The sequence below is a fragment of the Aeromonas sp. 9A genome (assembly GCF_963900955.1).
Classification (GTDB): Bacteria; Pseudomonadota; Gammaproteobacteria; order Enterobacterales; family Aeromonadaceae; genus Aeromonas; species Aeromonas salmonicida.
In genome coordinates this window covers 2,042,041-2,099,711 of sequence record NZ_CAWRFG010000001.1, presented here as the reverse complement: position 1 = coordinate 2,099,711, position 57,671 = coordinate 2,042,041, and the positions used below count along the sequence as shown (strand labels likewise).

The following is a 57,671-nucleotide window of genomic DNA, read 5'->3' as shown; positions in this document are numbered from 1 at the left end:
CAAACAGCTCGGCCACGTCGGCGCGGGTGGTGGTTTCGGAGAGGGACACACCCACGGCACCATCGAGATCGGTGCGCAGGTTGATGCCGAGCCCTTCAGCCTTGGCGATCAGTGCCGCCTTGTCGCCCGTCAGCACGGTAAGCGTATCGAACCAGCTGGCGTGCTTGAGGGCAACGCCTTTGTTCTTGAGACCCAGCGCCAGAATGGTGGTGAGACGGTGCACGCGAGAGGCGATGGTTTTCAGCCCCACGGGGCCGTGGTAGACGGCGTAGAAGCTCGCCATGTTGGCCAAGAGCACCTGGGCGGTACAGATATTGGAGTTGGCCTTCTCGCGGCGGATATGTTGCTCGCGGGTCTGCATCGCCATGCGCAGGGCACTCTTGCCGCGGGCGTCCTTGGAAACGCCTATGATGCGACCCGGCATGGAGCGCTTGTAGGCGTCGCGGGTGGCGAAGAAGGCGGCGTGGGGGCCACCGTACCCCATGGGCACGCCGAAGCGCTGGGCTGAGCCGAACACCACGTCGGCGCCCAGTTCACCCGGGGATTTGAGCAACAGCAGGGAGAGCAGGTCGGCACTGACGCAGGCCAGCCCCTTCTGGGCTTGCACGGCGGCGACCAGTGCCCGTACATCCTTCACTTCCCCCGTGGTGGTGGGATACTGGAACAGGGCACCGAACACCTCTTCGCTCACCGCCTCGCTGGCAGGGCCGACGGCCACGTCGAAGCCAAAGTGCACGGCGCGCTCCTTGACCACGTCGATCACCTGCGGGTGCACGTCATCGGCCACGAAGAAGAGGTTGGATTTGGACTTGGCCATCCGCTTGGCCAGCGCCATCGCCTCGGCGGCGGCAGTCGCTTCATCCAGCAGGGAGGCGCTGGCGAGATCCATGCCGGTCAAGTCCAGCGTGAGTTGCTGGAAGTTGAGCAGGGCTTCGAGGCGGCCCTGAGCCAGCTCGGGCTGATAGGGGGTGTAGGCGGTATACCAGCCCGGGTTTTCCAGCACGTTGCGCAAGATGACATGGGGCACATGGGTATCGTGATAACCCATGCCGATGTAGCTCTTGGCAATCTTGTTCTGGGCGGCGTAGCCCTTGAGTTTGGCCAGTGCCTCCACTTCGGTCATGGAAGCACCAATGCCAAGCGGGCCCGGACGGCGAATGGCGGCGGGGACCGTCTGCTCAATCAGGTCATCCAGACTCTCGGCGCCCACCTCGGCCAGCAGCACACGCAGTTCTTCCTCACCCGGGCCTATGTGGCGGCGGATGAAATCGGTTTTTTGTTCGAGTTCAAACAGTGACTGGGTCATTTCCCTATTCCTGGTAATAAGTCCTGGTAACCAAGACCTGATGTTCCTGATAGCCGGCTGATACCGACTCCACTCATGTTCTGGGTCCCGCAGGCAGTGTGCACAGTGCGGTACCGGATGCTGCGACAGCATCGACAGGGGGTCACCTTGTTACGCATAACCTGGCGCACAAACAGACTGGCCCGATGGCAGGCCATGCCTGCAAGCGGCGGGCGCGGGCGACTTCACCCTGATGCCGGCCGGAACGGGTCCGGCTGGCAGACATACAAACGGGCCCTGCCGTGTTGGCAGGGCCCGGGGGCATTACTCTTCGTCCACCAGGTTCTGGTAGCCTTCGGCATCCAGCAGGTTGGCGAGCTCACCCGCGTCGTCCAGCTTGATGCGGAACAGCCAACCAGCGCCGTAGGGGTCTGAGTTGACCAGCTCAGGGCTGCCTTCCAGCTCTTCGTTGACGGCAACAATCTCGCCACTCACCGGGCTGTAGATGTCAGAGGCGGCCTTGACCGACTCGGCTACGGCGCAGTCATCACCGGCACCAATTTGCTTGCCCACTTCCGGCAGGTCGACAAATACCATGTCTCCCAGCAGATCCTGGGCGTGCTCTGTGATACCAACCACGGCCTCGCCGTTGGCTTCAACACGGATCCACTCGTGGGAGGTGGCATATTTCAGTTCGCTCGGGATATGGCTCATTTGTGCTTCCTTATTCACTTGGATCACTTGTACCTGGAGGGGGTACAAGGGGTACTGGCGAAGGCGATCCCCTTCGCCGCAATGGGGTTGTTACACCAGTTTCTGGCCGTTGCGCACGAAAGCGGGCTTGGTGACTTTGACGGTGACCAGCTTCTTGCGGATCTCCACCTCGGCCTGCTCGCCGATATCGCGGGGCACCCGCGCCAGGGCAATACTGTAGCCCAGGGTCGGCGAGAAAGAGCCGGAGGTGATCACACCTTCCCGTTTCTCGCCGCTGGCGGTGGTGAAGGTGACCGGCATGCCGGCACGCAGTACACCCTTCTCTTCCATCACCAGACCGACCTGCTTGGGCTGGGTACCCGCCGCTTTTTGTGCTTCCAGCGCGGCGCGACCGATAAACTGGCGGGAGGCCGGTTCGAAGGCCAGGGTCCAGGCCATGTTGGCGGCGAGCGGGCTGATGCTCTCGTCCATATCCTGGCTGTAGAGGTTCATGCCGGCTTCGAGGCGCAGGGTATCGCGGGCACCCAGTCCGCACGGGGCCACGCCGTTATCCAGCAGCGCCTGCCACAGGTCACACGCCTTCTCTTGCGGCACCACGATTTCATAACCGTCTTCACCTGTGTAACCGGTGGTGGCGATAAAGAGATCCCCTGCCTGCACGCCGAAGAAGGGCTTCATGCCTTCTACTGCCGCGTTCTGCTCAGGGGTGAACACCTTGGCCGCCTTAGCCTTGGCGTTGGGGCCCTGTACCGCGATCATGGCGAGTTCGGGGCGTTCGGTCACGCTCACGGCAAAATCGATGGCGTGGTGGCGGATCCAGGCCAGATCCTTCTCGCGAGTGGCGGAGTTCACCACCAGACGGTAGAAGGTATCGGTCAGATAATAGGTAATGAGGTCATCGATGACGCCGCCATCGGGGTTGAGCATGCCGCTGTAGAGGGCCTTGCCCGGGACTGTGAGTTTGGCCACGTCGTTGGCCAGCAGGTGTTGCAGGAAGGCTTTGACCCGTTCGCCGGTCAAGTCGACTATGGTCATGTGGGAGACGTCGAACATGCCGGCATCGGTGCGCACCGCGTGGTGCTCTTCCAGCTGGGAGCCGTAGTTGATGGGCATTTCCCAACCGTGGAAATCCACCATTTTGGCGCCGGCTTCCAGGTGCTTGGGATGCAGTACTGTAGTCTGGATCATCGCTGTGTTTCCTTAAGCGTTCGCGACAACACTCGCAATCCGCCTTCCTCTGACAGCCAACAGTACGGTCAATCGCCTGTGCAACAGAAAGAGAAGAGACAGTCGGAGTCTGTGCTCGTTCCAGCCCCATGGGGCAAGAGTAATTCCTTGAACGCAGCGGATTATATGACAAGAGGGCGAGCGCGCCGCTCAAAAAAAACTAATCCACCGCCAGTAAACAGACCCCAGACACTAAGGTAAAAACAGTGATAAAAACAGTCGAACAGCGACTCACACGAGATTAAATTTTGATTTTTACCGTTTCGTCACAATTTGAAGAAAAACGTTTCGCCTACCACCCAGATTAAAGGCTGATGCCCAAAATGGGTCATCAGCCTCGTCACATTAGTTTTGTTGTAAAAAAACCTGAGTAGTATTAGATTTTTTCACCCTTGGCCAGCGCAGGCAGTTCGCCATCGAGCCCCATGGCAGCCCGGATCACTCCCTGCTTGAGCGGCACCAGCGCATCGAAGGCGCACAATCCCACCCCGCGTACCAGCTTCTTGAGGGGGTTAGCCCCGCTGAACAGTCGCTTGAGCCCTTCCATCGCCGCCAACATGCGGGCCGCCTCGCTCTTGCGCCAGCGCTCATAGCCGCGCAAGTTGGCCAGCAGACCGATATCAATGCCAGCACGCTGGCTCTGCACTATCTGCTCGGCCAGCGCGGCGGCATCCAGCAGGCCGAGGTTGACCCCCTGCCCCGCCAGCGGATGTATGGTGTGGGCCGCATCCCCCACCAGCACCAGCCGCTCGCGGGCGAAGTCACGGGCATAGCGGGCGGTGAGCGGGATGGCGCTGCGCGCCCCTTCCACCTTGCACAATCCCAGCCGGCCATCGAAGGCGGTGGTGAGCTGGCGGTTGAACTGTTCATCATCGCAGGCGCACAGCGCTTCGGCCCGGGTGGCGGGCACGGACCAGACGATGGAGCAGAGGTTGGGTTGCCACAGGGGCAGGAAGGCGAGCGGGCCATCCGGGGTGAAGATCTGGCGGGCAACCGCCTCATGGGGCTCGGCACAGCGCACCGTCGCCACCAGGGCATGGTGGCCGTAATCCCAGCTGGTGAGCGGAATGTCGGCCTGGCGGCGTACCCAGGAGTGGGCGCCATCGGCGGCCACCACCAGCTTGGCAGACAGCGCGCGACCATCATCCAGCAGTAGGAGTGACCCCGCCTCGCCACTTTGCAGGCTGGCTGCCCGGGCGGGGCTCAGCAGGCTGATGTTGCTCGCCTCCCCGTTACTGTCACCGAGGATCGCCTCCAGCAGCGCCAGCTGGATGACCCGATTCTCGACTATGTGGCCGAGCGCCGCCTGGCGCAGGCTGGCGGCATTAAAACCAATCTGGCCGAAGCTGTCTTGCTCCCACACCTGCATCTTCTCGTAGGGCTGCAGGCGGCGCGCCTCGATACCGGCCCAGGCGCCAACCTGCTGCAAGATGCGCTGGCTGGCCAGACTCAGGGCACTGACCCGGTTGTCCGGTGCCTCGCCGAGCTGGGGTTCGGGCAACTGCCCCTCCACGATGGCAATCTTGAGGCCACTCTCCTTGAGTGCGGCGGCGAGCCCCAGGCCCACCATGCCACCTCCCACAATCACCACATCCACGTTTTGCATCTGCATCATCTGTTCCTTTCGTGGCTGACCGACAGGGTCAGCAGGGGACGCCCATTGGCATCGACCCCGTTCAATACGCGGTTTGCTGCCGCCTATGGGCGGCACACCTCATTTACGGCACAGGTCGGCCACAAACCCCAGGGTGCGGGAGGCCAGCGGCGCCTTGAGACAAGTCAGCCGCCCCATCAGGGAGAGCAAGAGGTTGCGGCCCGCCACCAGGGGCTCATAACTATTGGAGAAGAGCTGGGCCAGTGAGGAGGTGAGCCAGATGGTCTTGGCCTGATCCTCCTTGCGTTGCTGCCAGTAGCCGTTGAGCACACCAAAGCTGCCGATGTCCTCCCCCACTGCAAGCGCACGAGCAACCGCCTGGGTGAGCAAATCAAGGTCGCGCATCCCGAGGTTGAAGCCCTGCCCTGCGATAGGGTGCAGCAGGTGAGCGGCATTGCCCACCAGCACGGTGCGCTGGGCCAGTGGATAGTCAGCCGCCGTCAGCACCAGCGGATAAACGTGGCGCTGACCGGCCCGCTCGAAGCGCCCCAGCCGCCAGCCAAACGCCTGCTGCAGCCGGGCGAGAAACGCGGCTTCATCGAGCGCCATCAGTTCATCCACCTGATCCCGCCCGACGCTCCACACCAGAGAGGAGAGCCCCTCCTGCATCGGCAACAAGGCCAGCGGGCCCCCCTCGGTGAAGCGCTCGAACGCCCGACCGGCAGGATCCTGCGCCGTCTTGACGGTAGCTATGATGGCGCTCTGCTCAAAGTCGTGGCGGGTCACCGCCATCTTGAAGTGCTGGCGCACGAAGGAGTTGCCGCCATCGGCCGCCACCAGCAGTCGGGTCTGGTAACGCTCACCGCTGGCCAGCAGTAAATCCACCCCCTCTTCCAGCGGCTCGACCCTGGCCAGCATGGCCGGGCACAACATCCGGATCTGCGGGCAGGCCGCGATCGCCTGTTGCAACTCAATCCCTGCCGCCGACAGCTCAATCACCTGACCGAGCGCGGGCAAACCATATTCCGTCGCCGACAGCCTGGCCTGACCGCCATGGCCCCGATCCGAGACATGAACCTGGGTGATGGGGGAGCAGTGAGGGGCAAAGCGAGGCCAGAGTCCGTGGCGGGCAAGCGCCTCGCAGGTGCCTGCAGAGAGCGCTATGGCACGGGCATCGAAGCCAGGGTGAAGCGTGAGCTCGGGGGCACTCGCCTCCAGCAGCAGGATCTGCAGGGGCTTGCCATCAGCACCTCGTAGCGCTGCGAGGGAGAGCGCCAGCACGGCGCCACTCATTCCACCGCCGACGATAGCCACATCGACGTGAACCAGATCAGATTGAGACATGAGATGAGAGGGGGAAGCTAAAACGTGGCCTCATGCTATCACAAAGCAGTGGGCCAGGATGCGAAGCCACGGGCAAAAATCGGGGGGCGGCCATGATGCAATCGAAAACCTGCCGGACTATACCAGCAAGCCGACACCTGCAACCCGGCCGGATAAAAGCAGAGCGCCACCTGGGCGCTCTGCGTTGTTTTATGCTGTTTCTGTCGCAGTGACGATCGCAAGGGCCAATCAATGCAAGGTCGGCGGTGCGATCGGGGTATCCGGGCGTTTGCCAAACTCCTCGAAGGTCATCATGACCCCCAGACGCACATGCTCGTAGAGCACCAGGAAGGAGGCTTCGTTCTCGTCATCCTCCTGATCGAACTCGGCAGAAACCTGGGTGATGCTGGCGATGTCCTGGATCATCTCCTGCAACTCTTCAGACGCTTTGGACAGCTCCTGCTGCGCCACGCCAAAACCGGCCAGAAATGCCTGAGACCAGTCCACCAGCGAGTCAATGCGCTCATCGAGCGGCGCCTCATCGCTTGGCAGCAGCAGCTCGACGCCCTTCTGGGCCATCAGACTCTCGACTATCTCGTGATAGAGATCTGTCATCACCTGGCGCACCGGGGCCGGCAGGCCGAAACCATCGTTGACCAGATCGTTGAAAGGCGGCAGCCAGCTCTTGTCATCCAGTGCCACGCCACCGCAGACGAGACCGCAGATCACGCCATGGGCCTCCACTGCCGTTGCCATCAGCTCATGCTGTTCCATCAGGTCGGCCACGACCGTGTATTTCAGGGGGTTCGTTTTGCTCATCGAAGATCCGCTCAAAGTTCAGGCAAATATGCAGAATTAATGGTCAGGATCCTAGCATTCTCCCCCTTCCAGAGCCAGCAAGGCCTTGAAACTTCTGCATCTGCGCTATATAGTCCCGCCCAGTTGTCCACGTGGATAAAGGCGGAAATCAGCACCGCCGTATTGAGGAAGGCATGAGCACAGAGGCCGTAGAAATCGTCATTTTGGGACGTCCCTACAAGGTATCCTGTCCCTTGGGACAGCAGGACGCCCTGCGCCAGGCCGCCGACCAGCTGACTGACAAACTCATAGAGTTGCGTCAGCGCTCCAAGGTCTCCAGCAACGAACAGCTGGCGGTGATGGCAGCACTCAATTTTTGCCATGAGCTCTGCCTTGAAAAAGAGAAGAATCACCAATACTCTGAGACCATGGACAAGCGGATCAAGATGCTGCAACGCACCATAGAAGCGGCGCTGATCGAACACGGACAGTATGGCGAATCCAGCGAACAGGGCCAGCAGCCCTAATCGCGCAACGTTTTAAAATTCCCTGGGATGTGCGTCAGCCGGTTCAAGTCCCCGAGCCGATAATCATACCCAACAGGGGATCGGCCTTCTGGCTATTGTGCATGCTCGGCACGACCGAGAAGCCTGCGGTCAGATTCGATTCCCGCCTTGAACCTACGGTTCAAGGGCCCAAACCGGCAACGGCATCTCCGGGGTACCAACAGCAAAAAGCCCGTCATCACGATGACGGGCTTTTTCTTTGCTTAAAGATCACTCACCAACCGGCACGGCAGCGCTATCTCATTTGCTCAGCAGCAGATTTTCCTGCTGACGGGTGGCGGTGACCAGCACGGGTATCGACTTGGAGGTGGGGGTAAACGAGCCCTCTCCTATGCTGTCGATGGGCACCAGCGGGTTGGTTTCGGGATAGTAGGCCGCGATATTGCCCTGCGGGATCTCGTAGATCACCACGTTGAATCCGGTCACAATCCGCTCGCGCCCGTCGCTGCAGATGGCCGCCATATCGACCCTGTCTCCTTCGGCAAAGCCGAGACGGCGGGCATCCGCCCCGTTCATGAACACCACGTTGCGCTGGCCCTTGATGCCACGATAGCGATCGTCCATGCCGTAGATGGTCGTGTTGTACTGATCGTGGGAGCGCAGGCTCTGCAGCAGCAAGACCGGCTGGTCGCACATCTGTTCGGCATGGCGGGTACACTCCGGCAGCACAGAGCGCGGCAGGGTGCTGGCACGAAACTCGGCGCTGCCGCTGGCGGTATTCCACCTCAGTTTCGCCGCGGCGTTGTCCAGATGAAAGCCGCACGGCTGCTGGATTCGGGCATTGAAATCGGTGAAACCTGCGATGGTCTGCTCGATGAGATCGCGAATGCGCCCATAGTCATCGCGCAGCGCCAACCAGTCGACCCGCTCGCTGCCAAGGGTAGCGTGGGCCATCCGCGCCACTATGTCGGTCTCTGACAAGCAGAGCGGCGACACAGGCTCGGCCGTACCGGTCGAGGCGTGCACCATGCTGAAAGTATCCTCCACCGTGATCTTCTGGTTGCCCGTGCGCTGGATATCGAGCTCGGTACGACCCAGACAGGGCAGGATCAGCGCCGCCTTGCCCACCTGCAGGTGGCTGCGGTTGAGCTTGGTGCTGATCTGTACATTGAGCACGGCCCTCTTCATGGCCCCGCAGGTGAAGTCGGTGTCTGGTGCGGCGGCGGCCAGGTTGCCGCCCAGGCAGATAAGCACCTTGCTCTTGCCCTCGTGCAATGCCTTGAGCGCCTCATAGACGTTGTGACCACGCTCCCTGGGCAGGCTCACCTGCAGATGGCGCTCGAGCCGCTCGATAAAGGCTGCGGTCGGCTTCTCGTTGATCCCCATGGTGCGGTTGCCCTGCACATTGCTGTGGCCCCGTACCGGACAGAGCCCTGCCCCCGGCTTGCCCATCTGGCCGCGCATCAGGTGCAGGTTGGCTATTTCGCGGATGGTGTCGACCGAGTGCAGATGCTGGGTCAGCCCCATGGCCCAGCAGCTGATGACGCTGCGACTGGCGGCAAACACGCGGGCAGCCTGCACGATATCGGCGCGAGTCAGGCCGGATTGCTGCTCGATCTCGACCCAGCCGGTGGCGCGCACCTGCGCCTCGTACTCGTCAAAGTGGCGGGTATGGCGGGCGATGAAGTCGCGCTCCACCACCTCGGGCGCCTCTTCCAGCATGTACTTGGCCATGCCACGGATGGCGGCCATGTCGCCGCCCAGTTTGGGCGTCAGGTACTGATGGCTGATGGTGGTCGCCGCCGGGGTAAGCAGCTCAAGGGGGCTCTGCGGACTGGCAAAGCGCTCGAGGGCCACCTCTTTGAGGTTGTTGAAGCTGACAATCTTGCAGCCATTTCGCGCCGCCTTGCGCAGGGCATTCATCATGCGCGGATGGTTGGTACCCGGGTTCTGGCCATAGACGAACACCGCATCAGCACGGTCAAAATCATCCAGCACCACAGTGCCCTTGCCGACGCCCACCGACTGAGTCAGCGCCACCCCGCTTGCCTCGTGGCACATGTTGGAGCAGTCGGGGAAGTTGTTGGTGCCAAACAGGCGGCCAAACAGCTGATAGAGATAGGAGGCCTCGTTGCTGGCGCGTCCCGAGGTGTAGAACTCCACCTCATCCGGGCTGTCGAGCCCCTTTAGGGTGTCGGCGATCAGCGAAAAGGCCTCATCCCAGCTTATCGGTTCATAGTGATCTGTCGCCGGGTCATAGCGCAGCGGCTCGGTCAGCCGCCCCTGATACTCCAGCCAGTAGTCGCTCTGGGTGGCCAGCTGGCGCACCGAGTGGGCCGCAAAAAATGCGGCCCCCACCGTCTTGCCGGTCGACTCCCAGGCCACCGCCTTGGCGCCGTTTTCACAAAACTGGAAGGCGCCGTGATCGTTGTCACCCCAAGCACAGCCCGGACAGTCGAAGCCATCGGTCTGGTTGACCCGCAGCAGATTCTTGATGTTCTGGCGGGTCTTCTGGCTGCGCAACACTTGCTTCATGGTGGACTGCAGGGACGAGAAACCGCCTGCTTTGGCAGGTTTTTCAATATGACTCATGGCACTCTCCGATGGGATCCGCCGGGCGATAGCTGGAGTAGCTGACCGGGGCATCAAACTTGGGAATATGGACGACATTGAGGTTGTATTTGAGGGCCAACCTGACCGCCAGCTGGCTGGGGGACGCCAGACAAACGAGGTGGCGAGCGCCGAACAGCGCCGCCTTTTGCACCAGCTCGCTGCCGCAGCGACTGGTCACCACCAGGGTGTCGCAGGCCTGTGGTTGGCGCAACAAGAGACCGATAAGCTTGTCGAGGGCATTGTGGCGCCCTATATCTTCGCGGCAGTGGAGGATCCGCCCCTGCTCATCCAGCGCCAGCGCCGCATGGAGGGCGCCAGAGTGCTGCCCTTTGAGCTGCCACTGCGCAATCTGCGGGCGCAGTTCGACCAGCAAGGCGAGATCAAGGGGTGGGGTGAGCGGCAGAGCTGGCAAGGGGGGAAATGCCTGCTCGACCGCCTCCACCCCGCAGATGCCGCAGCCGGTCGAGCCGGTCAGCCTGCGCCGACGCTGCTGTAGCTGCGCCAGACAACGATTGGCGATGGTAACATCCAGCACAAAGCCATGTTCAGCGGGGGATACCCGGATATCGTGCACATCGTGGTTGTGCCGGATGATCGACTCGCAGAACAGAAATCCTATGGCAAAATCGTCGAGATCGTCCGGTGTCGCCATCATCACCGCATGGTTGATGCCATTGATATTGATGGATACCGCCACCTCTTCCACCAGATGATCCAGCGAAGGCAAGGCATGGTGGACGGCAGGTTGAACCATGGGGTTGGATGCAGGCATGAAAGGTTGGCCTAAAAATGCAAACTGCATTCAAGTTTAGAGAGGCCGCACCGGCAAAACCAATGAATTAAATCTATCTCCCGATAGAATCACTCTATTGACGATGAATTTTCAATTGATTAATTTGAACTATCACCCTGCCAGACGCCTCGCAACACCGCCATGAACATCAAGCAACTGCACTATTTCCACGAACTGGCCAGGCATCGGCATTTTGCCAGGGCCGCCAAGGCCTGCCACATCACCCAGCCGACCCTGTCGGCCAGCATCACGGCACTGGAAAAAAACCTGGGCACGGATCTGGTGGTGCGCACCAGCCAGTTCGTCGCCCTCACCGAGGCGGGCGAGCTGGTGCGCCAGTACGCCGAGCGGATGCTGCTCGAACAGGAGGCGCTCAAGCAGGAGCTGGCGCTGTTTCACGGCGAACTGTCGGGCACCTTGCGCATCGGCATAGTGCCCCAATCCAATGTCGACATAATGCCGCTCATTGCCAGGTGCAAGCAGCGCTACCCAGATATCGTCATTCGCCTGTCGGTGCTGAGCAACGAAGCCCTGCTGTCACAGCTGGCGCTGCACCAGTGCGACATAGGTCTGGGGTTTGACGAGCCCCCCGGTGAACCCGGCAGGCACGCCTTCAACCTTTACCCTCAAGGTCACAACCGGATGGCGGTATTGAAAAACCGCGGCGCGGCGGAGCCCCTCCCCTCCTCTGCGCCCATGACCCTGGCCAGTCTGCAAACCCGGCCACTGGTGCTGCCAAGCCGCTCCATGCAGTTTCGCCGATACCTGGATCTCGCCGCCGAGCGCGCACGGATAAACCTGAATGTGGTGCTGGAGACAGACTCCCTGTTCCATCTGGTGAGTGCGGTGCGCCACCAGCTGGGCTGGGCCATCGTCAGCGCTGGCCTCGCCCACTCCGCCAGCCAGCTCTCTGATCTGGTGTGTCATCCCCTAGAACCGATCGAAGCCGGCAGCACCGTCTTCCTCACTCGCCAGCACAGCATCACCCCCGCCATGAGGGCCTTCCTGGAGCTGGTGGCAGAAGACGCCACCATAGGCTGGGCGCAATAACGAAGAAGCCCGCCAATGGCGGGCTTCTTCGTTATGCAAGGAGCACAGACAGGATCAGGTCGCCATCTGCTCGTGGGGCGATCCATGGTGGCGTAGCCAGGCAAAGCTCAGGGCTACCAGCAGGACCATGATCGTCATGATGGCCCCCAGGGTCACCTGGCCCTCCATCGGGAAGCAAGCCGCCAGCAGAGTGACTATCCCCGCCCCCAGGTTCTGCATCCCGCCAAGAATGGCGCCAGCCGTCCCTGCCTGACCCGGGAAGGGTTCGATGGCGCAGGAAGTCGCGGTCGGATAGAGGATGCCGCTACCGATGAAGTAAACAGCGGCGCCCCCCACCAAAGAGGCGGCACTCACCACCCCGAACAGGCCTGGCAGCAGTATGATGAGCGACCCCAGCGCCAGGAAGGCGATGCCAAGGCGCATCAGTTTGCCCTGGCTCAGGCGAAAACTGAGCTTGGCAGAGAGCCAGGCACCAAACAGATAACCGGGCAGCGGCAGCACGAACAATACGCTGACAGTGCGGGCGCTCAGTTTGAGCACATCGCCGAGCAGCACGCCTGCCGCCGCTTCAAACACGGCAAGTCCGGCAAAGGTCGCCATCAGGCAGAGCAGGTTGCCCTGGAAGCGTGGATTGCCCAGCACATGGCGGTAGGCGGCGCCGACCCGCAGCCGCTCTTGACGCGCCGCCACCGGCAGGGTTTCACCAAACCAGGCCAGCAGGGCCAGGGTAGTCACGGCACCAAAACCAAACAGGAACCAGTAGCCGGCACGCCAGTTGAACAGCTCGGTCAACCAGCCGCCCAGCACGGGGGCCAGCAGCGGGGAGAAAATCACCCCCATGCTCACCAGACTGTTGGCCCGGTTGAGCTCGGCGCCGCTGTAGCGGTCGCGCATCACGGTCCGGCTCATGGCACCACCGGCACCCGTGCCCATCCCCTGGATCAGGCTGCCCACCAGCAGCGCGGTGAAGCTCGGGATCAGCTGAATGGTCAGAGTCCCCACCAGAAACACCATCATGCCGATAAGCAGCACGGGGCGACGGCCGATGCGATCCGACAGCGGACCATAGACAAACTGGGAGAGCCCGTACGGGATCAGGTAACAGGCCATCACCGCCTGCAACTGGCCGGAGGCCACGTTGAAGTCCCCTGCCATCATGGGAATGGAGGGCACATACAGGGTTTGGGTCATCTGGCCCACAGCGACCATGAGAATGGTCAGAAAAAACAGAGGGTAAAAACTGTGCCGATACATATCTCAGTCCCGCAAATCATCAAAAGCTGCCGCTCCCCTGGCAGATAATCTGCAGAGGGGATCCAAAAAACAGAGTCAATCAAAGGTGAAAATACAAGGCGGAGAACCCGCACCGGCCGGGAGCAGGACACTCCCTTGGCTTGGGGTGATCTTAGTGATTCAGATCACGAAAAACGAACGAATCTTTATAATCAGCTTTCCCTAGTTTTCCTAATGTGACGGGGTTGTTCACCCCGTCAGCGACACAAATCAAGGGGTTATCATCGACAAGATGCCTTCAGACCTCATCATCATACTGTCCGCCGCACGCGGGCAACATCCAGCCCCTCATCTTGGGTGCCTGCCGTCATCCCCAGGCGCAGGCAGCGTTCCCCCACCTTGTCGGCCAGAGCTTCGTCATGGGTCACCAGCAGCAGGGCACAGCCGATCTCTCCCAGCTCCTCCAGCAGGCAGGTTATGGTCTGCTGCTGACTGAGGGGATCGAGCCGGGAGGTGGGCTCATCGGCAAACAGTAGAACGGGGCGCAGCAACAGGGCCCTGATCAGCGACAGCCGCTGCAACTCGCCCCCCGATACCTGACCCGGCAGACGCCTCAGCAAGCCCTCATCGAGCCCCAGTCTCGCCAGATAATCGATGAGACGCTGACGGGGCAACCGATGGCGGCGCAGCAGATCGTCAAACAGGGTCCCGAGGCGCACCCGACTGGCAAACGCCTGCACAGGATCCTGATAGAGTTTCTGCCAGCGATGGTGAGCGACCCCTTCCCGGCGCAGCACATGCCCCTGCAAAGGACGCTGCAGACCGAGCAGCACATTGCCGAGGGTGCTCTTGCCCGCACCGCTCGGCGCCATGATGGCAAGCCGCTCCCCTTCTGCCAGTTGCACATCGAGCCCCTGGAACAGGGTCTGTTCGCCATACCCCATGGTCAGCCCCTCACCCCTGAGCAACCAGTCACCTGTGGCCGGTGCACTTTTCTTGGGCCAGGCTGCGGGATCTGCCGCCAGCAGCGCCCGGGTGTAGGTGTGGGCCGGGTGATGCAGCACCCGCTCGGCGGGCCCTTGCTCCACTATCTCGCCCCCCTTGACCACCAACACCCAGCCACCCAGCGCCCGGGCCAGAGTCAGGTCGTGGGTGATGGTCAACAGCTGACGAGCCTGCGCCAGATAGCCCAGCAGCAGCGCTTGCAGCCTGGCGCGGGCCAGACTGTCTAGCCCCTTGGTGGGCTCGTCGGCGATGAGCAGTCGGGCCTGCCCCAGGGTGGCGGCCGCAAAGGCGGCGCGCTGGGCCATGCCGCCGGAAAGCTGGTGCGCGAAATGACGCTCACGCCCTGCAAGCCCCAGGTGCTCGAGGGAGGCTCTCGCCCGCGAGCGGGCCTGTTGACCTCCCGCAAGCCAACCCTCCTCCACTTGGTGCAGCAGCCCCATGGTAGGGTCGAGCGCCATCACAGGCTCTTGCGGCAACATCGCCAGCTCCCGCCCCCACAGGGCACGCAGTCGATGGGGCTCGGCCAGATCGTAGTGATGACCGGCCATCTCAAGCTGGCCTTGCCCAAGTAGCGGTGCAGGCAGCGTGCCCATCAGGGCATGGGCCAGCAGGGATTTGCCCGAGCCACTCTCCCCCACCAGGGTCAGGGCACTGCCGGGAGTCAGGGTCAAGTCCAGCGCTTGCAGCAGGGTCTGCTTGCCATCGCCAACCTGCACGCCCTTGATATGAATAGCAGTCATGACCTGGCTCCTTGTGCAGAACGGGGATGGGGCACTGCCTTCTGGTTGAGCAGCACCAGTGCCAGCAGCATCAAGCCCATCACCATGATGGGGGCCAGCAGCAAACGGGGTGCCTCCTGATAGTGCGGCAACGCCTCCGTCATCATCAGCCCCAGCTCGGGGGTAGGGGGCTGAATGCCCACCCCGACAAAACCCAGGGTGGAGAGGGTCAGAATGGCCCCCGCCAGACCAAACGCCATCATGGTCAGCAACTGGGGGGCCAGTTCGGGCCAGAGGTGGCGGCGCACTATGTAGCCGTTGCCAAAACCGAGCAGACGGGACGCCTCCACCTGGGGTGATGCGAGCAAGGTTCGACTGCGGGCCCGCACCACCCGGTAGTATTCCACCCACTGCGCCATGGCCAGACCGAGATAGAGGATGGCAAAGCCGCCCTGAGCCATGGCGGAGAACAACAGCACCAGCAGCAGGCTGGGCAGGGCCAGCACACCGTCGGCCAGGCTGCGCAGCAGCCCGTCTGTCCAGCCACCGCGCCAGGCCGAGAGCCAACCCAGCAGAGAACCGAGCAGGGCGGCCGTCATGACGCACAGGATCCCCAGCAGCAGCGACAAGCGGGTAGCAGCGGCCAGCCGCGCCATCAGGCTGCGCCCCAACTGATCCCGCCCGAGGGGCTCCTGCCAGGAAGGGTCGGCCAGAAAGTTGACCAGATCCTGGGCGGCAGGATCGGGCCAGATGAGCGGTGCCAGCAAGGCAAACAGCACCACCAGCAGGAGCAGGCTCGCGCCGGCTTTCAATGAGAGAGACATGATCAAGACTCCTTGGGACCGCGAGGATCAATGGCGAGGCAGAGCAGATCGGTCAGGGTGTTGAGCAGCACAAACAGCGCAGCCAGCACCAGCACAGTACCCTGCACCATGGGTACGTCGCGCCAGAAGATGGCATGCACCAGCGCATGGCCGATGCCGGGCCAGGCAAACAGACTCTCGACCACCACCACACCTTCAATCAGGAGTACCAGCTGTACGCTGGTGTAGGCAATGACGCTGACCCCGGTATTGCGCAACCCGTGGCGCAGTAATACCCGTGCTGGCGACAGCCCCTTGGTGAGGGCAAAGCGGTAATAATCGGACTGCACGACAGTGAGCACGCTTTCTCGCACGACCCTGGCCAGCACGCCGGACAGGCCGAGCCCCAGGGTAAGGGCGGGCAGCCAGAGGTTGTGCCCCTCCCCGTGCCCGGCGGCACTGAACCAGCCCAGCTCCACCGAGAGCAGCACCATCAGCACCAGACCCAGCAGAAAGGGCGGCAGTGCCCGCATCAGTACGCTCCAGGCCAGAGTCAGCCGATCGCAGAGCCCCCCCGGACGCAAGGCGCTCAGGCTGCCAAGGGGCAGCGCCAGCAACAGGGCCAGCACAACGGCGGCCAGTGCCAGCGACAAAGTCGCCCCCAGATGATGACCAATCTCACCGACGACCGGAGCCCCGGTGACCAGCGAGCTGCCCAGATCCCCCTGAAGCAAGGCGGCAAGCCAGTCGCCGAAGCGGGACAGGGCCGACTCGGCCAGCCCCAGCTCATGGCGCACAGCGCTCGCCGCCTCTGCGGTGACATAGTCATAGCCGTAGCGACCGGCGGCGATGCGAAAAGCGATATCCCCGGGCAGGGATTGCACCATCAGAAAACAGAGCCCGGCCACCAGCAGCACCACCATCAGTGCCTGTACCAGACGCTGACTCAGGACGCCCACGACAGCAGACAAGGGCAAGCCTGTCATTGCGCCCCCCAAGTCAGCCTGGTCAGGTAATAACTGCGCTCTTGGGGATCCAGTTCAAAACCCTTGAGCTGGCGGCTGACGGCTGCACTCTGGCGATACCAGGCAATGGGCAGCAGCGGCAACTCCTGTTGCAAGGTAGCGGCGATGTCACGCCTCAGCATGGCGGCCTCTTGCGTGGGCAAGGCTTCATGACCAAGCCGCGCCAGTTGAGCTGTCAGTACAGGGGATTGCCAGTTCATTACCCCCCAGTCGGCACCGGCAGGGGCCAGGTCCCCCAGCAGGGTCACCAGCGGATCCGGCACCAACGCATAGTTGCGGGCATAAAGACCGAGCTGGAGCGAGCCATCCTGATGACCTGCCGGGATCTCGCTCGAGTTGCCCACCGCCACCTTGAGCTCGACACCCACCTCCTTCCACTGAGCCTGCAACGCCGTCGCCAGCTGAGGCAACTCGGGGCGATCCGGGAAGGTGCGCAGGGTCAAAGTGAAGCGATCCTTCCCTTTGTGCAGCACGCCATCGGCCCCCTTCTGCCAGCCTGCCGCGGCAAAGGCCGCTTGCGCCGCCTGCACGTCATAGGCAAGCGGTGTCAAGCCGGGCTGATGCCATTCCTTCAGACTGGGAGGAAAGAGCTGGGTCGCCGCCATCTCGGGATCCCGCAGCAGGGCTGCCGCCATGCCGCTGCGGTTGATGGCCAGACTGAGCGCACGCCGCACGGCCGGATCGCTCAGGCGTGGATCGGCCCCATTGAGTTTGAGCTGTATGGTGCGTGGCAAGGTCACAGAGGCGATGCTCACCCTGGGCGCTTGTTGCAAGCGGCGTATGCTGACCGGATCCAGCCCCCATGCGATGTCGGCCTGACCACTCTCTGCCATCAGGGTACGGCTCTCGGCGCGGCCGACCGTCAGGTAGCTGACCTGCTCGATGGCGGCCTTTGGGCCATCCCAGCGGTCAAAACGCGCTGTTTCGATCCGCTGAGGCTGCTGCAAACGGGTAATGCGATAGGGGCCGGATCCAATCACCTGCGTCACCTCCCCCTTGTCGTCATAGGCCCCCCTGGCCAGGATCTGGGTACTGGGATGGGCCAGCACAGCCGCCAGCGAGGCGAAGGGGTGGGCAAGGGTGACAAGCAGCGTCCCCTCTTTGGCCTCAATGGCGGTAATCGGTGCGCTGGTCAGTACCCCTGGTTTGCGCCAGGCCTGTTGCAACGCAAACGCAGCCTGCTCGGCATTCACCTTGCTGCCATCGTGAAAATGGGCGTGGGGGCGCAGCATGAATCGCCACTGCAAGCCATCCTCTGAGTGGGACCAATCACTGGCCAGCCCCGGCTGCAAGCCTCCCTGACTGTCAACTTCGATAAGGGTCTCTGCTACCTGCATACGGGTAAAAAAGACACCGTTGCTGGCCGGGTCGATACTGTGGATTTCCCATGGTCCCACCATGGTCAGCGGCTTGCCATGGGCACCAGCACTCATGCCTGCCAGCAACGCCAGGGCACACCATCCTGAATAGGCGTCTTTTTTTGTCATCGTCTCCATCCGAATAATCATTGTCATCAACTGAAATGCTGTCGTTATAACATAACAATTAATCAGGCAGAATGACTTTCCACTCTTGATGAATCACTCGTTTGTAGGGAGTTAATAGCGGGGCCAGACGATCCTTCTCAGCGAGCATGAATGATGCAACGGCGGGAAATGGTGATGTGAAGACAAGGGGGAGAAGCGAGAAAAAAGATGGCCCTTCACGGGGCCATCTTGTCAGCTTAGCGAGTCACCATCTGCTGGGCTTGCTTGACCAGATCGGCCGGGTCCTCGTTGCGCGGCGGTATGGCAATCCCTTTCTGGCAGGCGGGGCGAGCCGCCATACGTGCCATCCAGGCTTGCAGATGGGTCAATCCGTCGATGGAAATACCGCTCCAGTCATAGATCCGCACCCAGGGCCAGGTGGCGATATCGGCGATGCTGTACTCATCGGCCAGATACTCGTGCTCCGCCAGATGGGTGTCGAGCACCTCGAACAGACGACGCCCCTCTTTCTGATAGCGCTCGATGGCGGCCGGGATCTTCTCCGGGAAGTAGCGATAGAAGACGTTGGCCTGCCCCATCATGGGACCGACACCGCCCATCTGGAACATCAACCACTGGATGGCCTGGGAGCGACGCTTGGGATCCTGCGGCAACAACTTGCCCGCCTTCTCTGCCAGATAGAGCAAGATGGCGCCGGACTCGAACACCGCGAAATCGCCGTTATCCCGATCGACGATGGCCGGGATGCGACCATTGGGGTTGATGGCCAGAAACTCGGGCTTTTTCTGATCCAGCGCCGACAAATCGAGCGGGATCACCCGATAGGGCAATCCCAGCTCTTCGAGGGCAATCGCCACCTTGAAACCATTGGGGGTGGCTGCGGTATAAAAATCGATCATCATGGACTCCTTGTGATTCAGGCCCGGGCGCAGAGGCTAACCTCGGCCCATTTATGCCGGATCCGGGTTGGTGCTATGTGCACATGCAGCAAGACAACTTGGATGTGGGCTGCGCATCTCGCAGCAGCGGCACAATATCGGCCAGTTATGACAAATATTGCGCCGCTTGAACAGCCCGATAAAAGAGGACGCCAGGTTAGCTGCACAACCCCATGGGTTGGCGCTGGCGCAGCAGAATGAGGCGGGACAGCAGCGGAAAGTAGGACTCAAGCTTGTTTAATAGCACCCGGCTGCAGGCGGGATCAGCCAGTTCAGACTCGGCCAGCGCTATGCCATTGGAGACAAAATAAAAACGGGGATCCCGTACATCCGGCCCCTGAATGGTGAGGGAGTCATCCCCCCTGTGCATCAGCAGCGGCAATACCGGCAAACCGAAGCTATCGCCACTTCGCTGCCAACCGAACTCGGGCCAGACAGTATCGCCATCGAGCAGCAGAATGGCCGCCTCCTCTTTACCCGGCTGCCATTGCGATGGCTGGGTAATATTCACCTCGTCGAAGTAGGCGCCATATCCGGTTGATGCTCTCAACGCCGCTAGCAGTCCCTGGGTAGTTGCTGCCGACGGTTTTTGACTGACTAATGACAAATTCATGATCCACATCCCTATGCTCATACAGCCTGTTATTCGGCTACTGCCATAAGACTAGACCAAAAAGAGTCTGTATTGGAGCCGTCAGATCTGGCAGTCGCCAAGGTCGGGGAGAAGGCGTATAACGGTTGCCATTATCGAAAAGACTGGTATCATACCGCGTCCTTTTATCCCCCGTTCTTTAACATCCAGTGGTGAACCTATGCATCCGATGCTGAATATCGCCGTGCGCGCTGCGCGCAACGCCGGTCAAGTAGTAGTAAAAGCCTTTTCCCAGCCCGAAAACATCGAGGCCATCCAGAAAGGCAGCAATGACTTCGTGACCAACGTTGACCGTGACGCCGAAGCGGCCATCATTCACACCATCAAAAAATCTTACCCGGAACACAGCATCATTGCTGAAGAGTCTGGTGAGATTGCCGGTACCAATCCGGACTACCAATGGATCATTGACCCACTGGATGGCACGACCAACCTCGTCAAGGGCATTCCGCACTTTGCCGTCTCCATAGCCCTGCGCGTCAAGGGCAAGACAGAACAAGCCGTCGTCTACGATCCCATCCGTGACGAGCTGTTTACCGCGACCCGTGGTAACGGCGCTCAGCTGAACGGCTACCGCATCCGTGTCGGCAAGGCCAAAGAGCTGGCTGGTACCGTTCTGGCCACCGGTTTCCCATTCAAGCAGAAGCATCACATCGAGCCCTACCTGAAGATGTTCCAGAGCATGTTCATCGAATGTGCCGACATCCGTCGTTCCGGTTCTGCCGCGCTGGATCTGGCCTATGTGGCCGCCGGTCGCGTCGACGGCTTCTGGGAGATCGGCCTCAAGCCTTGGGATACCGCAGCCGGTGAACTGCTGGCCAAAGAGTCCGGTGCCATCGTCACCGACTTCGTCGGTGGTCACAACTACGAAAACTCCGGCAACATAGTGGTTGCCAACCCGCGCGTTCTGAAAGAGATGCTCGGCAAGATCCGTGAGAACCTGCCGGAATCTCTGGCCAAGTAAGCCGTTACCCGCAACGCACACACATTGAACCCGGTCCAGGCCGGGTTTAATGTGATGGTCAGCCTGACCCACAGCCCAGCAGGCTACGCTTGCTGGGCTGTTTCTTTTCTACTTCAGGAGAGCATCATGGCAACTATCGCACTCTTTGGACTCGACATCGGCAAGCACTCCGCGGCTCACATCATGGATCGGGCATGATAGCCCACCAAGAATCCGGATAGATTAGAGCAAGCCTGCCCTGTCAGTACTCATCATCAATCTGGCCTTGCAAAGTTCAGGCTGACCATAGATTTTTATGTCTATTGCAAAGCAATTTATCTGCAAAGCCGCAAAACAATCCTGCCCGGCACCTACCATTCCCTCAGCCGGGAGCTTGATATACGCATGCACTCAGCAAGTGTCTTGCAATCGATATCAAGTCCCTCCCCTTTGCAACCTGCCCACCTTGGCTCAATCAGCCGCAAATAGGAGTTTATTCACTGGGCGCCGGCCTTTTCAATACTGTCGTCTTTGCCAAATAACAAAACCCGACCTGAGCCGGGTTTTGTTATCAATCCAACGGGGACAGTGCCAGCTCAGCGTGAGCCGACCCAGCACTGCCCTCATGTCATCAAGCCAGACGGAAGCGACCCATGGTCTGCTTCAGGCCAGCGGCCAGCTGGCTCAGCTCCAGACAGGCACGGGCGGTATGATCGGCGCCGATGGCAACCTCGTTGGAGGATTCATTGATCCGCTCCACGTTGCGACCCAGCTCATCGGAGACAGCATCCTGCTCGCCACAGGCACTGGCAATCTGAATGGCCATGTCGGCAATCTGGGCAACCGCTTCTTCAATTTGCTGAATGCCGTTGCTGGTCTGCTCGCTCTGCACCACGCACTGACGGATCATGTCACAGCTTTGGCCTGTCACCTCTTTCGCCTGGTTGGCGCGCGCCTGCAAGGTTTCTATGATGGCCACTATCTCGCCGGTGGATGCCTGGGTACGACCCGCCAGGGTTCGTACCTCATCGGCCACCACGGCGAAGCCACGACCCTGCTCACCGGCACGAGCCGCCTCGATGGCGGCGTTGAGCGCCAGCAGATTGGTCTGATCGGCGATGCCGCGGATCACGTCCACCACCAGATTGATCTGGGCAGATTCACGCTCCAGCTCGGCGACCAGGGTCCCCGCCTGTTCAATCTCCTCGGCAACCCGGGTAATGGCCACCAGCGAGCTCTGCACATCCTGATTGCCGCGACGGGCAAGGGCGTTGGCAGAGCTGGCGGATTCGGAAGCTGTCTCTGTGTTGCCTGCCACGTCAGCCACGGTCGCCTTCATCTGGGTCATGGCGGTCGCGACCAGAGAGATCTCCTGCTGCTGGCTCTGGATCCCTTGCGCCGATTGTTCGGAAACGGCGCTCACCTCTTCGATGGCAGCGCCAAGCTGAGTCACGGCAGCCACCACTTCTTCAATCAGACCACGCAGATTGTCCTGCATCTTGAGGGATGCCTTGGCCAGCATACCCAGCTCATCGCGACCTATGTGCTGACGATCCAGCTGATGGGTCAGATCACCGGCGGCGATGGCGTTGGCCTGCGCCACGACTGCGTGCAGCGGCAAACAGATCTGGCGTGTCAGGAACCAGGTCATGGCCATCATGAACAGCAGCAAGCCGCCGATGCTCACCATGGCAAAACTGGTCACCATGTTGACGCTGTCGAGCAGGCTGCCACGGTTCTCCTTCACGAAGCCGAGGTTCACCTCCACCAGGTTGTTGACCGACTGCTCCAGGGTGCCATAGGCGGCGTTTGACTGAAATAGCAACGCCTTGGCCTCGGCAGGCTGACCTTGCACCAGCATCTGATCAACAGCATTGACCGAGTTCAGGTACTGTTGCCAGTCCTGCTTGGCACGATTGAATACCTGACGCTCATGATCGGCACCGACCGTTGCCTCGTAGGCACGAAAAGCACGCTCGACCTTCTGGACATTGTCCTGGATGCGGCCACGACGGGCCTGCAGATCGGCGGCATCGTCAACCATCAACAGGGCAAACTGGGCACGACGCACATAGGAGACGTCGTAGAGCAACTTTTCTACCGAGAGCACGCTCGGCAGGGTGGAGTCGGTAAAGTTCAGCACGCGGTCGCGCACGCCGCGCAACTCGCTGGAAAGGAAAATACCGAATATCACATTGACGGCGGCAATGACCGCAAAAACCACGGCAATCTTTTTGCCGATAGACAGATTTTTATAAAACATGGTGGCTGGTGATCCTCAACTGCTGACAAGCAGGTGCACTGTGGCGATCACATCCGTATGAGCTGATACCCGGGCATTCCTGCCGGGAGGTGGGGCGTTGCGAAAGACCAAGGGAAGGGCGGGTTTCGCGAGGGCGGCACTTTACCATAAAACCGCTCACTCCTTCACCGGATTTATCGGCAAGAAAGCAAGTTGTTTTTCCCCATAACCAGACTTTCATCACGCACTTTTTATAGCGACCAAATCATTTCAAATAGTTAGCCGATGGGGACAATCGACGGGCGGGCATGGACAAAGCCGGTCAGGCTGGGTGTAATGCACAGGATGGTTACAAGCCATCCTCATCTGCTGTAGAGAGGTCAAGTTTATGGATAACGTGTCGGCCCTGCCGGTTTCCTCCTGGTCAGTCCAACTGCGCGAGCAGGTGCAGGCTCGCCCACTGACCGCCCTCGGTCTGCTCATCGCGCTGGCCGCCGTCTTGTTGCTGCTATTGCAGAGCCTCATCATGCTGGCGACTGACGATATGAGCACAGGCGTCCGTTATGGTCTCATCGGCGGGGTAGCGGGCTTTGCCGCCACCGCCCTCGGCGCCCTGCCGGCACTCTTCTTGCGTTCCGTGCCACAACGAGTGGAAGACGCCATGCTGGGCTTTGCCGCCGGCATGATGCTGGCCGCCAGCGCCTTCTCCCTGCTGCTGCCGGGACTCGAAGCAGCAGAAGGGATCACAGGGGATGGCTTTCTCGCCGCGGCCGTTGTGGTGGCCGGCATGACCCTGGGGGTGCTGCTGATGCTGGGGCTGGATCAGTTCACCCCCCATGAGCACGACAAGACAGGCCCCTGCGGCCCAGGTCACCAGCAGTGCTCCCGGGTCTGGCTGTTCGTGTTTGCCATTGCCCTGCACAACCTGCCGGAGGGGATGGCCATCGGGGTCAGCTTCTCTCAGGGGGACATGTCGGTGGGGCTGCCGCTGACCACGGCCATCGCCCTGCAAGACATTCCGGAAGGGCTGGCGGTGGCGCTGGCCATGTGCGCCGCCGGATTCAGACCCTGGGTTGCGGTATTGGTTGCCATAGCAAGCGGCTTGCTCGAACCCCTCGGCGCCCTGCTTGGGGTCGGCCTCTCCAGCGGCATGGCCATCGCCTATCCCATAGGACTGGGGCTGGCGGCGGGCGCCATGCTGTTTGTGGTCTCCCACGAGGTGATCCCGGAAACGCACCGCAATGGTCACCAGACCCACGCCACTCTGGGCCTGATGGCCGGCTTTGCCCTGATGATGACCCTCGACACCGCCTTGGGTTGATAACATGCTGATAAGTAGCCTGATATCTCATTCGTTGACGATACTGACATAGCTGGCATCGGGATCTCCCCGAGCCTTTATCGAGGGCCTGCATGACATGAGATCCTGGGTGGCCTCACTGCTTTGCCTGCTTGCCCCTGTACTCTGGGCAGCCAGTTCCCCCGAGGTTTATCACACGGCGGCGCAACCGGAATCGGCTCCCAAGTACATTGGAAACCCGGATGGCCGGATCGGCGGCATTTGCGTCGACCTGTTTCGCCTCATGGAGCAGCGAGAACCCGCCCTGCGCATCCAGGGCGATCAAGCCTTCCTGCCGCTAAGGCGGTTGGAGAAGAGCGTGCGGCATGGCCAGCTCGATTTTATCTGTGGTGTCGGCGACAACCCGGCGCGTCGGCATCAGTTCATCTATCTGCAACCACCTGTGTTTACCGTGCGCTACCACCTGGCGGTGCGCAGCGACGACACTGTCGAGGTCAAGGGCTGGGATGATGTCAGAGCACTCGGCAAGGAGGGCACCATCCTTATCAACCATGGCAGCGGCGCCATAGCGCGGCTGCAAACCATAGGCGGTCTCATCATAGATAGCGGCGGGATCAGCAGCTCCGCCAATTACCACAAGCTGCTGATGAAACGGGGACGTTTCGTCTATTACCGCTCACCGGGTTTTGAATTCGATATCCGCCAACACAACCTCGCCAGCCAGATCCGCATACTCCCGACCGTCATGGAGGAAACGCCCTTTTATATCCTGTTTTACCAGCAGACGTCGCCCGAGCGGCTTGGCCTGTTTGCCAACACGCTGCAACAAGTCGCCAACAGCGGGGAACTGGCCAGCCTGGTCGAGCATTACCGCTAGCGTATCTTTCCCCGCATCATCTGAATGCTCGGCGCCATCACCAACTTTTGTTATGATCCACAACAACTTATTCGGCCGTGCGGCCATCGAGACGAGGTGAGTGATGAAAGTAGGTATTATCGGCGCCATGGAACAGGAAGTGGCCCTGCTGCGCAGCCAGATGAACGAGCCAACCACGCTGCAACTGGGCGGCTGCGAATTCTATCAAGGCAAGCTGGCAGGCAAAGAGGTGATCCTGACTCGCTCCGGCATCGGTAAGGTCGCCGCCAGTGTCGCCACCAGCCTGCTGCTGGAAAAATTTGCCCCGGATTGTGTCATCAACACAGGCTCAGCTGGCGGCTTCGCCCAGGATCTGCACATCGGTGATGTGGTCATCGCCGATGAGATGCGCTTTCACGATGTGGACGTGACCGCCTTTGGTTATGAGATGGGCCAGATGGCACAGCAACCCGCCGCCTTCCCCTGCGATGGGAAACTGATCGCGGTGGCGCAGGATTGCATCGCCGAGCAAGGCAAGCATCAGACCAAAGTTGGTCTCATCTGCACCGGTGATCAGTTCATGTGCAAACCAGACGCCATCGCCAAGGCCCGTGCCGATTTCCCGCAGATGCTGGCAGTCGAGATGGAAGGGGCCGCCATCGGCCAGGTGTGCCACATGTTCAAGGTGCCCTATCTGGTCGTGCGCGCCATGTCGGACATCGCCGGCAAGGAACAGGTTGAATCCTTCGATGCCTTCATCGAGGTAGCGGGCCAGCATTCCGCCGAGATGATCATCAAGATGCTCGGCAAACTGTGATCGACCTCGCCACACTGGAACAAATGGCCGCCACTCCGGCGGCCATTTTGCTCGGGGCCGTGCTGCTGGAAGCCATACTGCCCTGGCCTGCCCAGTTCAGACTCTCTGCCCTGGTACCCCTGCTGACCCGCCTGGGCCACAAGGTTCACCGCCCCGATGGCTCCCCCCAGCAACAATTTCGGGCCGGCCTGCTGGCCCTGCTGGTCGTCTGGCTGCCATGCGCCGCCGGACTCTGGGCTGTGCGCAACCTCTCCCTCTCCGAGCCGCTGTTTGACCTGTTGTTTCTGTTGCTGATGGTAGAGTCCCGTCCATTGCGCGAGCTGGCCAAGGCAACCCGTTCCTTGGCAAGCCAGGAGACGCTGGTCGTTGCCCGCCTGCAGGCAGCTCCCTGGCTCAGGCGCGATACCGGCAAGCTCTCCGTGATGGGGATTGCCAAGGCCGTCAGCGAGACCTGCGCACTGCGCCTGGCAGGACAATGGGCGGGCCCCTTGCTCGGGTTTGCACTGGCGGGCGTTCAGGGGGCCCTGCTGTGGCGACTCGCTCAATTGATGGATCAGGGCTGGAGCCCAAAACAGGTGGCATTCAGCCATTTCGGCCGCGCCGCCGCCGTGCTTTATCAGGCCCTATGCACCCCAGCCATACTGCTGCTGGCACTGCCCCTGTGCCTGACCCAAGTGCGCCAGCTGGGCGCCAGGATGCGCACGGCCATTCAGTGGCCCTACCCCGCCATGGGCATCTTGCTCGCCCAGCTATCCAGCTCGCTTGGCATCCGGCTGGGTGGCCCCCGCTATTATCAGGACACCCTCTTTCGCTTCCCGGTATTTGATGCACCAAGCGACCCGGCCGCCGCCACTGCGCTACGCATACTCAACCGGTTGCAACTGATTGGCTGGGGTTGGTTCGCACTGGCCGCACTGCTCACAGTGCTGGAGCAACTCCATGGCTAACTATTTCGCCCTGCTTTGCCTGCTCTGCTGGTCGTTGACGCTGCAGGCTGCAACACCGATGCGCATCGTCAGTCTGACCCCCCATCTGACCGAGCTGTTGTTCCTCGTCGGGGCAGGTGATCGCATCGTCGCCACCGATGATGCATCGGATTTTCCGCCAGAAGTGAACGATCGCCCGCACGTTGCCAACTACCGCAGCATCAACCTTGAAGCCCTGCTGGCCCAGAAGCCGGATCTGGTGGTGGCCTGGCGCTCTGCCCAATCCCGCATGCTTGCACCTGTCGAACAGCTGGGGATCCCTGTGTTCTACTCTGAGCCCACGGATTTTGCCTCTCTGGCCACCGAAATTCGGGCGCTGGGAGCACTGCTGGACCTGGAGCAGACAGCGAACACTCAGGCCGATGCCTACCTCGCCAGACTGGCGGCGCTCAAGCAACGTTATGGTCAGCCCAATCATATCAAGGTGTTTTATCAGCTCTGGTATCCGCCCCTGACCAGCGTCAGCGGCTCGGCGTGGCCAGCCCAGGCCATCGAACTGTGCGGTGCAGAGAACCTGATGGCTGGCGCCAGAACCCCTTACCCTCAGGTCAATTTGGAGCAGGTGATCAAGTCTGACCCTGCGCTCATTCTGGCTGGTAGCCAGGATCCTGACGCTTTACGTCACTGGCAACAATGGCCCATGGTCGATGCGGTCAAACATCAACGATTGCAACTCATCAACTCGGATGAACTGCACCGCTTCACCCCGAGGGCGCTCAATGCCGTGGAAGAGGTATGCAATGCCATCGCTCGCGTGCAAGCAAAATAGCCACTGGCACTGGCAGTAACACAGCGATATTGAAAACAGAAACGCCGGCATCTGCCGGCGTCTTGTTGTGTCTGAAAACCATCTCGTCACTGAAAGGCATTACCTGCTGGTCAGGTATGTTTGAACACATTGAGCCCAGCAAAGTAGGTGGAGTCCTGCCGCTGGAATGCATCTGCATACATGACCTTGCTCTCCTCAAAGAAGCGCCCGAGTATTGATTCAGCTTCTTTCAGCTTTATTTCAAACTCGTCAGAGTCTGCATTTACCAAGGCCATCATCAGGCTGATGATATTGGCATAGAAATAGTTTATCGAGCCTATCATCACACGATAGAGATGGCATTCACGGCTCATGAGCAAGTAGAGCAGATAATCATGGTGTCGTTGCATAAGGGCCAACACGGCATTGTGCTCACGCGGCACCTGTTGCCAATCCGCTTGAAATTTATCTATCAGCTCATCGAAAAGCGACACATTGAGCGCGGCATTGAAGTCAATGCTGGTCATGTCGAAAGGCTGGAAGCAGCGATCCATCACCTCATCCATCAATCGTACTTTATCCAGTTCGGGCCAGGATGGCTGCAAGGATTCGACACCTTGAGGTATGGCGCCCTCGATATAGGCCCCATCACTGCTGTTGATGCAGCGCAAATCAGGATACTTATTCAGCACACGCTCCATATTATGGATGGCGAGCCCAAACAAATGATTGATGCGCACCTCCCCACCAAAATTGCCCGGTGCCGGGAAGGTATCTTTCAGATTCTCGTTATATTTGGCTTCTTTCTTGTCGTTGTAATACAAGCTCAAACTGGAGTGGTGTTTGCCGGCCGACTTGTAGCCATTATCAATGCCGAATAGATACACCTGCTTGAAGCCCAGCAAAGCGGCATAGTTGAGTCCGGTATTCCCCACAAACGGGTTGGAAAACTCAATGGTGTCATATTCAAATGCCTGACCAAAGGCACTGATCAGCATGGAAAACATGGGTTCATTGGGTTTGAACGTCAATCCCGTCTTGCGGAAGAATCCTTTGCACTCGGGGTGAATAACATCAACGCTCAGGAAGACGGTATCCTTGATAAAGTCATCGGCATCAAGAATGCGCAGGAAATCTGCCGAACTCTTGGTACGCTCTACGGCCACATAGATATCTGGCTTGACACCCGCCTTGTGAAGCGCACTGACAGCCGTACCACAGGCGATGATGACAGCCTGTTGCTGATGTTGCTTTATAAAGTCAATGCTCTGATCCAGAGAAGGACCATTGCCCACAACAAACACTGGCACCTGGCTGAATGCCGATGTATCACGCTGCCGCTTCAGGAACGGAGTTCCCTCTTGCAGATGATTATGGCTGTGAGCCAGCGCGTAGATATTGTCGTCAAAGAAGCCCCAGCCCGTTTTGAGCAGGTAAAACTCGCTCTCTACCTGATTTATCAGCGCGTGCAGCTTGGGAGAATGGTAATGGCAAAAAGAGAAGTAGCTAGCCGACCAGAATGCCCCCTTGCGATGGAGGGCTTCCATCATATCCGCTGCCAGCAGTTGTTCGTCAACACCGATGAACAGATGCAAGCTAAGTGACTCACGCTCCATATATTCGAACAATTCATGCCAATCGAAACAATAGAGTGAGGCATAGAACATATCGAGATCGGGCTCGAAGGCAAACAGGTTCCTGATCTTGCACTGCTCATAGAGATAACCCAGCTGGTATCCCAAGCCGATCCCGTACATCAGTGACAATGGAATATCTGAGTGCAGTGCACTGTTCAACCGCAAGCCTTCCAAGGCTGATTTTTCTTTTAATTTGGATATTTCATTATTAAATTTTATGTGGATCTGGCCATCGATATGCCACTGAGGAATAAAATCGATGCACTGCAACACACTCTGCTCGATCACTTCTGCTATCTGTGCCTGTACCTCTGCAAACGGATCCTCACCATAAAGAGAAACCCCATCATCAAGCCACAAGATATTGGGAATACCATTGTCATTGCAGAAAAAACGAAATGGCCGGACAGGCTGATAATCTTTGAAATAATCATGAATGCCGGGCATGTGTTTTGCGAAAGCAGCCATATTGAGCTGATGACGAACAGGCAGCACATCCAGCATGGCGGCTTCCTGTTTTTTTTGCCGCTCTAGGCGAGAGAGTTCATTTTCTACATCGGCAATGTTTTTATTAAAATCCATGATATGCCTAACCTGCATTCAGCTTGTAAAGATCAGAGGCGCGACCCGCCTTGGAAAACTGCAGCAACTCCTCTTCTGCAAGATGTTTCTCTTTTCCCACCCACTCATGGATGGCTTGAAACTGCTGCAATGCCTGACGGTGCTCAGCATCAAGCACAGCATCCGACGGAATGTGTTGAAACACACCATCAAGCGCACCGAGATAAGGCTCCACCAGCTTGTCAGCCGCCTGCAGCTGGCGCTGCTCAAGCAAAACCAACAGCTGGTTGCCAGTTTTCATCAATTCGACCAGAGGGCTGCAGTTCATTCCGCCCTGCCTACTTTCTGCTGTGCCAGCGCCTTGTCACGCTCTTCGACGGGGATCGCATCCCACCCGCTTTTTACGGTCAGCATCAGATTAATCACCTCGTCAACCGCACTGATATCCATATCCCGGCTGGCATCCATCATCCGGGCCTTCATGTAATCATAAAGCGCGAACAAGTCCTCGGGCACCTTGCCATAAGAGAGATCCAGCGAGTCCTGCAGGCCGTTGATGATGGCCATCGTTTTGGAAATGGACTGGGACTTGTGCTCAAAGTCGCGACGCTCAATCGCGCCACGCGCCTGAGCAAGACGTTCGAGACATCCCTGCATCAGTAGCTGAATGACACGATAAGGGTCGGCCACTGCCAGCTCGGATTGCAGACTCTGGGTGGTATAGGCTTTGATATTTTTCCGATACATAGAAACACCGATCCTGACTATGAATTACTGTTCTTGGTGTTGAGCAGGTTCAAATATGAGGCAGACTTGTTCATCTTGGCCAGCATGCTGTCCAGGCTCCCGTAACGGGCGCGCAGCGTCTCTTCGTACTTGGTCAGCTGGGCCGAAACATCCGACTGCTTGCGATTGACATCACGCAGATCCGAATTCAGGCTATCTTCCCGCTTGGCGAGCAAGCCACCGGTTTTGGAGTAACTTTCAAGCTGTCCGGCCATCTTGCCAGCCACGCCATCCTTGCCACCAAACAGGGCCACGACCTGGTCGAAGTTCTTGTCAACTGCTTCGTCGAATTTTGTAGAGTCAAGGGAGAGTACCCCCTTGTTGTCCATCTTGACACCCAGCTGAAAGATACTTGAAAACGTGGCGGAATTTTTGGACGGCTCAGTGATGGCCCCATTCATCATGTTTATCACGGCGCGGGTAGTGGCATCACCGGCCAAGGCACCCCCATCATTTTGACTGACCCCGGCAACAATCGAACTGCGCTTGCCAAGATCACCGCTCTTCTTCACCAGGGCGTTGTAGCCATCGATGAAGCTCTTGACCATGTCCTTGATGCCAGCCTTGTCTGTGGTCACATCCACCTTGTTGGACTTGAGCGTATTGTCCGCATTTTTGTCGGACTCTCTCAACACTGTTACCTTGAGCCCGAGAATCGTACCATCAAAGGTATTGCTTGCACTGGTCAGTGTGCTCCCGTCCACCGTGATCTCGGCATCCTGAGCAGTTTGGCTTTGTGTCAGCTTGGAGACAAAGTTGTCAGTCAACTCAGTGGTGTTGCCAGTAATCTGCAAATCCTTGCCAGTACCACTGACACCGGAGTCGATAACAAGTTTGGACTTGCCATTGGCCGTGTTCATGATGTTGACGCTGAGGCCAAAGTTATCGCCATCATTATTGATACGCTTGCGAATGGATTGCAGCGTATCCCCCGCTTTGACATCCACATCAAAGGTTTTGTCGCCCGCCTTGAAGGTCAGTTTCCCATCCTGGGTGATCACAGGGTCGGTGGATTTGTCAAATTCACCTTCAAACTTGCTGGTCTTCGCCAATTTGTTGACTGTGATGTCGTACTGCCCGTTGGAGGCCCCCGTTTTACTCTCCACCTTGAGTACGGGATTGTCCTTGTCCTGAGTAATGTTGATGGCGCGTTTGTTGAATGCATCGTCCTTGGACATCGCCTTGAGCGTGGTCACAAAGGAAGCGATGGCTGATTTCAGTTGCCCAACACCTGAGAGAGTGATTTGAGCATTGGTCTTCTTGGTGGTAATTGGCTGCAGCAGTTGTGCCTTTTTGGCATCCACACTGGCAGCAATCACAGACTCAAGATCGAGTCCCGAGCCGGCACCGGCAGAAGTTACTGTGGTCATACTCACTCTCCTCGTTATGCTTGCGTATTAGATCTCGTTATCGAGCAGCAGCCCGACACGGGAACCTCCGCCGGTCGCATCGCCTTCGCGCAGATCCTTGATCCGTTTGCTGATGGCCAGCAACTCTTCGCTCGGGATCTGACGGATCATCGACTTGGTGTGGGCATCCATCACCTTGATGACAACCTGCTCGAGATCCTTTTCGACACTGAAATTGACAGTCCATCCTTGCAACTTACTGAACTCTTGCAAGTTTTGGACCTCCTTTTCAATATCAACCTCAGAAATATCCTGTTTTCTGACTTTCTCTTGCGCCTTCTCCTCTTGCTGCTTCTTCACATCCTGTGCCATCACCCGCTGCTCTTCCGTCGTGCCAGATAGCACTTGAGCGGCCGATTGGCCGCTCTTGCTACTTGACTGAAGAGAAGAAGGAGTGACCGATGAGGGTATTCCAATGTCATTGGCCATATCGTCGCTCCTCTTTCTATCTCATCACTGCCTGTTAACCCAGCAGGGACAGGGCAGACTGCGGTCTTTGGTTGGCTTGCGCCAGGATGCTGGAGGCCGCCTGTTGCAGAATGTTCTGCTTGGTCAGGTTGGCTGTTTCAGTCGCAAAGTCGGCATCGCGAATACGAGAGCGTGCTGCACTCAGGTTTTCTGAGACGTTGGACTGGTTGCGAATGGTCGAGTCAAACCGGTTTTGCACCGCACCCAGCTCTGCCCGTTTGCTATCAACGGCCTTGATCATGAAATCAAGGTTGGCCATGGCCAGTTGGGCGGCACTGGCAGTGGTGATGCTGCTCACACTGCTGGAGGTCACTGCCGTGGTGCCCTTGGTCACAGTGTAGGGCTCGCCGGTAGCACTCGTGGCAACGGTAGCACTCCCCTTGGTCGATGACGCAATACCGCTGATGGTGAACGCGGATGTCATCTTGAAGGTGATGGTCTGACCGGCATCGGCACCCACCTGGAAGGACCCTTTGTAAGAGCCATCCAGCAGCTTCTGGCCACCAAAGGTGGTATCGCTGGAGATGCGGTCAATTTCGGTGGTCAGCTGATCGAACTCTTGCTGCAGTGCAGTACGGTCGTCAGTGTTGTTGGAACCGTTGGCGGATTGCTGGGCCAGGGTACGCATACGCTGCAACATGGAGGTGACTTCATCCATGGCGCCTTCAGCGGTTTGTGCAACCGAGATACCATCGTTGGCGTTGCGGTTACCCTGATCCAGACCATTGACTTGTGAGGTCAAACGGTTGGAGATCTGCAGACCGGCGGCATCGTCCTTGGCGGTGTTGATACGCAGACCGGAGGCCAGTCTGGTATAGGACGTATCCAGGGACTTGTTGGTGTTCATCAGGTTACGCTGGGCGTTCAGTGATGAAGTATTCGTGTTGATGTACATGGCCATAAAAATATTCTCCCGAAGAACATGCGACTGCGGGTTGCGCCGACAAAGCGACGTCCCACCGTTAGAAGAACAGGTTGAACAATCCTGTGTCTTCTGGCGGGTGTCTGTTTGAACGAACAGGCCACCCGCAGTAGTGCAAGCGTTGGATTCCGAACACCCCTCGATTGCTTCACTTTATTTAACGGCCGCAGGGACACAAGCTTTAGGAAAATAATTGCCGAAGGCGGCAAGTTTTATCCGGCAGGCGGCAAAGGGGAAGAGGACAGGAGAGTAGCCAGGGGGTCTAGAGTTGGCCGAGGAGCCGGATAGAGGCGTTGATTGCTTTTGGCACGGTTTGTGCTTTGATATGGGCGAGTGGCGTCAATTTGACGGCACAATAAAAAGAGGCCGGAAAACCGGCCTAAAATGAGCATACGCTCAGGAGAATATGACCAAGGATGACAGAACTGAACAGCTGTACAACACTTGGCATTACTAATATAGAGAATTGATTCTCTCCCGATAGAACAGAGTGCAAACCGAACACCCCTTTGTTCCATCTCTTGACCAGGGCGGCCTGAACAACCGCCCTGTTTTCTTTTGTTAGCCCTGCAGCAGCGAGAGTGCAGACTGGGGACGCTGGTTTGCCTGTGACAGTATGGTGGATGCCGCCTGTTGCAAAATATTTTGCTTGGTCAGGTTGGCCGTTTCGGTCGCAAAGTCTGCGTCACGAATACGTGAACGAGCGGCACTGACGTTCTCGGAGATGTTCGCCTGGTTGCGGATGGTTGAGTCAAAACGGTTTTGTACCGCACCCAATTCCGCACGCTTGCTGTCCACCACCTTGATCATGTAGTCCAGGTTAGCCATGGCTGACTGGGCTGAACTGGCCGCCTGGATGGACGACATGCTGGCAGAGGTGACTGCAGTTCCCGGGTTTTTGGTAACCAGGTAAGGCTCCCCGGATGCCGTCGTCGTGACCGTTGCGCTGCCACTGGTGGCAGATGCCATGCCCGAGATGGTAAAGGCAGTGGTCATCCGGAAGGTGATGGTCTGACCTGCGTCGGCACCAACCTGGAAGGAGCCCACATAGCCACCACTGAGCAAGTTCTGTCCACCAAAGGTGGTGTCTTTTGCCACCCGGTCGATTTCAGTCATCAGCTGAGTGTACTCTTGCTGCAAAGCGGTACGGTCATCGGTGTTGTTGGAACCGTTGGCAGATTGCTGAGCAAGGGTGCGCATCCGTTGCAGCATGGAGGTCACTTCATCCATGGCACCTTCTGCGGTCTGGGCAACGGAAATGCCATCGTTGGCGTTACGGTTACCCTGGTCCAGTCCATTGATCTGGGAGGTCAAACGGTTGGATATTTGCAGACCTGCGGCATCGTCTTTTGCGCTGTTGATACGCAGACCAGATGCCAGACGGGTGTAAGAAGTATCCAGAGATTTGTTGGTGTTCATCAGGTTACGCTGGGCGTTAAGCGATGAAACGTTCGTATTGATATAAAGTGCCATAACCATTCTCCTAAGCTATTAAATTTACTATCTAATTTGCTCGAACTTTATTGTCTTTCCTGTCCGATGCGTCTTATTTAACGGCCTCTTTTTCGATGTCTTTAGCATTATTTTTAACGCTTCATCGCATTAACGCCGCTTACCCTATTTATCGGCACATTCCCGTTTTACTTAAGAGAAAAAATCCAAAAAGTTCCCCTTATCAGAAGGATGCCGCACAGGCCAAAGGCCATGGCAAAGCAAGTGCCCTGACCTGCAAGGTGTCAGTGCGCATCCGCGCACCCACATCCCGTCTGCAAAAACTGGGGCTGGCTCTCATTTTTGCAGGCCATCATTGGTCAGAAGCCTGCACACCCCCTAAAATCGCGCCCCCATCAACAATTGGACGTGAGTTGTTCTCCATGCAGACACTGGTTGAGCAGATTGTTTACATCAGCGACATGTTTGGTACTGCGGTATTCGCGTTTTCGGGCGTCCTGGTGGCAGGGCGGCTCAGGATGGATGCCTTCGGCGTCATGGTGCTGGCGGCAGTAACCGCCATTGGCGGTGGCACCATCCGCGACATGATATTGGGTGCCACCCCCGTATTCTGGGTGCGTGACCCTCTCTATATCTGGGTGGTGATTGCCACGGCGCTGGTGGGTATGTGGATGGTCAAGCTACCCAAGCGTATGCCCTGGTATGTGTTGCCGGTAGCGGATGCCTTCGGGCTGGCTCTCTTTACCGTGATCGGTGCCCAGAAGGCACTCAACTTTGGTACTCCGGGTCTGATTGCGGTGATTATGGGGACCATGACGGGTGTGGCTGGCGGCATGATCCGCGATGTGCTGGCACGGGAGGTGCCCATGGTGCTGCAAAAGGAGATCTATGCCACTGCCTGCATTCTGGGGGGCATCCTCTATACCCTGGCACTGGAGGTCAACGTGGACAGGGTGACCGCCATGCTGATCAGCATGCTGGGGGTATTTGGTCTGCGGGTCGCTGCCATTTACTGGCACCTGTCACTGCCCACCTTTTCGCTGCAACGCCATTGATGTTCGGGCCGGGGGAGCAAGTCTCACTCCCGGCCTCGTTACGTTGAACCAAGCGGGCTTTTCTGTTGTCATAGGATCCAGTCGTTGTAAGCCGGAATCCCTCATGCAAAAACTTGGGCTCATTACTTCCCTGCTACTGATGAATGTGGCAACGGCGCACGCCGATACACAGGTACTGTTTGGACGACTGGCTTCTACTCCGGTGCAGCAGTTCAACCAGCAGATCCGTCAGGCAAGCACGACCCGGCAAACCTGGGTCAATGATTATCGTGAAGTGGCCCTGCGTTTTGTCGGCCATAGCGACATACCCAGTCGCATCCAGGCACAGCAACTGGATAATGATCTGGTGCTGTCGGTTGCCCTCGATGGCAACAAGAGTGACATGCTTTATATCCTGACCCTGTTTCGCAGCAATAACCTGTGGCAGATGAAGCAGGCCGAAATGGGCTGGCGTTGCCAGGGCGAGTCAACCTTTACCCCTGTCCCCTGCCCCTGATCCCCACGTTGTCTCGACGCGCCATCAGAGCGTGATGCGCAGTGAAATAAAAAATCCGGCTCATTGGCCGGATTTTTTATTCGAAACGTCACCCCCTGATTACGGGCGGTACACCTTGACGTTGTCAAAGCCCTTCTCTTTCAGGTAGAGCGCCTGCAGCTTGCTCATCACGCCGCGATCGCAGTAGAGCAGATAGGTCTGCTCTTTGGGCAGATCACCAAAGGCGGTGGCCAGCTTGAAGAAGGGGATGTGCAGCACGTCACGGCCTTCCACCACCAAGGGTTTCTCGTCGCGCTCATCACTGGAGCGGATATCCAGGATCACCTCGTCAGCGGCCAGCACTTCTGTGGTCTCTATCTCTTGAACCTCGGCGGCAGTCTCTTCACCGATGCGGCGAATGTCGAGGTAACGGGCCTCGGACACTACCTTGTCCAGGATGGCGAAGTCGAAGTTGGCCTCTTCCGCTTCGATACGGGAAAGCTCGGCCTTCACGGTCGGCTTCTTGGAGATAACGCCGCAATACTCCGGCATTGTCTCGGCAAACTCCAGGGTGCCAATACGACGGGCTTCGCTGATGATGTCCGGCTTGTCCCAGGTGATGAGCGGGCGCAGGATCACCTTGTCGGTCACCCGATCGATGACGTTAAGGTTGGTGAGGGTCTGGCTGGAGACCTGACCCACGCACTCCCCTGTCACCAGGGCCGGGATCTGGAAGTAGTCCGCCACCTGACCTGCGGCGCGCATCATCATGCGCTTGAGCACTACCCCCATCTGGCCGTTATCCACCTTCTCCAGGATCTCGGCGACCACGGGTTCAAAATCGATGGCAGTGAAACGTACCTTATGGGAAGCACCAAACTTGCTCCACAGGTAGTAGGCCACCTGCTTGACCCCGATCTCGTGGGCGGCGCCGCCGAGATTGAAGAAGCAGTAGTGCACCCGGCAGCCGCGCTTGATGAACTGGTAGGAGGCCACGCCCGAGTCAAAGCCGCCGGAGAGCAGGCTTAGCACGTCTTCCTGGGTCGCCATGGGGAAGCCGCCCATGCCATGGTGAACGGCGCTGATGATATAAAGCTCGTCGTTTTCCACTTCCAGGTTGACCTGGATGTCAGGCTTTTTCAGACGTACGCCGGCAGTTTCACAATGCTGGTTGAGGCCACCACCCACATAACGCTCCAGCTCCAGCGAGCTGAAGTCGTGCTTGCCGACGCGGCGGGCACGCACGCAGAAGGTCTTGCCTTTCAGGCGATCGCCCCAGACGGCGCGGGTCTGCTCGAAGATGTCATGCAGGTCGGTGAAGTTGCTCAGTTTCACTTCGAGGAAGTACTGGATGCCCGGGATGCAGGCCAGGGTTTCCAGATACCGGGCGTGGAACTGATCGTTGCGGGAGCTCACTACCAGCTTGTCCCAATCCATCCGTACGCGGGCATCTTCGTCGAAGCGGCGCAACACGTTGCGAATGTTGCCCTGCAACATCTTGGTGAAGCGCTGGCGCACTGACTTGCTCTTGATGGTGATTTCCGGGAACAGCTTGATAATGAACTTCATGGTTTCAACTCGGGTGGCCTTGATTTAAGGGCGCGCATTATATCAGAACTTTGTTGCCAGCGCCTACAGGCTGAGCGTTCACTCATATTCTCCCACTCAATGTTTGCGGCCCGGCGGCAATCTTGCGTATATTCCCGAACCTGCGCCCTGGCAAGATGCTTCAACACAGAAGGTCCGATGAAGACTTTTATCTACTACCCCGGCATGGAGGTACGTGACGAGCTCTGGCTCAAGTTTGCCCTGCTCTATCTGGAGCGGCTCGCCTTCGTCTTCACCATCAGTGAGAAAAGCGGCCTCACCACTTTGCTAAGTACACTGGAGCAGCGAACCGACCTGCTGGCAGAGCGGCCTGAGCCAGCTTTCTTTGCAGATATCACCCCTCAGCTGGAGAGTCAGCTCGGCGGTCTTGTCGCACCCGACTTTGCCCGCCACAAAGTATTTGGCAACAGGGAACTCATCACTCGCTGGCGTCAAAGCGCCAATCACGACTGCTTCTGCCCGACCCAGGCCGGTCTTGAGCGGCTGCACGGCTTTTGCCTCGCCCACGGCTTTGCCAGCCAGGATGAGGGGGGGATCAAGATGGCGCGGCGCTTTGCCAATCTGCTCTCCATGCGCCTCGCCCGTGAGTGGTCACTCGCCAATGAGGGGGCGCTCATCACGGATCACGACTATCTGGACAGGCTGCTGCACCTGCTCGAATCCCGCTACCACAATCGGGGCGGCCAGGATTGCTTCCACCTTGAGATACCATTGCAAGTGCCCACTCACCTTAGCGAAATCTCCTTCGATGAATTGATTGCACTGCGTGCCCGCAGCGGCTTTCGCCAGCAACTGGCCGAGTTCCATCAGGCCCTCGATGCCATGCTCACCATGCTGGGCAGCGGCTATGCCGAGCCAGCAGCCCTGACCCGTTTCGAGCTGGCGCAGCAAGGGCTCAATCAGCTGCTGGGGCCAGCGACTCACAGCCTGCCGCTCACCACCCTGATCAGCTGTTCATTGCCCGCCATGGCAATGATCCATCAGCTCAAGGCAAGCCACCCGACTAGCAACCTCATCTTCCATCCCATCAAGAAGAGCCACTTTCACCAGCGCAAAAGTCAGCATTTTTTTACTCGCCTCGGTCATCTGCGCCAGCCTGGCTGACAAGCCCCGCAATCAATGAAGGCAGGGGGGCACTTACCAACCCAGCCTCCTCCATCACAACCGACATATTCCCCGTCACCACTACCATCATTGGTCAGCAGTGCGCATCTGCGTCATCGGGTGACAAATAAAAGGATTATCACGACAGCCTCTAAAACTCTCCGATCCCGGTTCAAAAGGCGAATAGAAACGAGTGCGCTCCGGGGCAACAGAGGTCTCACCATGATTTGTCGTGGCACAGCCCGAGAGCATCAACACCAGCAGGGGGAAAAATGAACGCAGCAATGGGAACTCCTGATTGGATTTGAAAGAGCCCAACACTATGCGTTGGCAGGTTTCACTTCTCAAACATGAATATGTTTCAAATGGTAATAACTCTGCGCCATAGAGGCGGCGATATAGCTCAACGGGCAAGCAAACTGGCATCGTGATCGGGATGGACCACACGAAACTCGACACGATCGCTGTTGCCCGCCTCGTCGACCACCACCAGCTGGTAGCGGCCTGCCTTGCTCAATACCTGATCCCCATCCCAGCGCAGACGTTGGCCATTGAGAAACCAGAATGGCTTGCCCACGCCACCCAGCACCCTGGGTTGCAGGCGATAGCGCTGGCTACGGATAAGGCTGCCCTCCCCCAAGGCGACGATGCGAATCGGCGCCTGCAGATCCGCCTCCTGTGCCTCTCCCTCACAACCGCTGGCGAGCAGCGCCTTGCGCCGCTCGCCTGGCGCGCGCCAGGGCTCCAGCGACAAGGGCCACAGCGCCCGCCAGACAGATTGGCTGGCATCGTCACAACGGGTCAGCGTCGGCTTGCCCTGACTGGTCAGTGCCACCTGGCGCAAGGGGGAAGGCCAATCCATGGGGTCTGGCAAGGTAGGGGGATCCTGCTCATCCAGCAGCCAGGCGCTCTGATGCTGCAAGCAGGCCTCAGGCAGGGTGGCACTCACCCGCCGCCCCAGTGGCCAGCAGATCTCGGCCTCGCTCACCGTATTGGGTTGCGCTGGCAGGGGGCTGTTGTCCCCCAGTCGCGAATAGACGGAGAGCAGCAGCGGCACAGCCGCGCTCTGGCCATAAAAACCGGGCAAGGGGGTGCCATCGGGTCGCCCCAACCAGACCCCCAGGGTCCAGCGGCCGGAGACTCCCAGCGCCCAGCTGTCCCGATAGCCATAGCTGGTACCCGTCTTCCAGGCCAGCCGGTTGACCCGGCCGGTCGCCTCGCTGGCAAAGGGCTGATCAGCCCGCCCCTGCGAGCTTAAAATTTGCCAGGTGATCCAGGCGGCCCCAGGGCTCAGCAAGGGGCGCGAGACCGCCTTTTGTCCCGCCAGCCAGACCGGCATCGCCACCTGTCCCTGCCGGGTGAGGGAGCTATAGAGCGCCACCAGCTGTTCCAGCCTGACGCCGGCCGCCCCCAGCGCAATGGCCGGATTGGGCTTGTCGGAGAGGGCCAGCCTGACCCCGGCGTTATCCAGTCGATTGACCAGAGTATCGGGCCCCAGGGCCTCCAGTACCTGCACGGCGGGGACGTTGAGGGATTGCTGCAACGCCCGGGTCAGGGTGACAGGCCCCTGAAAGGCGCCGGTAAAATTGGCGGGTCGATAGTCCGACCCCAACCTGGGGGCATCGGAGAGCAGGGAGGCCGAATGAACCAGCCCGGCATCGAGGGCCAGACCATAGATAAACGGCTTGAGGGTGGAGCCGGGTGAGCGGATCGCCTGCACCATGTCGAGGTAGCCATGACGGCGCAGATTGCCATACTCGGCGCTGCCCACGTAGGCGCGCACCGCCATGGTCTGGTTATCCACCAGCAGCAGGGCGGCGGAGGTCTGTTCCGGGAAACGACGTATATAACTCGCCACTCGCGCCTCCAGCCAGCGCTGCAGATCGCCGTCTATGGTGGTATGAACCAGGGCGCCCGGCTGGCTGTCAGCGGCGAGACGGGCAAACAGCGGCGCCTCCATGGGAGTGAAGTGACCGCGCGCCAGCACAGGTTCTATTCGCCCTTCACGCCACACGGCATCTGGCCAGGCTCCCTGTTTGACCAGCCGCTGCATCACCTTGTCACGGGCGGCGCGGGCGCGATCCGGATGGCGATCGGGTCGGTAACGACTGGGGGCCTGCGGCAGCACCGCCAGCAGGGCCGCCTCCGCATGAGTGAGCTTGGCCGCACTCTTGCCCAGATAGGCAAAGCTGGCCGCCTGTACTCCTTCCAGATTGCCACCAAAGGGGGCACGGTTGAGATAAACGGTGAGCAGGGTGCGCTTGTCGTAGTGCCACTCAAGTTGCAGCGCCCGCGCCATCTGGCGCAGCTTGCCGGGTACGCTCCTGTGATAGGGCTCGATCAGGCGGGCCACCTGCATGGTAAGGGTCGAGCCCCCCGATACCGCCCGCCCGTAACGCAGCCACTGCCAGACCCCGCGCACCATGGCCACAGGGTTGACCCCGGGATGGCGCCAGAAGTGGCGATCCTCGTAGCCGAGCAATGCCTCTATGTAACGGGGAGAGACCTGCGCCAGGGTCACGGGGTAACGCCACACCCCGCTGGTATCGGCAAAGGCGCGCAGGGGGCGCCCCTTCATATCGAGCACCACCCGCGCATAGGCGGGATCCAGCGGTGGTGGCGGGAAGGCGCGATCCAGCACCAGCAACACCAGAATGAGAGCCCCCACACCCAACCCCGTCAGCCGCAGCCAGCGAGGCAAACCTGGCAAAGCAAGCCTGCCCTGATGCAACCACTGGCGAGCACGCGACCAAAAACCGGCCGGACGCGCCTCGTCCTGCAAAGGCGAATTACTCAGAAATGGTCACCTCATGGATATCCTGGCCCACCGCCCGCAGTTCGGGTCGATACATGTCTTCCACCTGGGTCGGCGGCACCTGATAGCGACCCGGGGTCACTGCCCGCATCAGATAGACCAGTTGCTGATTGCCCCCCTCGCTCAGATCCAGCGCGGCCGTGTAACGATCGTCTCTAAACTCCTGATGTTTGAGGTAGTCGTTCCATTCGCTCTGCCACGCAGGCTTGCCCTCGATACTGAGCTCCTCGAGCTTGATGCTGGTGCCAAGGGCCGGGTTTTCCAGCTCAAATCCCGCCGGCAGCATCTCCACCAGCAAAGCATCGGGCACCGTCTGCTCGCTGCTCACATTGAGCCGCACCACCACCAAATCGCCCACCTTGACCTTGGCAGGATCAAAGCGCTTACCATCGGCATTGAACCAGCTGCGGGTCACGCTCATGCCTTGGCTGATGCGCGTGGGCGCCTGCTCCGGGTAGCCTACCAGGGTGCGCTGCACATAGAGGGATCCCTTGCCCTCGTTGGTGACGCCAGTGGCCGCCAGGGCCTCGGGGGCACCGATCTGCACACTGTTTTTACCGGCAACGGCCTGGTCGCCACTGATTGACGCTACCCTGGCCTGCCAGTCAGCAGCAGGATCGACCTGTGCCAACCGCAACAGGGCCAGCCGCTCCTGAGTGCTTAGCCACTGGCGATGGGCCAGGGTGTCGGCCACCTTGGCGCTGAACTCGGGCCAGCGATCCTCGGCCAGCTTGTGCTGGCGCAGCAGGGCCAGCTCCAACGCCCCATCGCGCAGGGGCGAACCGTAATCAGCCAGATAGTCATCGCCGCGCGGGGTTGCCAGCGCCCGAGTCAAAACCTTGGCAGCCGTCTGCTCATCCCCCATGGCGGAAAGCGCCAGCGAGAGGTGCAACAGCGGCAAACCGGAGCGGGCATGATCCGCCTGCTGCTCCCAGATAAGGCGCAAAGTGGAAAGTGGCGCCTTGCCTACTCGCGCCAGCACGAAGGCACTGTAAGCCTGATAGGCCAGCCGGCTGTGTTCGGGGGCACTGCTCCAGCGCTCGCCGTACTGGCTGTCGCCGAGATAGCTCTGCAAACGGTTGATGGCCTGATTGAGCATCGCCTCGGGCACGGCATCACCGGCCTCTTTTCTTGTCAGCAGGTAGTCGGCCGCATAGGCGGTGAGCCACTGCTCCTCATCGGAGCGGCCATCCCACAGACCAAAGCCGCCGCCGGGCAATTGCAGTCGTTGCAACCGTTGCAGCAGGGCGCGCTGCAGGTCCGCCTCGCTCACCGGCTTGTCCACGTTTGGCAGATTGTTTGACCAGGCAGCACGCTCATCAGCCGTTGTCAGCAAGTAAGGCCAGGCGCGAGACAGGGTCTGCTCCAGACAGGCGAAGGGGTACTGGGCAAGCGCTTGCCACTGGCCGGCCGGATCCCAGGGGGGCGTACCTGAGAGGCTGAGCAGCCCCTGCAGATTGGCGGGATCCAGCCCGGCCAGTTCGCTCTGGGCAAAGCTCATCTGCTGACCTGGGGTCAGCATCTGGTAGCGCTGGCGCGTCTGGGCGGGCCAGGGGGATCGCAGCGGCAGATACCAGTCGCGACTTATCGCAAACCCCTTGCCGCTCGCCGCCAGTTGCAGGCTTGCCACACCGCTCGCCCCGGTCACTGTGAGCGGCAGGGTCAGCCACTGCTCCTCGCCGTTTTTAAGCGCCAGCGTCTCGGGCAGCGCGCCGCCCGCCTGCAAGCCGCCGGTCAGGGTCCAGGTCAGCGACAGGCTCTGATCTTCACCACTCATGTTACGCAGTTGCACCAGGGCACGGGTCTGATCCCCTCTGGCCCCAAAACGCGGCCAGCCTATCTCGGCCACCAGCGGCGCCACAACTTTGACGGCACGCTCGGCCTGACCCACCTGCTGCTCGTTCCAGGCCAGCGCCATCAGCGCCAGCTCGCCGTTGAAGTTGGGCAGATCAAGCGGGATTACCGCCTTGCCACTCTCGTCAAAACTCACCTCGCCGCTCCAGAGCGCCGCCACCTCGACCCGGCTCTCCAGCGCACCTCCCTTCTTCAGGGCCGGCGCATCACCGCCGTAGTTGAGGCGAGCCAGCTTGCCATCCTGCGGCGGGATCACCTGACCGTAGTTGTCGAACAAGTCTTGCGCGAAGCGCTTGCGGCCAAAGAAGATCTCGAACGGATCGAGGGGTTGGTAGTCGCTGATATTGAGCACCCCCCTATCCACCGCAGCCAGCACAACCCGGCCCTGACTGTTTGGTGTCGAGGTCACCGCCACCTCGAGGCGAGTGAGCGGCACCGCCTTGTCCGGCGCACTCAAGGTGAGCGGCAGGCGGCGGGCCTCCCGGTCGAGCACTAGCGGCACCAAACCGACCGAGCGCAGGCTCTGCACACTCTTTTGGCTCACCGGCTTTGATTCGCTGTCAGGGGCGGCAATCTGGGCAGAGATATGCAGATCGTGGCGCTGCCACTCAGGGCTGACGGGGATCTCGAACTCGCCACGCGCCTCTGCCAATCCACCGCCTTCGGCTCGCAACTCGATGCGCTGCCACCAGCGCAGGCCGTCACCATCCTCCACCAGCAAGAGTCCCTTGCCCGCACTGGGTGCAACCAGAGTCACTTTCGCCTTGTCACCCGCCTGATAGGCGCGTTTATCGAGGGTGATGGCAATCTTGTCAGGCCGCGCCTGCTCACCACCGCCACCCCAGGCGTAACTGCCGATCTCGACCCGCAGACTGGACTGATGGCCCTGACTGTTCTCCACCTCCAACCGATACCAGCCCGCCGCCAAGGGCAAGCTGAGGGTAGTCGGCCCCTTGCCATCCAGTTGCAGTGTCTGCTCCTGCTCCAGATAGGGCTGACTGTTGAACTCGTACTTCCACCCTTCGCCATCGGCGTAGTGCCAGTAGTAGTCACGGTATTCATTGACCAGACGCACCTTCACCTCGCCCGCCACCGGCTGGCCCTGCTCATCGAGGTTGAGGATCTGGAAAGGCAGTGTCTTGCCCCCCTCCACTCTGTCTGCCACGAAATCGGCCTTGAGCGCAGGCCACTGGCTACCGGTGGGCCAGCCGTACTGGGTACGGCTGCGATTGACCGCCCTGCCACCGGGCTCGGATAAAGAGACACGATAAGCCACCTCCAGCGGCCCCAGGGTCCCCACGCTGGCAAGTTGATCCACCAGCGAAAATGCGCCATGCCCCTGCTGGTCCAGGGTGAGCGTGACAGGCTCCAGATCCCTGGCCTGCTCGGTCAGCAGCACATCCCCCAGCGTAAACTCCTGCCACTGGGTGAAGGGCATGGTGGCGCGGCTTATCTTCACCTCTGCCTTGGCCTTGGTGGCACTCGCCGGGGCGCCATAGAGATAATCCCCCTGCAACGGCAAGGTGAGTGCCTCCTGCGGGTTCAGTAATTCACCATCCGGTCCCTTGCCAAGTTGCAGCTTGAGCCGCTCCGGCAGGAACTCTTCCACCAGGAAGGGCCACTCGAAGCGGCTGCCGGCGGCGGTTTTCAGGGTGATGGTCCAGCGGCCGAGCGGCGCATCATCCGGCAGGCGCAGGCCATAATGGGCGGCGCCCAGGCTGTCCGGCAGCAGACGTTTGTGCTCCAGCAGCTGGCCATCCGGCTGTTTCACTTCCAGCTCCACCGCCATGCCCGGCAGCAACTGGCCATCCTGCCCTTTTAGCAAAATTTCACTGTCAAGCCGCTCGCCGGGGCGGTAGATATCCCGCCCGCTGAACAGATAAAGCTGCTGGGCCTGCCAGGGCTGGGTGCCCAATTCAAAGGCGGAGAGATCCAGCGCGGCGCCATCGAGGCGCAGCACAGCCAGATGCTTGCCCTGCTCGGCCAGCAGCAGGCGCGCACCCTGCACCTGATCGAAGCGGCGATGCCCCCGCAGATCGGTATGTTGCACCTGCAGCCGGTTGCCCTTCTCATCGAGCAAAGAGAGTTGTACCTCCTTGAGGGGATCCGCGCTCGAGAGCGCGCTGACAAACACCTCCAGCTGGTCCCGATAGCGACGGGCACTGAGCCCCATGTCGCTCACCGCGAAATAGGTGGTCTCCTTGCGCCAGTCGTAGTTGCCCAGGGGCGACATGACCGCAAAGTAGACGCCGGCCTCGGCCAGCTGCGGCTCCTTGACGTTGATGAGGCGGGTCTCGCGGCGATTGGGATCCAGCTCAAGGGCGTAACGGCCGCTGAACACCCGCTTGGCGCGGCTGGTGATCTGCTCCAGCTCCCAGTTACCCATGCCTGCGCCGGGTCTGTATTCGGCCAGAAAACGTGGCAGATACTCGGCATCGACCCGGAAGAAATCGATATTGACCTCATCCACGTTGACCGCGCTGATGGGCAGGCGCAACTCCTGACGCAGCGGCAGTACCATGCCGCTCGCTGCAAAGGAGGCTCCCGCCTCCAGTGGTCGAGTCTTGAGGGTCCAGCTCTGCGCCTCGGGCCCCAGCCCAGCCTTGAGGGTCACCTTGTAACGCTTGTCAGGCGCTACCTGCGGGAAGTAGAGGGTGCGGCCATCCTCGGCCAGGACCCACTCCCCCTGCAACTGCTTGCCCCCCTCGCTCACACTGAGCCAGGTTTGCCAATTGGACTTGGGCGCCAGCGGGCCGGAGAAGACCAGCGCCAGCGCCGGTGCATCCCGATACTGGCGGGCATTGGCCTGCACCACAGTGTCTGGCGCCCCCGCAACTTGCCGGGCCGCGGGCGCTTGATCGGCGGTTGCCGCTGGCTTGTCTGGGCCGCAACCGGCCAAGAGCAGACTGGTCAGCCCTGTGAGCAACAGGGCTGACCAACGGCGCCTAAGTGGTGAGACGAAAGCATGGGCACATTGGTGGGCAGCAGGGCGAGGGTCGAAAGGGCGCATAGGTTCCATCCCGGATTGGATCGCTGCCATAGCAGCGCGATAGGCAACAGGATAAGACATCCGACTCGCTTGACACAAAACTCATTGCAAAATGTCGAGTACAGATTACCGCCAGACAGATAACAAAAAGCCGACCCAGAGGTCGGCGTTTCACGGCAGCGGTGAGTCGGTTAGTCCATCACCGCCATCTGCCAGGTTTTAAAACCACCAGAGAGGTTTTTCACCTTGAAGCCGTGCTGGCTGAGCAGGCGGCAAGCCACGTGGCCACGCAAGCCCACCTGGCAGCTGATGAACAGCTCTTTATCCCTGGGCAATTCATTGAGGCGAGCGCGCAGCTCATCAAGGGGAATGTGCAGGGCACCCGGGATGCGACCCAGCTTGTCGAGTTCGGGGCCATTGCGCACATCCAGCACCTGTTGATGGGGGTGGCGGGCCTGCACCTCGGCAGCGTGACAGAGGATGGTATCCCCCTTCAAGTGGTTGCTCGCCACAAAGCCCGCCATGTTGATCACATCCTTGGCCGACCCGAACGGCGGCGCATAGGTGAGCTCCAGATCCTGCAAGTCAAACACCGTCAGCCCGGCGCGCTGGGCCACCGCCAGTACGTCGATGCGCTTGTCGACCCCATCCTTGCCGATGGCCTGGGCACCGTAGATCTTGCCATCGGGGGCGAACAGCAGCTTGAGGCTGACCGGATGGGCGCCCGGGTAGTAACTGGCGTGGCTGCCCGGATGCACATAAGCCTTCTCGAACGGCAGGCCCAGTTGTACCAGGCGCTTCTCGTTGAGACCCGTGCTGGCCACCGCCAGATCGAACAGCTTGCAGATGGCTGTGCCCTGGGTCTTCTTGTAGGTTTCGGCCCGCCCCAGCATGTTGTCGGCGGCGATGCGCCCTTGCCGGTTGGCAGGCCCCGCCAGGGGGATCAGCACGGATTCGCTGGTCACAAAATCTGTCTCTTCCACCGCATCCCCCACCGCATGGATGAAGGGATCCGAGGTGCGCATGCCGGCATCTACCTTGATGCCGCCGCGCGGGCCCAACTCCAGCCCCGCTTTTGCGGCGAGCAGGGTTTCTGGCTTGACGCCGATGGCCAGGATCAACAGACCGGTTTCAAGATGTGAGCCATCACTCAGGGTCAGACGCAAGCCACTGCGCGTGGCGCTCGCCACGGCGGCGGTTTTCTCCGCCAGCACATCCAGACTTTCGATGGCGGCAAGACCGGTGCGCAGCCGCAGATCTATGCCCTCTTCCCGGATGCGGGCGTGGAGCATATTGGCCATCTCTTTATCGACCGGCGCCATCACCTGATCGGAGAGCTCCAGCAAGGTGACCTCCAGCTTGCGCTGATGCAGTGCCTCCATCATCTCCAACCCGATAAAGCCGCCACCGACCACAGTGACATGGCGCGGATGATCATGCTGCAGAGCAGCAAGGATGCGATCCATGTCAGGGATATTGCGCAGGGTATAAACATGCGGGCTGTCGATGCCGGGGAACGGAGGACGGATTGGCGCGGCCCCCGGGCTCAGCAGCAGTTGATCGTAAGGCTCTCGCCGCTCTTCACCGGTTTGCAGATGACGCACCAGCAGTGTCTTGCCAGCCTTGTCTATCTCGATCACATCGTGAAAGACTCGCACATCCACATTGAAACGGCGCTTGAAGCTCTGGGGCGTCTGCAACAGCAGGGCATCCCGATCCTGTATGTCACCCCCTATGTGGTAAGGCAGACCGCAGTTGGCGAAGCTGACAAACTCGCCACGCTCGAATACCACTATCTCGGCCTCTTCGCTCAGACGGCGAGCTCTGGCCGCCGCAGAGGCGCCGCCAGCCACACCGCCTACAATCAGGATCCGTTTCATCAGCAAGACTCCGGTGAACAACAAATTGCCATTAAATTAGCGATTTCTAATTTAGATTTCAATGAAATTTTGTTTGCACCGATTTTGCAGTATTCTTGCCACCCGACAGTTGTTCAACAGGATGTTATCAGTTCATGTCGTCTACCGCGCTCAGTCACCTTCCCCCTGCCAGCCAGACACCGCTGTTCTTTCGTCTGGATGTGCGCAGCCAGCGGCTGGTCGCCCTGACCGATGTGATGCAAACCCCGCTTCATTGGCTGGATGAACCGAGAAGTGCCTGGCCGGCCCAACTGCCGGATGCCCTGCGACTGCCCATAGAGCAAGCCCTTGCCAAGGGTCAGGGGGGCAAGCTGATGCTGCGCTTCGCCGGACAGCAGTGGCATATCGCTCTCTCCCATGAACAGGATGCCTTCTGGCTCATCTGCCTGCAGACCCAGCGCCAGGAGCCCATCGCCGATCTCGCCTTGCAGCTGCCACGCCTGAGCCAGATGGCCAGCCAGCAACAGTTCGTCGCCATGCTGGAAGCCCTCAAGGAGAGCCTGGGGGCCGATCGCCTGATCCTCTGGCACTATCAAGCCAATGGCTCCCTCGGCAGCGAACAGCTGACCCCAGTCTTTGCCCTCGGCGCCGAGGGGCTTTCGGCCATTCGCGGTGACAGTCGCTACATTCGCGCCTTGCGCACCCGCAAATCCTTGAGTTTTTCCGAGGCGGCCCACCAGCCCATGTTGAGCCAGCACTACTATCTGGCCAATGCGGGGGTGAGCTCGCGCCTCGATGGCGCCCTGCTGGAGCAGGAAAAACTCATCGGCGTGCTGAGCCTTGAGTACCTCAGCGCCACCGTGCTGAGCGAAGAGATGTTGCAACTGGTGCGCCACAGCGCCCAATTGCTCGGCCACTGGCAGCCAGAGCCTGAACCCCTCATCAATCCTGTGCTGGCCTTGCCCGGCGAGCTGACTCTGTTGACCGGCATCGCTTATTGCCGTGCGTTGGTAAACTGGGCCGTCACCATCAGTGGTGCCCGCATCGGCTGGGTCGGCGAATACCAGCCGCGAGGCCAGGAGCTCTGGATCATTCCGCGCTGCGTGCTGGAAGGAGAAACCTTCTCCATCCTCAAACCCATACAACTGGATCCCGGCCCCGCCCAGGAGTTGTTCCAGCACGGTCAGGCCCTCTATGTGGAAGACCTGCCCCTGCGTTATCCCTTGGCCACCCAACTGCTGGCCCTCAATGCCAAGGCCTATGTCGGTGTGCCGTTGCACGGTCCGAGCGGCGCCCCCATGGGACAGCTCACCTTGCTGCTCGACACGCCGCTAGCCGACCCCATGCCCTTGCTCGATGCCCTCAGCAGTCAGCACGAACGGGCCGCCATTGAATTGCAGCGGCTCGCCGCCGACGATGCCCTGCGCCTGGCAGAAGTGGCCTTCAACACCCACGACGGCCTGCTGGTCATGGATCACCAGGGGATCATTCTCAAGGTCAATCACTCCTTTGGCCGCATCACGGGGTTTGGCAACGATGAGATGATCGGCCAGCATATTGTCAGGCTTCGACCGACCTATTATGGCGATCACCTGAAAGAGGATGTCAGACGGGCCATCGATGAGCAGGAGTTCTGGATGGGCGAGGAGCGCTGCCTGCACAAGGATGGGCATCTGTTCCCGGTGCGTCTCATGGTGAGCGGGGTCAAGGATGAGCTCGGCGAATTCAGTCACTACGTCTGCAGCTTCTACGACATCACCAAGGAAAAAGACGCCGCCCGCCACATAGAGCAGCTCGCCTATTACGACGATCTGTGCGGCCTCTACAACAGGCGCAGCCTCAACAACATAATGCAATGCACCCTGCAGGCACCGAACGGTCAATGGGGCGCCTTGCTGCTGGTGGATCTGGACAACTTCAAGTCGATCAACGACTCCCTCGGCCATGCCTGTGGCGATCAGCTGCTGCAAGCCGTGGTCGAGCGGCTCAAGGGACTGCCCCAGGACAACCTGGTGCTGGCCCGCATCTCGGGGGATGAATTCGCCCTGCTGTTCACCGCCCTGGGTCAGGGTTATGTCACTGCCAAGATCCTGGCCGAGCACTTCGCCCGCGAGCTGATGGGGCTGTTTCGCACCCCGTTCGACATCGAGGATCACAAACTCCATTGCAGTGCATCTGTGGGGATCAGCCTGTTTTCCAGCGAAGACCAGGATCATCTGGTGCTGATGCAGCAGGCCGACACCGCCACCCACATGGCCAAGCGGGCCGGTCAGGGCAACTATGTCTTCTTCAGCGAGGCCATGGCCGAGAAAGAGAAGAGCAAGCTCACCATCAACAACCAGCTGCGCGATGCCCTGCGCCACCATGAGTTGCAACTGCACTATCAGCCGCAATACAGGGTCGACAATGGCAGCTTGTCCGGCATAGAGGCACTGCTGCGCTGGCAGCGCAGCGACGGCACCATGGTGCCACCGGCCGAGTTCATTCCCATCGCCGAAGAGACCAGCCTCATCCAGGACATCGGCTACTGGGTGATGAAGACCGCCTGCGCCCAGTACAGCTTCTGGCTCAATCGCGGCTTTGCCATTCCCCATCTGTCGGTCAACGTCAGCGCCCGCCAGTTCCACACCGCAGGCTTCGTGCAGCAAGTGGAGTACATACTGCGCGACACAGGCGTGCCCCCTTCCCGCCTGCTGCTGGAAGTGACCGAATCCGTGGTGCTGGAAAACCGGCTGGAGAGCATAGCCCGCATGCGGCAACTCAAGGATCTCGGCATACTGCTCTCCATCGATGATTTCGGCACCGGCTACTCGTCGCTGGCCTATCTGCGGGATCTGCCGGCGGACGAAGTGAAGCTCGACCGAAGCTTCATTCAAACCCTGGTTCACAGCGAACAGGACAAGGCCATCGTCAAGGCCATCCTGGATCTGGCCAAGGTTTTCCGCTTTACCGTCACCGCCGAAGGGGTGGAAGATGAGGAGCAGCTCGCCATCCTCAAAACCTTGGGATGCCAGCATTATCAAGGCTTCCTGACCAGTCGACCGCTGACGGTAAAAGCCCTGGAGAGCCTGCTCGGCGCGGCCCAGTCGGGCTAAACAGGTAGGATTTATAGGGATTTATGTAATAAAATCACGGCCTGCTCGAATCGTTGGAGTCGTCTATGTCTGTCAGTAATCAGATCCCTGCCGTTGAAACCAGTGCATCCGGTGTCATTGGCCGGATCCATTCCGTTGAAACCTGCGGCACCGTTGATGGCCCCGGAATACGGTTTATCGTATTCATGCAAGGCTGTCTGATGCGCTGCAAGTACTGCCACAATCGGGATACCTGGGATACCCAGGGTGGCCGCGAAGTGACAGTGCCGGAGTTGATGAGCGACATCACCAGCTATCGCCACTTCATGAATGCCTCGGGTGGCGGAGTTACCGCCTCCGGTGGCGAAGCCATGTTGCAACAAAATTTTATCGCCGAACTGTTTGCCGCCTGCAAGGAGAAGGGTGTTCACACCTGCCTCGATACCAACGGCTTTGTGCGTCACTACGACGAACAGCTCGACAAGGTGCTCGACAACACGGATCTGGTGCTGCTCGACATCAAGCAGATCAATGACGAAAAACACATTCCCCTGACCCACGTCAGCAACAAGTACACCCTGGAGTTCGCCCGTTATCTCGCCGCCAAAGGCAAGACAATGTGGATACGCTACGTGGTGGTGCCGACCTGGTCGGACGATGACGAGAGCGCAGAGGGACTGGGCCAGTTCATTGCCGAACTGGGGGATAGTGTCGAGAAGGTGGAACTGCTGCCCTATCACGAGCTGGGCAAGCACAAGTGGGACGTTCTGGGTGAAAACTATGATCTGACCGGGATCAAGCCCCCCAGCAAGGAGACCATGGACAGAGTTCAGGGCATACTCGCCAAGTACCACAACAACGTCAAATACTGATGCCTTATCAGGGCTGGCAAGGAATACGCCAGCCCTGCTGATATTGAGACACTGCATCACTGCCCGCCCAGCGCGCCATCACATGACAAGGAGATGCCATGAATGAAGGACAAGCGGCCGCCCTCCTGCTCTGGGTATTGCTGCTGATATTCAGCCTGCGTGGCACCCTGCTGCGTACCCTGCTTGATCAACCCCTCTATCAGCACCTCTGCCTTGGCGGCGCCATCGTGCTGGTCCCGCTCTGGACCTTGCGCGCCGGCCTGCATGAAGGGCTGGAAGTCCATTTTCTCGGCCTCACCAGCCTGACCCTGCTGCTGGGGTGGCGTCTGGCCCTGCTTGCTCCCTGCCTGACACTGCTTGTTCTGGGTTACTTCGGGGTTGCCTCCCTCGCCGATTTCGGCTGGCAGGCACTGATTGGCATCGCCCTACCGGTCGCTACCAGCTGGCTGCTTTTCCTGGCGAGCTGGGCCTGGATGCCCCGCCATCTGTTCGTCTATCTGTTCGTGGTCGCCTTTTTTGGCGGCGCGCTGAGCATCTCAGTCAAGATGATCGCCAGCGCCCTGCTGATGGGGATGAGCGGCGCCTATCCGTGGCACACCATCAGCGCCGACTACCTCTCCATCTGGCCGCTGCTGCTCTTCCCCGAAGCCCTGCTCAACGGCATGACCATGACCTTGCTCGCCGTCTACCGCCCCCACTGGGTCAACACCTTCTTTGATCGGGAATACCTGGGGCGCTAAGCGCGTGCACCATGCTCGCTGCCCGCCACACAGCACTCCCCCACAGACAGCAAAGGCCCCTGACGAGCAGGGGCCTTGCAACAAGAAGATCAGAGCTTAGAAGCGGTATTCGATATGCAGGGAGTGGGTATCCAGGCCGGGGTTTTGGTCATACATATTGGCGTTGGACATGTGCTCATACTGATAGCCAATCAGCCAGTTCTTGGTGATCGCGTACCCCAGACCAATGCCGGAAGCAAACTGGAAGGGGCCACCGTAATCCTTGAAGCCATTGCCACGATGGCCGAACTCATGCTCCGCCAGCCAGAGCACCTCAGCCGGGATCCATACCACCCAGTTCCCCCACAGACATTCGGCGCGCGCCCCTGTGCCCAATCTGGCAGTGCGCTCATCCCCCACCTTCAGCATGCCGCCACGCACGCCCAAGCCAAACTGGCAGCCGGAATCCCCCCAGCGCCAGAACATGTGATGATATTTGACGTCTGCCGTGAAGATGCTGAGTTTCTCGTTTTCGGATGGTGTGCCCAGTTGCAAGGCAACAATGTTGTCATTGGCGATGGCTCCGGTGCTGGCTATCAACGAAGCCAGCAGTCCCGAGAGCAAGAGTGTGTTAGCGCGCATGTCCCCTCCTAACGTCCTTGTTATCCAGCATGCCCTCTCAAACTCAAATGGGCACATCTCAGGAATAGTCAGTGGGGAGCAGAGTTGTCAACAAAACAGGTAAAACTAAAAAACAAGATTTTTACAGGGAATTGGTCTAGCTGGCGAAGGTGTTTCAGTTGAATCACAGGATAAATACCCGCGATAGTCTATTAATTGAGCTCACAAAAATAGCCAGATAACGTATTTACTCTATTGGTCAGTTTGATCGGTCAAATAACAACCACATACAAAACGCCTCTATGTAGGAGCATTCTAAATTAGTCGTTTTTTAACCATAGATACTCATCCGGCAAGTATTAAACTTAAATGAAAAATTAAATAACTCTTATAAAACAATAACTTGAAAATTAATCGTAATTCCTCAGATTGATTATTGAGTGTTGACTCAATCGCACCTGATAAGTAAGATGCGCCTCAAATAAAATAAAGCATGATGCTCGTCACAGATTGACGCGCAAAGGGCACGGGGTAATCAACCTGCACAGCAGGATCATTTTCTGAACAACATTGTTGTGCAGCGCCCTCCTATTATCCTCATGTTTTTAAAAACCACGAATTGATTGTTTTTAGAACGGGACTATGTCATTTCCGTGCGGTAGCCATGGTGAAATACCACCTTTTCCAACCAAAAACAACACCAAAAAGAAACAAAAAACCAACAATCAATTCCGTTGCCATTCCGGCTGCTGCAGCAGGCTGTTACGTTTGCATCGAACGCACATGATAGGCTTGCATCTCACTTGATGTCTGTCAGACAACGCCATTCCATTTTGCAAGAAAAGACCAACCATTGAACAAGCCAATTCTATCCAGCCAGCATCGCTCACCCATGACAGTGCTGAAGGATGTCACCTTCGGCCTGCTGATGCGTGAGCTCAAGACACGTTTCGGCAACTATCGCATGGGCTACACATGGGCCGTACTTGATCCGTTAGTTGCCATAGCAGTGTTCTGTTTTATCTTCGGGATGCGCCAACGTAACGGGTTTGGCGGGGTTGAAGCCCCGGTTTTTATCGCGGCGGGTTATCTGCCGTTTATGATGTTCCAAAACATGGCCAGCCAGTTGCAGTCTGCCGTCAGCGCCAACAAGGGGCTGTTCTGTTATCGGCAGGTGACTCCCTTTGCCACCCTATTTTCCCGCTTCTTGCTGGAAACCCTGATCGGTGTGCTGGTGGCCTTTGTGCTGATCCTGGGGCTGATGTGGTTTGGTTTTGATGCCATGCCTGCAGACCCGCTCGCCGTGTTGACGGGGTATGGCCTGCTGATGGTCTTCTCCTTTGCGCTGGGTACCTTGTTCTGCATCGCCACCTCCCTCTCCGAAGAGGCGAGAAAGCTGATCCCCATTCTGATGCGCCCCATGATGTGGATTTCGGCGGTATTCTTTCCGCTGGCGGCCGTGCCCCAGAGCTATCAGCACCTGCTGCTGTGGAACCCCGTCGTGCACGCCCTGGAGCTTATCCGCTCGGGCTGGATTGCCGGTTTTCAGACCCAGGGCGGTAGTTGGTCTTATCTGGTGAGCACGACCCTGATACTGCTCACTTTCGCCATGAGTGCCTATCGCCTCAGCCATCGACGACTAATCGCAAGCTAACAAGATGATCACTCTGGATAACGTTTCGAAATACTACCCCACCAAGTTTGGCCGCCATTATGTGCTGAAAGATGTCAGCTTTACCCTGCCCGGGGATCGCAACATCGGCATTCTGGGTGCTAACGGCGCCGGAAAATCCACCCTGCTGCGCCTGCTTGGCGGCATGGATATGCCCAATAAAGGCAAGGTGATCCGCCACAGTCGGGTCTCCTGGCCCCTGGCCCTGAGCGGCGGCTTTCAGGGCAGCATGACGGGGCGTGAAAATACCCGCTTCGTCTGTCGCATTCACGGGGTGCATGATACCGAGGCGGTGGAGGAGTGGGTTAAGGAATTTTCTGAAATTGGCCAGCACTATGAGCTGCCCATCAAGGGTTACTCGAGCGGGATGAAATCCAAATTCTCCTTCGCCGTCAGCATGGCCTTTGATTTTGATATCTACCTGACCGACGAGATCACCTCGGTGGGGGATGCCAGATTCAGACAAAAATGCATTGATGTCTTCACCCAGAAGCGGGAAACCGCCAGCCTGATCATGGTCTCCCACGATATGAAGACACTGCGCCAGCAGTGTGACATGGGCATAGTGCTGCAAAACGGGCAGCTGACCCTGCACGACGACATCGAAGACGCCATCGCCATCTACCAGACGCTCTGATCTTCCATTTCAAGTATCTCCACGGACTTTTATGACCAAAGCCAAATTGACCGCCCTGCTTGAACGCAAGCTGCGTAAATTCAAGCGTGACCCCAAGCTGTTTCTTATCGATTCAAAGGGCTATCGAGTCGCCCATCACTCCTGGAAAAAAGCCATCAAGCTTGGCAGCTTTCTCTGGGTGGTGATCTGCTTCAGCCTGGCAGTGCTCTATTACGGCACCCTTGCCAGCGATCGCTATGTCAGCCAGGCGAGTCTCATCGTCAAGCAGGCAGATCAGCTCAAGATGCTGCCAGATGCGCTCTCCATGCTGGGGCTGGGTGGCAGCAATCATCAGGATGTGCTGGTGATCCAGGACTATCTCAAGTCCTGGGATATGCTCAACACCCTGGATAAGGCACTGCAACTGAAAAAACACTATCAGAGCGACCACGCCGATATGTTCTCCCGCCTGCCTGAAGATGCCACCCGCGAACAGTTTCTGGCGTTTTATCGGGATCACCTCACCGTCAGTCTGGATGAACTCTCGGGTGTGCTGACCGTCAGCCTGCAAGCCTTCGACCCTGACTATGCCAAACAAGCGGTCCAGCTGATGCTCAAAGAGAGCGAGGGCTTTATCAACCGCTTGAGCCGCCAGGTGGCGATGGAGCAGCTCAAATTTGTAGAGAGCGAAGTTGCCCGCTCCCACGAGCGGCTGCTGGGTGAACAAGCCAAGATGCTGGCCTTCCAGAACCAGCACCAGCTGATGAGCCCCGAGGCCACCAGTACCGCCATGATGGGAGTGGTGTCTGAACTGGAAGCCGAGCTGGTACGCCAGGATGCCGAGCTTAAACGGCTGCAAATCTATATGAATGCCAATGCCCCTGACGTGGTGGCGGTGAGAGACAGGGTCGATGCCCTCACCCGTCAGCTGGCGCAAGAGAAAAATCGCCTGACCGGCAGCGAGAAGCAGTCCCTCAACGAGGTCAATGCCGACTATCAGGCAGTACAAGTTCAAGCCCAGCTGGCCGCCGACGTCTACAAGACAGGGCTGGTGAGCATGGAGCAGGCGCGCGTCGAAGCGTACCGCAAATTGAAACACCTGCTGGTGGTGAGCCAGCCCAGTCAGGCCGAAGAGGCCGAATATCCCCGCCGTCTCTACAACCTGGCCACCATCGGTGTTCTGCTTTGCCTTTTCTACGGTCTGGTCGTGATGGGTCTTGCCACCCTGCGCGAACATCAGGACTGACAGGAGTATGTCGTTGAATACCTTCTTTACTAGATCACTCAATATCAAGCCGAGTCTGCTGGCCCTGAGTCTGGGCCTCTTGCTGCAACCCGCTTATGCTCTGGAAATCTCCCAGGAAGGAGCCCCGGTGCGCAAGGTCATCACGGATACCCAGACCCGGGATCCTGTGTTTGGCAACTGGCTGTTTCGCGGTGAGTTTG

46 protein-coding genes and 1 other RNA gene (2 of these 47 only partly in view) are annotated in these 57,671 nt (G+C 59.2%); 19 read left to right on the top strand and 28 right to left on the bottom strand.

What is annotated here, in order from left to right; translation table 11 throughout:
• From gcvP to AACX78_RS09870, 6 genes are all read right to left on the bottom strand, one after another.
• Window positions 1-1,306, bottom strand: the start of a protein-coding gene (gcvP, locus tag AACX78_RS09895) for an aminomethyl-transferring glycine dehydrogenase (RefSeq protein ID WP_159166085.1). The gene continues 1,574 nt to the left of window position 1, outside the view; 1,306 of the gene's 2,880 nt are visible here — the first part of the coding sequence; its start codon is at window positions 1,304-1,306; the stop codon falls past the left edge of the window.
• A 303-nt stretch (window positions 1,307-1,609) separates the two neighbouring features.
• The gene (gene gcvH / locus AACX78_RS09890; protein WP_087755926.1) at window positions 1,610-1,999 is read right to left on the bottom strand and encodes a glycine cleavage system protein GcvH; all 390 of its coding nucleotides are present in this window, start codon (window positions 1,997-1,999) and stop codon (window positions 1,610-1,612) included.
• 90 nt (window positions 2,000-2,089) lie between these two features.
• A complete protein-coding gene (gene gcvT, locus AACX78_RS09885; protein ID WP_043136808.1) occupies window positions 2,090-3,187 on the bottom strand; it encodes a glycine cleavage system aminomethyltransferase GcvT in 1,098 nt (365 codons plus the stop codon).
• A gap of 415 nt (window positions 3,188-3,602) precedes the next feature.
• A complete protein-coding gene (locus AACX78_RS09880) occupies window positions 3,603-4,838 on the bottom strand; it encodes an FAD-dependent 2-octaprenylphenol hydroxylase (protein WP_201302937.1) in 1,236 nt (411 codons plus the stop codon).
• Window positions 4,839-4,940: 102 nt separating this feature from the next.
• The gene (gene ubiH / locus AACX78_RS09875) at window positions 4,941-6,164 is read right to left on the bottom strand and encodes a 2-octaprenyl-6-methoxyphenyl hydroxylase (protein WP_159166084.1); all 1,224 of its coding nucleotides are present in this window, start codon (window positions 6,162-6,164) and stop codon (window positions 4,941-4,943) included.
• Between the two features lie 228 nt (window positions 6,165-6,392).
• Window positions 6,393-6,962, bottom strand: coding sequence for a UPF0149 family protein (locus AACX78_RS09870; protein ID WP_087755928.1), 570 nt, complete (start codon window positions 6,960-6,962; stop codon window positions 6,393-6,395).
• A gap of 173 nt (window positions 6,963-7,135) precedes the next feature.
• Between AACX78_RS09870 and zapA the strand changes: the two genes are divergently transcribed.
• Together zapA and ssrS are read left to right on the top strand one after the other, a co-directional pair.
• Complete coding sequence (gene zapA, locus AACX78_RS09865; protein ID WP_005310350.1) at window positions 7,136-7,468, top strand: cell division protein ZapA; 333 nt, start codon at window positions 7,136-7,138, stop codon at window positions 7,466-7,468.
• 16 nt (window positions 7,469-7,484) lie between these two features.
• A non-coding RNA gene (gene ssrS, locus AACX78_RS09860) (6S RNA) lies at window positions 7,485-7,667 on the top strand.
• A gap of 80 nt (window positions 7,668-7,747) precedes the next feature.
• Here the strand turns inward: ssrS and AACX78_RS09855 are convergent.
• Both AACX78_RS09855 and fdhD read right to left on the bottom strand, forming a co-directional pair.
• On the bottom strand, window positions 7,748-10,039 hold the full coding sequence (locus AACX78_RS09855; protein WP_159166083.1) for an FdhF/YdeP family oxidoreductase: 2,292 nt from the start codon (window positions 10,037-10,039) through the stop codon (window positions 7,748-7,750).
• On the bottom strand, window positions 10,026-10,832 hold the full coding sequence (gene fdhD / locus AACX78_RS09850; RefSeq protein WP_236556314.1) for a formate dehydrogenase accessory sulfurtransferase FdhD: 807 nt from the start codon (window positions 10,830-10,832) through the stop codon (window positions 10,026-10,028). Before fdhD ends, AACX78_RS09855 begins: the two co-directional genes overlap by 14 nt.
• A 162-nt stretch (window positions 10,833-10,994) precedes the next feature.
• Here fdhD and AACX78_RS09845 point away from each other — a divergent pair, with 162 nt between their 5' ends.
• The gene (locus tag AACX78_RS09845; protein ID WP_159166081.1) at window positions 10,995-11,903 is read left to right on the top strand and encodes a LysR family transcriptional regulator; all 909 of its coding nucleotides are present in this window, start codon (window positions 10,995-10,997) and stop codon (window positions 11,901-11,903) included.
• Between the two features lie 54 nt (window positions 11,904-11,957).
• Here the strand turns inward: AACX78_RS09845 and emrD are convergent, their stop codons facing one another.
• The 7 genes from emrD to AACX78_RS09810 all read right to left on the bottom strand — a co-directional run bounded on the left by emrD (window position 11,958) and on the right by AACX78_RS09810 (window position 19,726).
• On the bottom strand, window positions 11,958-13,157 hold the full coding sequence (gene emrD / locus AACX78_RS09840) for a multidrug efflux MFS transporter EmrD (RefSeq protein WP_005310343.1): 1,200 nt from the start codon (window positions 13,155-13,157) through the stop codon (window positions 11,958-11,960).
• A 290-nt stretch (window positions 13,158-13,447) separates the two neighbouring features.
• Window positions 13,448-14,881 carry an ABC transporter ATP-binding protein gene (locus tag AACX78_RS09835; RefSeq protein WP_159166080.1) on the bottom strand — a complete coding sequence of 478 codons (1,434 nt, stop codon included), beginning with the start codon at window positions 14,879-14,881 and terminating at the stop codon, window positions 13,448-13,450.
• A complete protein-coding gene (locus tag AACX78_RS09830; RefSeq protein ID WP_159166079.1) occupies window positions 14,878-15,684 on the bottom strand; it encodes an ABC transporter permease in 807 nt (268 codons plus the stop codon). Before AACX78_RS09830 ends, AACX78_RS09835 begins: the two co-directional genes overlap by 4 nt.
• A gap of 2 nt (window positions 15,685-15,686) precedes the next feature.
• Window positions 15,687-16,649: an ABC transporter permease gene (locus AACX78_RS09825; RefSeq protein ID WP_159166078.1), complete on the bottom strand. Its 963-nt coding sequence runs from the start codon at window positions 16,647-16,649 to the stop codon at window positions 15,687-15,689.
• Window positions 16,646-18,175, bottom strand: a complete 1,530-nt coding sequence (locus AACX78_RS09820) for an ABC transporter substrate-binding protein (protein WP_159166077.1) — start codon at window positions 18,173-18,175, stop codon at window positions 16,646-16,648. The genes AACX78_RS09825 and AACX78_RS09820 overlap by 4 nt, the downstream gene beginning before the upstream one ends.
• A gap of 236 nt (window positions 18,176-18,411) precedes the next feature.
• Entirely contained in the window at window positions 18,412-19,074 is a 663-nt protein-coding gene (locus AACX78_RS09815; RefSeq protein WP_021139807.1) for a glutathione S-transferase family protein, read from the bottom strand.
• Window positions 19,075-19,270: 196 nt separating this feature from the next.
• Window positions 19,271-19,726, bottom strand: coding sequence for a hypothetical protein (locus tag AACX78_RS09810; protein ID WP_011898874.1), 456 nt, complete (start codon window positions 19,724-19,726; stop codon window positions 19,271-19,273).
• Window positions 19,727-19,925: 199 nt separating this feature from the next.
• On the opposite strand from AACX78_RS09810, the gene suhB reads away from it, so the two are divergent.
• A complete protein-coding gene (gene suhB / locus AACX78_RS09805) occupies window positions 19,926-20,729 on the top strand; it encodes an inositol-1-monophosphatase (RefSeq protein ID WP_005310327.1) in 804 nt (267 codons plus the stop codon).
• A 610-nt stretch (window positions 20,730-21,339) separates the two neighbouring features.
• Here suhB and AACX78_RS09800 read toward each other — a convergent pair.
• Window positions 21,340-22,971: a methyl-accepting chemotaxis protein gene (locus AACX78_RS09800; RefSeq protein ID WP_159166076.1), complete on the bottom strand. Its 1,632-nt coding sequence runs from the start codon at window positions 22,969-22,971 to the stop codon at window positions 21,340-21,342.
• A gap of 367 nt (window positions 22,972-23,338) precedes the next feature.
• Between AACX78_RS09800 and AACX78_RS09795 the strand changes: the two genes are divergently transcribed.
• The 5 genes from AACX78_RS09795 to AACX78_RS09775 all read left to right on the top strand — a co-directional run bounded on the left by AACX78_RS09795 (window position 23,339) and on the right by AACX78_RS09775 (window position 27,678).
• A complete protein-coding gene (locus AACX78_RS09795; protein WP_058394724.1) occupies window positions 23,339-24,271 on the top strand; it encodes a ZIP family metal transporter in 933 nt (310 codons plus the stop codon).
• Window positions 24,272-24,368: 97 nt separating this feature from the next.
• On the top strand, window positions 24,369-25,127 hold the full coding sequence (locus AACX78_RS09790) for a substrate-binding periplasmic protein (protein WP_159166075.1): 759 nt from the start codon (window positions 24,369-24,371) through the stop codon (window positions 25,125-25,127).
• Window positions 25,128-25,230: 103 nt separating this feature from the next.
• Complete coding sequence (mtnN, locus tag AACX78_RS09785) at window positions 25,231-25,923, top strand: 5'-methylthioadenosine/S-adenosylhomocysteine nucleosidase (RefSeq protein ID WP_042467693.1); 693 nt, start codon at window positions 25,231-25,233, stop codon at window positions 25,921-25,923.
• A complete protein-coding gene (locus tag AACX78_RS09780) occupies window positions 25,920-26,870 on the top strand; it encodes a cobalamin biosynthesis protein CobD/CbiB (protein ID WP_201302825.1) in 951 nt (316 codons plus the stop codon). Before mtnN ends, AACX78_RS09780 begins: the two co-directional genes overlap by 4 nt.
• Entirely contained in the window at window positions 26,863-27,678 is an 816-nt protein-coding gene (locus AACX78_RS09775) for a cobalamin-binding protein (protein ID WP_159166074.1), read from the top strand. Before AACX78_RS09780 ends, AACX78_RS09775 begins: the two co-directional genes overlap by 8 nt.
• A gap of 110 nt (window positions 27,679-27,788) precedes the next feature.
• On the opposite strand, the gene AACX78_RS09770 is transcribed toward AACX78_RS09775, so the two are convergent.
• From AACX78_RS09770 to flaA, 7 genes are all read right to left on the bottom strand, one after another.
• The gene (locus tag AACX78_RS09770) at window positions 27,789-29,876 is read right to left on the bottom strand and encodes a motility associated factor glycosyltransferase family protein (protein ID WP_201302824.1); all 2,088 of its coding nucleotides are present in this window, start codon (window positions 29,874-29,876) and stop codon (window positions 27,789-27,791) included.
• Window positions 29,877-29,883: 7 nt separating this feature from the next.
• The gene (locus tag AACX78_RS09765) at window positions 29,884-30,156 is read right to left on the bottom strand and encodes a hypothetical protein (protein WP_236556312.1); all 273 of its coding nucleotides are present in this window, start codon (window positions 30,154-30,156) and stop codon (window positions 29,884-29,886) included.
• Between the two features lie 23 nt (window positions 30,157-30,179).
• Window positions 30,180-30,602 (bottom strand): flagellar export chaperone FliS, encoded by a 423-nt coding sequence (gene fliS / locus AACX78_RS09760; RefSeq protein WP_125607838.1) that lies wholly within the window; start codon window positions 30,600-30,602, stop codon window positions 30,180-30,182.
• A 17-nt stretch (window positions 30,603-30,619) separates the two neighbouring features.
• The gene (gene fliD / locus AACX78_RS09755; protein WP_159166072.1) at window positions 30,620-32,011 is read right to left on the bottom strand and encodes a flagellar filament capping protein FliD; all 1,392 of its coding nucleotides are present in this window, start codon (window positions 32,009-32,011) and stop codon (window positions 30,620-30,622) included.
• Window positions 32,012-32,038: 27 nt separating this feature from the next.
• Window positions 32,039-32,479: a flagellar protein FlaG gene (locus AACX78_RS09750; RefSeq protein ID WP_034523542.1), complete on the bottom strand. Its 441-nt coding sequence runs from the start codon at window positions 32,477-32,479 to the stop codon at window positions 32,039-32,041.
• A 34-nt stretch (window positions 32,480-32,513) separates the two neighbouring features.
• Window positions 32,514-33,419, bottom strand: coding sequence for a flagellin B (gene flaB / locus AACX78_RS09745; RefSeq protein ID WP_159166071.1), 906 nt, complete (start codon window positions 33,417-33,419; stop codon window positions 32,514-32,516).
• Between the two features lie 582 nt (window positions 33,420-34,001).
• Window positions 34,002-34,913, bottom strand: a complete 912-nt coding sequence (gene flaA, locus AACX78_RS09740) for a flagellin A (protein WP_096118487.1) — start codon at window positions 34,911-34,913, stop codon at window positions 34,002-34,004.
• Between the two features lie 401 nt (window positions 34,914-35,314).
• Between flaA and AACX78_RS09735 the strand changes: the two genes are divergently transcribed.
• Window positions 35,315-35,947 carry a trimeric intracellular cation channel family protein gene (locus tag AACX78_RS09735; protein WP_005310300.1) on the top strand — a complete coding sequence of 211 codons (633 nt, stop codon included), beginning with the start codon at window positions 35,315-35,317 and terminating at the stop codon, window positions 35,945-35,947.
• A 103-nt stretch (window positions 35,948-36,050) separates the two neighbouring features.
• Complete coding sequence (locus AACX78_RS09730; protein WP_021138553.1) at window positions 36,051-36,443, top strand: hypothetical protein; 393 nt, start codon at window positions 36,051-36,053, stop codon at window positions 36,441-36,443.
• Window positions 36,444-36,542: 99 nt separating this feature from the next.
• On the opposite strand, the gene thiI is transcribed toward AACX78_RS09730, so the two are convergent.
• Complete coding sequence (gene thiI / locus AACX78_RS09725; RefSeq protein WP_159166070.1) at window positions 36,543-37,991, bottom strand: tRNA uracil 4-sulfurtransferase ThiI; 1,449 nt, start codon at window positions 37,989-37,991, stop codon at window positions 36,543-36,545.
• Between the two features lie 177 nt (window positions 37,992-38,168).
• On the opposite strand from thiI, the gene AACX78_RS09720 reads away from it, so the two are divergent.
• Window positions 38,169-39,134, top strand: a complete 966-nt coding sequence (locus AACX78_RS09720; RefSeq protein WP_159166069.1) for a hypothetical protein — start codon at window positions 38,169-38,171, stop codon at window positions 39,132-39,134.
• 403 nt (window positions 39,135-39,537) lie between these two features.
• On the opposite strand, the gene pbpC is transcribed toward AACX78_RS09720, so the two are convergent.
• The 3 genes from pbpC to AACX78_RS09705 form a co-directional block, all read right to left on the bottom strand.
• Window positions 39,538-41,916, bottom strand: a complete 2,379-nt coding sequence (pbpC, locus tag AACX78_RS09715) for a penicillin-binding protein 1C (RefSeq protein WP_407704445.1) — start codon at window positions 41,914-41,916, stop codon at window positions 39,538-39,540.
• A 7-nt stretch (window positions 41,917-41,923) separates the two neighbouring features.
• Complete coding sequence (locus tag AACX78_RS09710) at window positions 41,924-46,813, bottom strand: alpha-2-macroglobulin family protein (protein ID WP_236556311.1); 4,890 nt, start codon at window positions 46,811-46,813, stop codon at window positions 41,924-41,926.
• Window positions 46,814-46,983: 170 nt separating this feature from the next.
• Entirely contained in the window at window positions 46,984-48,672 is a 1,689-nt protein-coding gene (locus AACX78_RS09705) for an FAD-dependent oxidoreductase (RefSeq protein ID WP_159166067.1), read from the bottom strand.
• Between the two features lie 134 nt (window positions 48,673-48,806).
• Between AACX78_RS09705 and AACX78_RS09700 the strand changes: the two genes are divergently transcribed.
• From AACX78_RS09700 to AACX78_RS09690, 3 genes are all read left to right on the top strand, one after another.
• Window positions 48,807-51,746, top strand: coding sequence for a sensor domain-containing phosphodiesterase (locus AACX78_RS09700; protein WP_201302823.1), 2,940 nt, complete (start codon window positions 48,807-48,809; stop codon window positions 51,744-51,746).
• A gap of 65 nt (window positions 51,747-51,811) precedes the next feature.
• Entirely contained in the window at window positions 51,812-52,597 is a 786-nt protein-coding gene (pflA, locus tag AACX78_RS09695; protein ID WP_059168524.1) for a pyruvate formate lyase 1-activating protein, read from the top strand.
• Between the two features lie 98 nt (window positions 52,598-52,695).
• Window positions 52,696-53,337: an energy-coupling factor ABC transporter permease gene (locus tag AACX78_RS09690; RefSeq protein ID WP_159166065.1), complete on the top strand. Its 642-nt coding sequence runs from the start codon at window positions 52,696-52,698 to the stop codon at window positions 53,335-53,337.
• A 96-nt stretch (window positions 53,338-53,433) separates the two neighbouring features.
• Here the strand turns inward: AACX78_RS09690 and AACX78_RS09685 are convergent, their stop codons facing one another.
• Complete coding sequence (locus AACX78_RS09685) at window positions 53,434-53,958, bottom strand: acyloxyacyl hydrolase (protein ID WP_159166064.1); 525 nt, start codon at window positions 53,956-53,958, stop codon at window positions 53,434-53,436.
• 832 nt (window positions 53,959-54,790) lie between these two features.
• Here AACX78_RS09685 and AACX78_RS09680 point away from each other — a divergent pair.
• The 4 genes in view from AACX78_RS09680 to AACX78_RS09665 are tightly spaced (at most 31 nt apart) and all read left to right on the top strand, a layout consistent with a single transcriptional unit that may run on beyond the window.
• Window positions 54,791-55,591: an ABC transporter permease gene (locus AACX78_RS09680; protein WP_159166063.1), complete on the top strand. Its 801-nt coding sequence runs from the start codon at window positions 54,791-54,793 to the stop codon at window positions 55,589-55,591.
• Window positions 55,592-55,595: 4 nt separating this feature from the next.
• Complete coding sequence (locus AACX78_RS09675) at window positions 55,596-56,246, top strand: ABC transporter ATP-binding protein (protein ID WP_159166062.1); 651 nt, start codon at window positions 55,596-55,598, stop codon at window positions 56,244-56,246.
• A 31-nt stretch (window positions 56,247-56,277) separates the two neighbouring features.
• Window positions 56,278-57,471 carry a sugar transporter gene (locus AACX78_RS09670; RefSeq protein WP_159166061.1) on the top strand — a complete coding sequence of 398 codons (1,194 nt, stop codon included), beginning with the start codon at window positions 56,278-56,280 and terminating at the stop codon, window positions 57,469-57,471.
• 7 nt (window positions 57,472-57,478) lie between these two features.
• A protein-coding gene (locus tag AACX78_RS09665; RefSeq protein ID WP_087755953.1) for a polysaccharide biosynthesis/export family protein crosses the window boundary here: on the top strand, window positions 57,479-57,671 show its 5' portion. 1,466 nt of this gene lie beyond the right edge of the window; only the first 193 of its 1,659 coding nucleotides appear in the window; the start codon lies at window positions 57,479-57,481; its stop codon lies beyond the right edge, outside the window.

Bases quoted from the DNA above. Each gene is read 5' to 3' on its own strand.
- gcvH (WP_087755926.1), bottom strand. From the start codon at position 1,999: ATGAGCCATATCCCGAGCGAACTGAAATATGCCACCTCCCACGAGTGG.
- gcvT (WP_043136808.1), bottom strand. From the start codon at position 3,187: ATGATCCAGACTACAGTACTGCATCCCAAGCACCTGGAAGCCGGCGCC.
- AACX78_RS09880 (WP_201302937.1), bottom strand. From the start codon at position 4,838: ATGCAGATGCAAAACGTGGATGTGGTGATTGTGGGAGGTGGCATGGTG.
- ubiH (WP_159166084.1), bottom strand. From the start codon at position 6,164: ATGTCTCAATCTGATCTGGTTCACGTCGATGTGGCTATCGTCGGCGGT.
- AACX78_RS09870 (WP_087755928.1), bottom strand. From the start codon at position 6,962: ATGAGCAAAACGAACCCCCTGAAATACACGGTCGTGGCCGACCTGATG.
- zapA (WP_005310350.1), top strand. From the start codon at position 7,136: ATGAGCACAGAGGCCGTAGAAATCGTCATTTTGGGACGTCCCTACAAG.
- AACX78_RS09855 (WP_159166083.1), bottom strand. From the start codon at position 10,039: ATGAGTCATATTGAAAAACCTGCCAAAGCAGGCGGTTTCTCGTCCCTG.
- fdhD (WP_236556314.1), bottom strand. From the start codon at position 10,832: ATGCCTGCATCCAACCCCATGGTTCAACCTGCCGTCCACCATGCCTTG.
- AACX78_RS09845 (WP_159166081.1), top strand. From the start codon at position 10,995: ATGAACATCAAGCAACTGCACTATTTCCACGAACTGGCCAGGCATCGG.
- emrD (WP_005310343.1), bottom strand. From the start codon at position 13,157: ATGTATCGGCACAGTTTTTACCCTCTGTTTTTTCTGACCATTCTCATG.
- AACX78_RS09835 (WP_159166080.1), bottom strand. From the start codon at position 14,881: ATGACTGCTATTCATATCAAGGGCGTGCAGGTTGGCGATGGCAAGCAG.
- AACX78_RS09830 (WP_159166079.1), bottom strand. From the start codon at position 15,684: ATGTCTCTCTCATTGAAAGCCGGCGCGAGCCTGCTCCTGCTGGTGGTG.
- AACX78_RS09825 (WP_159166078.1), bottom strand. From the start codon at position 16,649: ATGACAGGCTTGCCCTTGTCTGCTGTCGTGGGCGTCCTGAGTCAGCGT.
- AACX78_RS09820 (WP_159166077.1), bottom strand. From the start codon at position 18,175: ATGACAAAAAAAGACGCCTATTCAGGATGGTGTGCCCTGGCGTTGCTG.
- AACX78_RS09815 (WP_021139807.1), bottom strand. From the start codon at position 19,074: ATGATCGATTTTTATACCGCAGCCACCCCCAATGGTTTCAAGGTGGCG.
- AACX78_RS09810 (WP_011898874.1), bottom strand. From the start codon at position 19,726: ATGAATTTGTCATTAGTCAGTCAAAAACCGTCGGCAGCAACTACCCAG.
- suhB (WP_005310327.1), top strand. From the start codon at position 19,926: ATGCATCCGATGCTGAATATCGCCGTGCGCGCTGCGCGCAACGCCGGT.
- AACX78_RS09800 (WP_159166076.1), bottom strand. From the start codon at position 22,971: ATGTTTTATAAAAATCTGTCTATCGGCAAAAAGATTGCCGTGGTTTTT.
- AACX78_RS09795 (WP_058394724.1), top strand. From the start codon at position 23,339: ATGGATAACGTGTCGGCCCTGCCGGTTTCCTCCTGGTCAGTCCAACTG.
- AACX78_RS09790 (WP_159166075.1), top strand. From the start codon at position 24,369: ATGAGATCCTGGGTGGCCTCACTGCTTTGCCTGCTTGCCCCTGTACTC.
- mtnN (WP_042467693.1), top strand. From the start codon at position 25,231: ATGAAAGTAGGTATTATCGGCGCCATGGAACAGGAAGTGGCCCTGCTG.
- AACX78_RS09775 (WP_159166074.1), top strand. From the start codon at position 26,863: ATGGCTAACTATTTCGCCCTGCTTTGCCTGCTCTGCTGGTCGTTGACG.
- AACX78_RS09770 (WP_201302824.1), bottom strand. From the start codon at position 29,876: ATGGATTTTAATAAAAACATTGCCGATGTAGAAAATGAACTCTCTCGC.
- AACX78_RS09765 (WP_236556312.1), bottom strand. From the start codon at position 30,156: ATGAAAACTGGCAACCAGCTGTTGGTTTTGCTTGAGCAGCGCCAGCTG.
- fliS (WP_125607838.1), bottom strand. From the start codon at position 30,602: ATGTATCGGAAAAATATCAAAGCCTATACCACCCAGAGTCTGCAATCC.
- fliD (WP_159166072.1), bottom strand. From the start codon at position 32,011: ATGACCACAGTAACTTCTGCCGGTGCCGGCTCGGGACTCGATCTTGAG.
- AACX78_RS09750 (WP_034523542.1), bottom strand. From the start codon at position 32,479: ATGGCCAATGACATTGGAATACCCTCATCGGTCACTCCTTCTTCTCTT.
- flaB (WP_159166071.1), bottom strand. From the start codon at position 33,419: ATGGCCATGTACATCAACACGAATACTTCATCACTGAACGCCCAGCGT.
- flaA (WP_096118487.1), bottom strand. From the start codon at position 34,913: ATGGCACTTTATATCAATACGAACGTTTCATCGCTTAACGCCCAGCGT.
- AACX78_RS09735 (WP_005310300.1), top strand. From the start codon at position 35,315: ATGCAGACACTGGTTGAGCAGATTGTTTACATCAGCGACATGTTTGGT.
- AACX78_RS09730 (WP_021138553.1), top strand. From the start codon at position 36,051: ATGCAAAAACTTGGGCTCATTACTTCCCTGCTACTGATGAATGTGGCA.
- thiI (WP_159166070.1), bottom strand. From the start codon at position 37,991: ATGAAGTTCATTATCAAGCTGTTCCCGGAAATCACCATCAAGAGCAAG.
- AACX78_RS09720 (WP_159166069.1), top strand. From the start codon at position 38,169: ATGAAGACTTTTATCTACTACCCCGGCATGGAGGTACGTGACGAGCTC.
- AACX78_RS09710 (WP_236556311.1), bottom strand. From the start codon at position 46,813: ATGCGCCCTTTCGACCCTCGCCCTGCTGCCCACCAATGTGCCCATGCT.
- AACX78_RS09705 (WP_159166067.1), bottom strand. From the start codon at position 48,672: ATGAAACGGATCCTGATTGTAGGCGGTGTGGCTGGCGGCGCCTCTGCG.
- AACX78_RS09700 (WP_201302823.1), top strand. From the start codon at position 48,807: ATGTCGTCTACCGCGCTCAGTCACCTTCCCCCTGCCAGCCAGACACCG.
- pflA (WP_059168524.1), top strand. From the start codon at position 51,812: ATGTCTGTCAGTAATCAGATCCCTGCCGTTGAAACCAGTGCATCCGGT.
- AACX78_RS09690 (WP_159166065.1), top strand. From the start codon at position 52,696: ATGAATGAAGGACAAGCGGCCGCCCTCCTGCTCTGGGTATTGCTGCTG.
- AACX78_RS09685 (WP_159166064.1), bottom strand. From the start codon at position 53,958: ATGCGCGCTAACACACTCTTGCTCTCGGGACTGCTGGCTTCGTTGATA.
- AACX78_RS09675 (WP_159166062.1), top strand. From the start codon at position 55,596: ATGATCACTCTGGATAACGTTTCGAAATACTACCCCACCAAGTTTGGC.
- AACX78_RS09670 (WP_159166061.1), top strand. From the start codon at position 56,278: ATGACCAAAGCCAAATTGACCGCCCTGCTTGAACGCAAGCTGCGTAAA.